This is a genomic window from Streptomyces xanthochromogenes (assembly GCF_014650455.1).
Classification (GTDB): Bacteria; Actinomycetota; Actinomycetes; order Streptomycetales; family Streptomycetaceae; genus Streptomyces; species Streptomyces xanthochromogenes.
The window spans coordinates 1-56,192 of the sequence record NZ_BMUZ01000003.1 but is presented as its reverse complement, the minus strand read 5'-3'; the positions used below and the strand labels follow the sequence as shown (position 1 = coordinate 56,192).

The 56,192-nt window shown below is 68.7% G+C and carries 51 protein-coding genes and 5 pseudogenes (1 of these 56 running past the window's edge); 25 read left to right on the top strand and 31 right to left on the bottom strand.

What is annotated here, in order from left to right; translation table 11 throughout:
- The 6 genes from IE267_RS07715 to IE267_RS07695 all read right to left on the bottom strand — a co-directional run.
- Positions 1–346 carry the 5' portion of a MarR family winged helix-turn-helix transcriptional regulator gene (locus IE267_RS07715; RefSeq protein ID WP_189762560.1) on the bottom strand. It extends 161 nt beyond the left edge of the window, so 346 of the gene's 507 nt are visible here — the first part of the coding sequence; its start codon is at positions 344–346; its stop codon lies off the left edge, out of view.
- Positions 347–397: 51 nt separating this feature from the next.
- Positions 398–829, bottom strand: a complete 432-nt coding sequence (locus tag IE267_RS07710; RefSeq protein ID WP_189762559.1) for an STAS domain-containing protein — start codon at positions 827–829, stop codon at positions 398–400.
- Positions 826–1,920 (bottom strand): cobalamin B12-binding domain-containing protein, encoded by a 1,095-nt coding sequence (locus IE267_RS07705; RefSeq protein ID WP_189762558.1) that lies wholly within the window; start codon positions 1,918–1,920, stop codon positions 826–828. The genes IE267_RS07710 and IE267_RS07705 overlap by 4 nt, the downstream gene beginning before the upstream one ends.
- On the bottom strand, positions 1,917–3,536 hold the full coding sequence (locus IE267_RS07700) for a PP2C family protein-serine/threonine phosphatase (RefSeq protein ID WP_373304522.1): 1,620 nt from the start codon (positions 3,534–3,536) through the stop codon (positions 1,917–1,919). The genes IE267_RS07705 and IE267_RS07700 overlap by 4 nt, the downstream gene beginning before the upstream one ends.
- A gap of 732 nt (positions 3,537–4,268) precedes the next feature.
- Positions 4,269–4,490 carry a type 2 periplasmic-binding domain-containing protein gene (locus IE267_RS39455; RefSeq protein ID WP_229860822.1) on the bottom strand — a complete coding sequence of 74 codons (222 nt, stop codon included), beginning with the start codon at positions 4,488–4,490 and terminating at the stop codon, positions 4,269–4,271.
- Complete coding sequence (locus tag IE267_RS07695) at positions 4,487–5,257, bottom strand: LysR family transcriptional regulator (protein ID WP_229860820.1); 771 nt, start codon at positions 5,255–5,257, stop codon at positions 4,487–4,489. Before IE267_RS07695 ends, IE267_RS39455 begins: the two co-directional genes overlap by 4 nt.
- 53 nt (positions 5,258–5,310) lie before the next feature.
- Here IE267_RS07695 and IE267_RS07690 point away from each other — a divergent pair, with 53 nt between their 5' ends.
- Together IE267_RS07690 and IE267_RS39450 are read left to right on the top strand one after the other, a co-directional pair.
- Positions 5,311–6,555 (top strand): serine hydrolase domain-containing protein, encoded by a 1,245-nt coding sequence (locus IE267_RS07690; RefSeq protein WP_189762556.1) that lies wholly within the window; start codon positions 5,311–5,313, stop codon positions 6,553–6,555.
- A gap of 672 nt (positions 6,556–7,227) precedes the next feature.
- On the top strand, positions 7,228–7,695 hold the full coding sequence (locus tag IE267_RS39450; RefSeq protein ID WP_229860818.1) for a hypothetical protein: 468 nt from the start codon (positions 7,228–7,230) through the stop codon (positions 7,693–7,695).
- A 1,256-nt stretch (positions 7,696–8,951) separates the two neighbouring features.
- Here IE267_RS39450 and IE267_RS07680 read toward each other — a convergent pair.
- The 3 genes from IE267_RS07680 to IE267_RS07670 form a co-directional block, all read right to left on the bottom strand.
- Positions 8,952–10,610 carry a serine/threonine-protein kinase gene (locus IE267_RS07680; protein WP_167161492.1) on the bottom strand — a complete coding sequence of 553 codons (1,659 nt, stop codon included), beginning with the start codon at positions 10,608–10,610 and terminating at the stop codon, positions 8,952–8,954.
- Positions 10,611–11,902: 1,292 nt separating this feature from the next.
- Positions 11,903–12,229, bottom strand: a complete 327-nt coding sequence (locus IE267_RS07675; protein ID WP_189762555.1) for a hypothetical protein — start codon at positions 12,227–12,229, stop codon at positions 11,903–11,905.
- Positions 12,226–12,570, bottom strand: coding sequence for a hypothetical protein (locus tag IE267_RS07670; protein WP_189762554.1), 345 nt, complete (start codon positions 12,568–12,570; stop codon positions 12,226–12,228). The genes IE267_RS07675 and IE267_RS07670 overlap by 4 nt, the downstream gene beginning before the upstream one ends.
- Positions 12,571–13,513: 943 nt before the next feature.
- On the opposite strand from IE267_RS07670, the gene IE267_RS07665 reads away from it, so the two are divergent.
- The 3 genes from IE267_RS07665 to IE267_RS07655 all read left to right on the top strand — a co-directional run bounded on the left by IE267_RS07665 (position 13,514) and on the right by IE267_RS07655 (position 17,256).
- Entirely contained in the window at positions 13,514–14,053 is a 540-nt protein-coding gene (locus tag IE267_RS07665) for a hypothetical protein (RefSeq protein ID WP_189762553.1), read from the top strand.
- A 760-nt stretch (positions 14,054–14,813) separates the two neighbouring features.
- Positions 14,814–16,058 (top strand): eCIS core domain-containing protein, encoded by a 1,245-nt coding sequence (locus IE267_RS39445; protein WP_229860816.1) that lies wholly within the window; start codon positions 14,814–14,816, stop codon positions 16,056–16,058.
- 628 nt (positions 16,059–16,686) lie between these two features.
- Entirely contained in the window at positions 16,687–17,256 is a 570-nt protein-coding gene (locus IE267_RS07655; protein WP_189762552.1) for a GNAT family N-acetyltransferase, read from the top strand.
- A 457-nt stretch (positions 17,257–17,713) separates the two neighbouring features.
- Here the strand turns inward: IE267_RS07655 and IE267_RS07650 are convergent, their stop codons facing one another.
- On the bottom strand, positions 17,714–17,986 hold the full coding sequence (locus IE267_RS07650) for a DUF2087 domain-containing protein (protein WP_189762551.1): 273 nt from the start codon (positions 17,984–17,986) through the stop codon (positions 17,714–17,716).
- Between the two features lie 318 nt (positions 17,987–18,304).
- On the opposite strand from IE267_RS07650, the pseudogene IE267_RS40380 reads away from it, so the two are divergent.
- The 5 genes and pseudogenes from IE267_RS40380 to IE267_RS07630 form a co-directional block, all read left to right on the top strand.
- Positions 18,305–18,463 (top strand): annotated as a pseudogene (locus IE267_RS40380) (IS5/IS1182 family transposase); the annotation flags it as partial.
- A gap of 397 nt (positions 18,464–18,860) precedes the next feature.
- Entirely contained in the window at positions 18,861–19,373 is a 513-nt protein-coding gene (locus IE267_RS07645; RefSeq protein WP_189762550.1) for a hypothetical protein, read from the top strand.
- Positions 19,374–19,516: 143 nt separating this feature from the next.
- Positions 19,517–19,854, top strand: a pseudogene (locus IE267_RS07640) (transposase family protein); the annotation flags it as partial.
- A 127-nt stretch (positions 19,855–19,981) separates the two neighbouring features.
- Positions 19,982–20,383 carry a hypothetical protein gene (locus IE267_RS07635; protein ID WP_189762549.1) on the top strand — a complete coding sequence of 134 codons (402 nt, stop codon included), beginning with the start codon at positions 19,982–19,984 and terminating at the stop codon, positions 20,381–20,383.
- 810 nt (positions 20,384–21,193) lie between these two features.
- Entirely contained in the window at positions 21,194–22,834 is a 1,641-nt protein-coding gene (locus IE267_RS07630; RefSeq protein ID WP_189762548.1) for a M4 family metallopeptidase, read from the top strand.
- A gap of 500 nt (positions 22,835–23,334) precedes the next feature.
- Here IE267_RS07630 and IE267_RS07625 read toward each other — a convergent pair whose 3' ends face one another.
- The 3 genes from IE267_RS07625 to IE267_RS07615 form a co-directional block, all read right to left on the bottom strand.
- Complete coding sequence (locus IE267_RS07625; RefSeq protein WP_189762547.1) at positions 23,335–23,970, bottom strand: DUF4232 domain-containing protein; 636 nt, start codon at positions 23,968–23,970, stop codon at positions 23,335–23,337.
- A gap of 189 nt (positions 23,971–24,159) precedes the next feature.
- Positions 24,160–24,543 (bottom strand): PRC-barrel domain-containing protein, encoded by a 384-nt coding sequence (locus tag IE267_RS07620; protein WP_189762546.1) that lies wholly within the window; start codon positions 24,541–24,543, stop codon positions 24,160–24,162.
- A gap of 742 nt (positions 24,544–25,285) precedes the next feature.
- On the bottom strand, positions 25,286–26,005 hold the full coding sequence (locus IE267_RS07615) for a DinB family protein (RefSeq protein WP_189762545.1): 720 nt from the start codon (positions 26,003–26,005) through the stop codon (positions 25,286–25,288).
- A gap of 960 nt (positions 26,006–26,965) precedes the next feature.
- On the opposite strand from IE267_RS07615, the gene IE267_RS07610 reads away from it, so the two are divergent.
- Positions 26,966–27,388: a hypothetical protein gene (locus IE267_RS07610; RefSeq protein ID WP_189762544.1), complete on the top strand. Its 423-nt coding sequence runs from the start codon at positions 26,966–26,968 to the stop codon at positions 27,386–27,388.
- 200 nt (positions 27,389–27,588) lie between these two features.
- Here the strand turns inward: IE267_RS07610 and IE267_RS07605 are convergent, their stop codons facing one another.
- The 4 genes from IE267_RS07605 to IE267_RS07590 all read right to left on the bottom strand — a co-directional run bounded on the left by IE267_RS07605 (position 27,589) and on the right by IE267_RS07590 (position 30,119).
- Positions 27,589–28,020, bottom strand: coding sequence for a cupin domain-containing protein (locus tag IE267_RS07605; protein WP_189762543.1), 432 nt, complete (start codon positions 28,018–28,020; stop codon positions 27,589–27,591).
- 227 nt (positions 28,021–28,247) lie between these two features.
- Positions 28,248–28,703, bottom strand: a complete 456-nt coding sequence (locus IE267_RS07600; RefSeq protein WP_189762542.1) for an NUDIX hydrolase — start codon at positions 28,701–28,703, stop codon at positions 28,248–28,250.
- Between the two features lie 190 nt (positions 28,704–28,893).
- Positions 28,894–29,439 (bottom strand): hypothetical protein, encoded by a 546-nt coding sequence (locus IE267_RS07595; RefSeq protein WP_189762541.1) that lies wholly within the window; start codon positions 29,437–29,439, stop codon positions 28,894–28,896.
- 488 nt (positions 29,440–29,927) lie between these two features.
- The gene (locus IE267_RS07590; protein WP_189762540.1) at positions 29,928–30,119 is read right to left on the bottom strand and encodes a hypothetical protein; all 192 of its coding nucleotides are present in this window, start codon (positions 30,117–30,119) and stop codon (positions 29,928–29,930) included.
- Between the two features lie 216 nt (positions 30,120–30,335).
- Here IE267_RS07590 and IE267_RS07585 point away from each other — a divergent pair, with 216 nt between their 5' ends.
- The gene (locus IE267_RS07585; RefSeq protein WP_189762539.1) at positions 30,336–32,051 is read left to right on the top strand and encodes a hypothetical protein; all 1,716 of its coding nucleotides are present in this window, start codon (positions 30,336–30,338) and stop codon (positions 32,049–32,051) included.
- A 55-nt stretch (positions 32,052–32,106) separates the two neighbouring features.
- Here IE267_RS07585 and IE267_RS07580 read toward each other — a convergent pair whose 3' ends face one another.
- The 6 genes from IE267_RS07580 to IE267_RS07550 all read right to left on the bottom strand — a co-directional run bounded on the left by IE267_RS07580 (position 32,107) and on the right by IE267_RS07550 (position 37,501).
- Positions 32,107–32,406 (bottom strand): FAD-dependent oxidoreductase, encoded by a 300-nt coding sequence (locus tag IE267_RS07580; RefSeq protein WP_189762984.1) that lies wholly within the window; start codon positions 32,404–32,406, stop codon positions 32,107–32,109.
- 99 nt (positions 32,407–32,505) lie between these two features.
- The gene (locus IE267_RS07575) at positions 32,506–32,688 is read right to left on the bottom strand and encodes a hypothetical protein (protein ID WP_189762538.1); all 183 of its coding nucleotides are present in this window, start codon (positions 32,686–32,688) and stop codon (positions 32,506–32,508) included.
- A gap of 1,214 nt (positions 32,689–33,902) precedes the next feature.
- Positions 33,903–34,496 carry a hypothetical protein gene (locus IE267_RS07565; RefSeq protein WP_189762536.1) on the bottom strand — a complete coding sequence of 198 codons (594 nt, stop codon included), beginning with the start codon at positions 34,494–34,496 and terminating at the stop codon, positions 33,903–33,905.
- A gap of 1,474 nt (positions 34,497–35,970) precedes the next feature.
- Entirely contained in the window at positions 35,971–36,300 is a 330-nt protein-coding gene (locus IE267_RS07560) for an Asp23/Gls24 family envelope stress response protein (protein WP_189762535.1), read from the bottom strand.
- The gene (locus tag IE267_RS07555) at positions 36,297–36,920 is read right to left on the bottom strand and encodes an Asp23/Gls24 family envelope stress response protein (RefSeq protein WP_189762534.1); all 624 of its coding nucleotides are present in this window, start codon (positions 36,918–36,920) and stop codon (positions 36,297–36,299) included. The genes IE267_RS07560 and IE267_RS07555 overlap by 4 nt, the downstream gene beginning before the upstream one ends.
- Positions 36,917–37,501, bottom strand: coding sequence for an RNA polymerase sigma factor (locus IE267_RS07550; RefSeq protein WP_167161541.1), 585 nt, complete (start codon positions 37,499–37,501; stop codon positions 36,917–36,919). The genes IE267_RS07555 and IE267_RS07550 overlap by 4 nt, the downstream gene beginning before the upstream one ends.
- A gap of 324 nt (positions 37,502–37,825) precedes the next feature.
- Here IE267_RS07550 and IE267_RS07545 point away from each other — a divergent pair, with 324 nt between their 5' ends.
- The 5 genes from IE267_RS07545 (at position 37,826) to IE267_RS07525 (ending at position 41,091) form a co-directional block, all read left to right on the top strand.
- Positions 37,826–38,332, top strand: coding sequence for an Asp23/Gls24 family envelope stress response protein (locus IE267_RS07545; protein WP_167161544.1), 507 nt, complete (start codon positions 37,826–37,828; stop codon positions 38,330–38,332).
- 72 nt (positions 38,333–38,404) lie between these two features.
- Complete coding sequence (locus IE267_RS07540; protein WP_167161546.1) at positions 38,405–38,590, top strand: hypothetical protein; 186 nt, start codon at positions 38,405–38,407, stop codon at positions 38,588–38,590.
- Positions 38,587–39,531, top strand: coding sequence for a DUF6286 domain-containing Asp23/Gls24 family envelope stress response protein (locus IE267_RS07535; RefSeq protein ID WP_189762533.1), 945 nt, complete (start codon positions 38,587–38,589; stop codon positions 39,529–39,531). The genes IE267_RS07540 and IE267_RS07535 overlap by 4 nt, the downstream gene beginning before the upstream one ends.
- Positions 39,528–40,109 (top strand): hypothetical protein, encoded by a 582-nt coding sequence (locus tag IE267_RS07530; protein WP_189762532.1) that lies wholly within the window; start codon positions 39,528–39,530, stop codon positions 40,107–40,109. Before IE267_RS07535 ends, IE267_RS07530 begins: the two co-directional genes overlap by 4 nt.
- Positions 40,099–41,091 (top strand): YihY/virulence factor BrkB family protein, encoded by a 993-nt coding sequence (locus IE267_RS07525; RefSeq protein ID WP_373304490.1) that lies wholly within the window; start codon positions 40,099–40,101, stop codon positions 41,089–41,091. Before IE267_RS07530 ends, IE267_RS07525 begins: the two co-directional genes overlap by 11 nt.
- 168 nt (positions 41,092–41,259) lie before the next feature.
- Here the strand turns inward: IE267_RS07525 and IE267_RS40375 are convergent.
- Positions 41,260–41,648, bottom strand: a pseudogene (locus IE267_RS40375) (TOBE domain-containing protein); the annotation flags it as partial.
- 339 nt (positions 41,649–41,987) lie between these two features.
- Here IE267_RS40375 and IE267_RS07520 point away from each other — a divergent pair.
- Positions 41,988–42,191, top strand: coding sequence for a hypothetical protein (locus tag IE267_RS07520; RefSeq protein WP_189762531.1), 204 nt, complete (start codon positions 41,988–41,990; stop codon positions 42,189–42,191).
- 72 nt (positions 42,192–42,263) lie between these two features.
- Here the strand turns inward: IE267_RS07520 and IE267_RS07515 are convergent, their stop codons facing one another.
- Positions 42,264–42,485, bottom strand: coding sequence for a hypothetical protein (locus IE267_RS07515; RefSeq protein WP_189762530.1), 222 nt, complete (start codon positions 42,483–42,485; stop codon positions 42,264–42,266).
- Positions 42,486–42,786: 301 nt separating this feature from the next.
- Entirely contained in the window at positions 42,787–43,665 is an 879-nt protein-coding gene (locus tag IE267_RS07510) for an alpha/beta fold hydrolase (protein ID WP_229860814.1), read from the bottom strand.
- A 972-nt stretch (positions 43,666–44,637) separates the two neighbouring features.
- Between IE267_RS07510 and IE267_RS07505 the strand changes: the two genes are divergently transcribed.
- Positions 44,638–45,312 carry a DNA glycosylase AlkZ-like family protein gene (locus tag IE267_RS07505; protein WP_189762982.1) on the top strand — a complete coding sequence of 225 codons (675 nt, stop codon included), beginning with the start codon at positions 44,638–44,640 and terminating at the stop codon, positions 45,310–45,312.
- A gap of 224 nt (positions 45,313–45,536) precedes the next feature.
- On the opposite strand, the gene IE267_RS07500 is transcribed toward IE267_RS07505, so the two are convergent.
- Positions 45,537–45,905, bottom strand: a complete 369-nt coding sequence (locus IE267_RS07500) for a VOC family protein (protein ID WP_189762528.1) — start codon at positions 45,903–45,905, stop codon at positions 45,537–45,539.
- Between the two features lie 63 nt (positions 45,906–45,968).
- Between IE267_RS07500 and IE267_RS07495 the strand changes: the two genes are divergently transcribed.
- Positions 45,969–46,427: a MarR family winged helix-turn-helix transcriptional regulator gene (locus IE267_RS07495; protein ID WP_189762527.1), complete on the top strand. Its 459-nt coding sequence runs from the start codon at positions 45,969–45,971 to the stop codon at positions 46,425–46,427.
- Between the two features lie 451 nt (positions 46,428–46,878).
- On the opposite strand, the gene IE267_RS07490 is transcribed toward IE267_RS07495, so the two are convergent.
- The gene (locus IE267_RS07490; protein WP_229860812.1) at positions 46,879–47,649 is read right to left on the bottom strand and encodes a DUF8817 family protein; all 771 of its coding nucleotides are present in this window, start codon (positions 47,647–47,649) and stop codon (positions 46,879–46,881) included.
- 246 nt (positions 47,650–47,895) lie between these two features.
- Positions 47,896–48,123, bottom strand: a pseudogene (locus tag IE267_RS07485) (transposase); the annotation flags it as partial.
- 510 nt (positions 48,124–48,633) lie between these two features.
- On the opposite strand from IE267_RS07485, the gene IE267_RS07480 reads away from it, so the two are divergent.
- Positions 48,634–49,794 (top strand): PP2C family protein-serine/threonine phosphatase, encoded by a 1,161-nt coding sequence (locus IE267_RS07480; protein ID WP_189762526.1) that lies wholly within the window; start codon positions 48,634–48,636, stop codon positions 49,792–49,794.
- 383 nt (positions 49,795–50,177) lie between these two features.
- Entirely contained in the window at positions 50,178–50,831 is a 654-nt protein-coding gene (locus IE267_RS07475) for a hypothetical protein (protein WP_189762525.1), read from the top strand.
- 365 nt (positions 50,832–51,196) lie between these two features.
- On the opposite strand, the gene IE267_RS07470 is transcribed toward IE267_RS07475, so the two are convergent.
- Positions 51,197–53,455 (bottom strand): ATP-binding protein, encoded by a 2,259-nt coding sequence (locus tag IE267_RS07470; protein ID WP_229860810.1) that lies wholly within the window; start codon positions 53,453–53,455, stop codon positions 51,197–51,199.
- Positions 53,456–53,472: 17 nt separating this feature from the next.
- Positions 53,473–53,583 (bottom strand): annotated as a pseudogene (locus IE267_RS40370) (helix-turn-helix transcriptional regulator); the annotation flags it as partial.
- 273 nt (positions 53,584–53,856) lie between these two features.
- Here IE267_RS40370 and IE267_RS07460 point away from each other — a divergent pair.
- The 3 genes from IE267_RS07460 (at position 53,857) to IE267_RS07450 (ending at position 55,955) form a co-directional block, all read left to right on the top strand.
- Complete coding sequence (locus IE267_RS07460; RefSeq protein ID WP_189762522.1) at positions 53,857–54,162, top strand: hypothetical protein; 306 nt, start codon at positions 53,857–53,859, stop codon at positions 54,160–54,162.
- 699 nt (positions 54,163–54,861) lie between these two features.
- Positions 54,862–55,266, top strand: a complete 405-nt coding sequence (locus IE267_RS07455; protein WP_189762521.1) for an aggregation-promoting factor C-terminal-like domain-containing protein — start codon at positions 54,862–54,864, stop codon at positions 55,264–55,266.
- A gap of 161 nt (positions 55,267–55,427) precedes the next feature.
- Positions 55,428–55,955, top strand: coding sequence for a GNAT family N-acetyltransferase (locus IE267_RS07450; RefSeq protein WP_189762520.1), 528 nt, complete (start codon positions 55,428–55,430; stop codon positions 55,953–55,955).
- The last annotated feature ends 237 nt before the right edge of the window (positions 55,956–56,192 follow it).

Genomic DNA, 56,192 nt, shown 5'->3' with positions numbered 1-56,192 from the left:
GGTGGAGGTGCTTTTTGCCGGCGGGGCTGAGGCGGAGGGTGATTTCGCGTCCGCTGTCCGGGCAGGGGAGACGTTCGAGGAAGCCGACGGCCTGGAGGCGGTCGCACATGCGGCTGATGTTCGGGGCTGAGGAGGCGAGCAGGCGGCAGACGGTCCGCATGCGTATGCCGTCCTGCCGGTCGATGGTGTACATCAGACGCAGTTGGGAGGCGGAGACGGGCGTGGTGTCCTGTGCGGTGGTGGCCTTGGCGCGTTCCCACAGGACGTCGAGAAGTTCGGTGATGGTGCTGGCGGCCTCGGTGGCGTGGGTACAGAGGCCGCTGGGCGCGGCATCCGGTGCGGTCATGACTTTCCCCGGTCGGTGCTTGCTCTGCCCGGTGGTTGGCCGGGCAGTGGCTCAGGTGGTGCTGTCCGGTCCGGTGGGGCGGGCCGCTTGCGCTGTCCCCGCGGTCGGCGGGGCTTGTTCGGTGTGCTGCTGTGAGGTCGCGGCGCCGGTGGGGGGCGCTGCCGTGAGGTATTCGAGCGTACCGGTGATGTCGAGCAGCCGGTTCAGGTTCGGTGGGCGGTCGTCCAGGTGCAGGCGCGTCCCGGCCGCGGCGGTGCGGCGGTGGATCATCAACAGGACGGACAGACCCATGGAGTCGATGATGCCGATCTCCGCGAAGTGCAGGTGCAGGTCCTTCAGGCCGGGCCGGGCGTCCAGTTGGGAGGTGACCTCGTCGAGGAGGAGGTCCACGGTCTGGTAGTCGAGATCTCCGGTGATCTCTATGCGGACCGTGTCCTGGGTGTCGATGGTGACCAGGTGGAGGCCGGGAGGCAGCGTCGTCATGCGGATGTTCCGTTGGCGGGGGAGTGGTCGGTGGTCAGGGCTTCGACGCCCCGCTGGAGCGTGCGAACTGCCCGGGGAAAGTCCCTGAGTTCACGGGCGAACAGGTTCAGGGCCGGCGGCAGGGAGCGTGCGGGCACCCCCCGGGCCTCCAGGATGTCGGCGGTCCAGGTGATGAACCACGTGAACAGACCCTCGTCGTCGAGGTAGAGGGACGTGGCGAGGAACTCTGCGATGTGCGCGAGGTCTTCCGCTGTGCGCTCGCGCTGCATGTCGTCGTAGGCGCGCATCGCGGGGAACGCGTCCTCCAGGGCGCCGAAAACCGCCCTCACCAAAGAGGCGCTGGTGCGGGCGACCATCGTGTATTCCTGATCGGCCAGGTGCGGGAGATCGTCGATCGGCTGGTGGTCCGTCTCAGGCCGTGGCAGCGGTCCTTCGGCGAGGCGGTCGGCAGCCTTCCGCGCATCGGGCGCCCACACCTGGGCGCCGAGCAGTTTCGCGTACTGGCCCTCGGGGCCGAAGGCGGCGCCGCCGACCAGGACGGGCACCCCGACTGCCTGGCACGCTGTGATCGCGGCGTGGGCGGTGGGGAGCCGGGTCGCGATCGAGCTGGACAGGGCGACCGCGTCGGCCTGCGTGGTGTGCAGGTGGGAGATGAGGTGCGGGGCGGGAACCTGTGCTCCGAGGTAGTCGACCTGCCAGCCGCGCAACTTGAGGACCTCGGCGACCAGCCGGGCGGGCAGGGCGTGCCATTCGCCGTCCACGCACGCCACCGTGATCCGCCCCCTGCTCGGGGTGGTGCGCGCCGCGGGGTGCAGGGCGAGGGCTGCGACGGCGCGTTCGTTGATGGAGGTCGCGGCGTGCTCCTGCGCGACGGTGATGCGGTTGGCCGCCCACTCCTCACCCACTCTGCCCTGGACCGCGCCGATCACGTCCAGGAGCACGGACTCCGGGGCGACGCCATCGTCCAGGGCGCCCAGCACGATGTCGGTGGCGGTGACCTCGTCGCCCTCTGCCACGGCGTTCCAGACCTGGCCGACCAGGTCGGCCAGGTGCCCGCTGCCGGTGTGGCGGGGCGGTGTGCTGGTGCTCATGCGGTGTACCTGCCCCGCGTGTGGCCGTCCACCGCACTCAGGTGGTGGGTGCGCGGTGCGGAGATCGCGACGACTGCCATGTCGTCGTGACGGCGGCCGCCGAGCCACTGCGAGGCCAGCATTTGGACGTGTTCCACGATGGCTTCGGCGGGCATTCCGGCGCATCCGGCCAAGGCGCGCTTGAGGCGTTCCTCACCGAACTGGCTGTCGCCCAGCGGGCCGCCCTTGGCCTCGGTGATTCCGTCGGTGAACAGGACGCACGACTCGCCGGGGGCGAGCGTGACGGTAGCGGTACGCGCGTGGACGTCCGGCAGGACCCCGACGAGGTTGCCGCGCGTATCGGCCACATCCACCGTGCCGTCCGCCCGGACGATCAGCGGCAGCGGATGACCGGCGCTGGTCAGCCGCACCTGCACCTCACTTCCCTGACGCACGGCGGACGCCAACACCAGCGTGGCGAACCGGGTGTGGTGCGAGGTGAGCAGCGCGGTGTTCAGCAGGCTCAGCATCCGCTGGTGGTCATCCGCCAGGGGCAGCAGCGCATGCAGAGTGTTACGGATCTTGCCCGTCAGGACAGCGGCCTCCAGGCCCTTCCCGCACACGTCGCCCAGTGTCACCAGCGAGGGCTCGCCCTCCACCGCGGCGGGATGCACGTCGTAGAAGTCCCCGCCGACCCGCTCGTGATCGGCCGAAGGGCGGTAGCTGCCGGCGAAGTCCACCCCGGAGATCTGATGCAGAGCCGGCGGCAGGAGCTCCCGCATCAGCACCTCGGTGATCTCCGTCTGCTCCGCATACAGGCGGGCAGCCGACATCGCCGCCCCCGACCGCGCGGCGAACAGCCGGGCGAAGACCTCTTCCTCCTCGGTGAACGCGGCACTTCCCTCCTTGCGGAGCAGCACCAGCGCACCCGCCGCGACACCGTGACCGGGCAGCGGAGTGATCACTATGGCCCCGACCGGACCGAACCCTTCCGGGATCATCCACGCCGGCGCCGAGGCCGGGTCGAGCCACCGCGACGGAACCGGCGGAAACCCGCGCAGAGCTTCACCGAGACCGGGCACGTCATCGGGGTCGACCGACTCCTGCGACGTGACGGGCGTACCGCCGCGCAGGCAGGTCACCACCGGCAGCCGCCGGCCCCGGGCCGGCGCGATGGCCAGGGCCGCATCGGCCAGGTTCTCGGCCGCCATCTGCGCGGTCACGTCCATGCAACGCCCCAGGTTGAGGGAGGACAGCAGGATGCTGGACGCCTTCGCGAGGAACGAGGTCCGCTCCCGCTCCATGCGCAGGGCTTCACGGACCAGCTGGTGGTCGGTGTCATCCACCAGCCACCATGCGACCGTGCCGTCATCGGCCACGCTGGGATGCGCCTCGTAACGACGCTCGGCGATCAGTCCGGCCAGCGGCACGTCCGACTCCCGCGTGGCCCGCGGGGCAGGCAACCGCATCGACCGGTGGGCCGTCGCCAGCCACGCCGGAACTACGTCGGCCAGACGCGCGCCGGGCCTGGCCGCGGGCAGAAGCGCCTGAGCGGCGTCGTTGCGCTGTACGACCAAGCCGCCCGCGTCAGCGACCAGGACCGGGTAGGGGGCGCGGCTCCACGGGAAGCCGGGCACCGTGTCTGCTGCGGTCTGCGCTTGGATGGAGACCAAATATCGAGGATTCGCTGGGCGAACCCCTCACCTCATCAACTCAAAGGGATCGTTTCCTCCGAGCAACAATCCCGCACCCGGCACCCTTCTGGCAACCCGCTCCTTGTCTCCGAGTTCGTCGACGCGGTTCGGCTTCTGCCTGCCGGTGAACGTCACTGTCGGCAGGTCTGGCCTTCCGTAGACGTACCCCGTCCGGGTGATGGACCACAGCCGAATCGGGGTGGATATGCCGTCACCAGCTGGGGAAAGCCTTGGGGCAGGGCCCAGGAGTCAACGTCTTTGTTTGCGCCGCCGGCCAGAACCTTGGTGGTGATGTTGATCAGGCGATTGCGGGACCAGAGGGTCGGTGAGTACTGGCTCTTGAAATCCGGGGCGCCGCCTTCGCAGTACAGGTCGAACGGAACAGCGAGCCAGTTCGTTGCTTGTTTCGCGTCGAAGGATCGCAGGCGGTCAGGCACCGTTCGGTGACGTCGAACTCGACCTGGCCCATGGCCCGAGCTGATGCGTTCTCAGCAGGGGATTCGCAGGGGGGCGTTGGCGTAGTGGGGCGTGACCGGTAGTGGTCGGTGCGGCGGCAATGTTGGTTCAGCCGGCTTGGCACGTCAGGCCGATGGCGAGGTTGCGCAGGGGGCCATGACGCGGGGTGCGTTGCCGGTGCGTTTTGCGCCGCGCCTGCCGCCTGGTGCCGGCGTTCGATCACCCGCCCGAAGGCGTCGTGGAGCTGGGAGGCGCGGTCTCCGTGGCTGCCTGGGTGAAGGCGCGGGTCAGGGGGTTGTTGTCCCCGGTGCGCCAGGCCAGGGCCCAGTCGACCCGGGGTGCGTCGCGGACGGGTATGAAGGCGAGGCCGGGCCAGGGGAAGGCCCTGGGGACGTCCGAGGTGACGCCTGCGCCGGACTGGCCGGAGGCGACGACGGTCATGACCTCCTGCATCGTGGTGACCTGCGGGCCGTCCGGTACGCGGCGTCCGGATGGGGTGCGGTAGGGGGCGATGGCTGCCGAGGTGTAGGCGGGGACGGTGGTGCCGCGTACCAGGGGACGTCCGCGAGGTCCTCCAGGCAGATCGACTCCCGCCGGGCGAAGGGGTGGGAGGTGGCCGTCATCAGCAGCAGGTCGGTGCGGTGCAGGACCGGTCCGAGGCTCAGGTCGGGTTCGTCGATGGGGAGCCAGAGCAGGGCCAGGTCCACGTCGCCGTCGCGCAGCGGGTCCAGTGCGGAGGCGGGTTGCACTTCGCGGAAGCCCAAGACGACCTCGGGGTGTCGGGCGCGGAACAGATCCAGCGCGGCTGCGAGCGTCTGCAGCATCGGCCCCACGATGCCCAGGGTCAGGGTGCCGGTGGAGCCGCATGCCATGTGCTGCGCGGTGCGGACGGCGTCCGCGATGTGGCGGTGCCCGACCGCCAGGTCCTGCCGGAACCGTTCACCGAGCCGGGTCAGCCGCACGGTGCGGGTGGTCCGGTCGAACAGCGGTGCGCCGATGAGGCGTTCGGTGCGCCGTATCGACTGGCTGACCCGGCCGGCGGTGACGTGCAGCCGCTCCGCGGTCCGCCCGAAGTGCAGTTCCTCGGCCAGCGCCAGGAAGATCTCGATGTCGCGCATCTCCACAGGACGGCCCCCGTCGCGGTCCTCGATTACCTGAGTTCCGCTCAACAATACGTCGCCGAAACGGTCGTTGATCGACCTGTCCACCGCAGCAGAGACTGACGGCACCGAGGATCGCCGATGGCTGGGGGCACACGACCATGACCACCGAACGCAACCACGATTTCACCAAGACCGGGCTGGTCCGGATACGCGACGTCCTGGCGAGACACGTCGACTCCGAGCGGATACCCGGCGTCGTCGCCCTGTTCAGCCGCGGCCCCCACACCCACACCGTGGAACTGGGGACGATGCGCCACGACGGCGGCGCCCCCATGGCCCGCGACACGGTCTTCCGCATGGCGTCCACCTCCAAGCCGGTCACCGTCGCCGCGGCGATGGTCCTGCTCGACGAGTGCCGGCTACGCCTGGACGACCCGGTGCAGGAGTGGCTGCCCGAACTCGCCGACCGGCAGGTCCTGCGCCGCCCCGACAGCCCGCTCGACGAGACCGTGCCGGCACGGCGTCCGATCACCGTGCGGGACGTGCTCGGCTCCACCTTCGGGCTCGGGATGGACATGACCTCCATCGGCACCCCAGTCATGAACGAGGTCTTCGCCAAGGGCCTGACCCCCAACCTGCCCACCCCCATGCCCGGCCCCGACGAGTGGCTGCGCCGCCTGGGCGAACTGCCTCTGATGCACCAGCCCGGCGAGCGCTGGCAGTACCAGATCGCCAGCGACCTCCTCGGCGTGCTCGTCGCCCGGGTCACCGGCCAGCCGTTCGACGCCTTCCTCAAGGAGCGCGTCTTCGACCCGCTGGGCATGACCGACACCGGCTTCCACGTCCCGCAGGACCAGCTCCACCGGCTGCCGCCGCTCTACGCGCCCGACCCGGTGACCGGGGAGTTCCAGGTGTGGGACGAGGCCGCGGGCGGACGCCACAGCACGCCGCCGGCCTTCCCCGGCGGTGGCGGCGGACTGAACTCGACCGCCGACGACTACCACGCCTACTTCCGCATGCTCCTGGCCGGCGGCCGCGCCGCAGGGCCGAACGGCGGCCATCGCGTCCTGTCCAAACCCGCCGTCGCGCTGATGACCACCAACCGCCTCACCCCGGAACAGCAGCACGCGCGGCAGCAGTTGGCCCTCGACAACGTGCACATCTCCTTCGGCCAAGGACAGCACGGCGGCTGGGGCTACGGCATGGCGGTACGCACCTACCGCGGCGACTACGCCCCCGTCGGCCAGTTCGGCTGGGACGGCGGTTCCGGCACCTCCACCTACGCGGACCCCGTCAACGACGTCGTCGGCATCCTGCTCACCCAGGTCGGAGCGTCCGTTCCGCACTCCATCCACCTCATGCACGACTTCTGGACCATGCTCTACCAGGCACTCGACGACTGACGCCGGCGCCGCCACTCCGATGGCCCGTGCTGCCTGGTCGGCCGAGGAAGGAGGGCGGCAGGACCGGCTGTTGATCCCCGTCGTCAGGCGTGCATCTCCTGGAAAGGCGGGTCTCCATGTCGTCCAAGGCAGTGGTAGTGGACGTGGGCGAGCAGCTTCCGATCTGCCGCACCTCGGGGTGCAGTACGGGGCACCGCGCCCGGACGGTCCGATCTGCCTGGACGAGCGGCACTACGTCGGCCGGTAGGGGCAGCGATGGACCTCGCTCGCCGAGCTGCGCGATGCCGGGCACCGCGGCCGGCTCGCCGGGGAGGGGCCCGGCATCACCGGGGTGGGCGCGGTGCCGTCGTTCGCGGTCGGCCAGCGGTGCCCTGCTGATCCGCTCGCCCGTCGGCAACGTGCTGTGGGACTGCGTGGGATACCTCGACGACGACCTGGCCACCCGGGTCCAGGAGCTAGGGGGATCAGCGCGATCGCGATCAGCCACCCGCACTTCTGCGGCGACATGACCGAAAGGGCACGGGCCTTCGACGCCCCGGTGTACATCCACGAGGCCGACCGCGAGTGGGTCGGCCGTACCGCCCCCTGATCGAGTACTGGACGGGCGACACCCGGCAGATCGCCCCGGGCATGACGCTGATCAACGCGGGCACGCACTTCGTCTGAGGCACCGTGCTGCACTGGGCCGACGACCCGGAAGGCCGCGGCGCTGCGTCCAGCGGCGGCATCTTCATGGTGGTCATGGACCGGCGCTGGGTCAGCTTCATGTACAGCATCCCCAACTTCATCCCGGAACGGCCCGGCACCATCCGCCGAGCCCTGACCCTGGGCGAACCCTTCGCCTTCGTACGCGTTCTGTGGACGCGTGGTCAGCACCGACGGAGCAGCAGCGGTCACGCCGCTCCGCCGAGCGCTGCCTCCGTTACGTGCAGGATTGCAGCCCCGACCCGCACCCCTGATCCGAAGGGCCGAATTGCCGACGAACTCGGCTGCGTTCCCGCTCTGCCTCCCCGACCGTTTCACGGCAAGGGAGAGCACCGCGCTGTGACGCGGGTCCGCCGGACCAACATCGCCGCCGCAACGGACCACTACTGGTCATGTACCTGTTACGCCAACGCGCCCCTGGATAGCATCTGCTGAGGATGCATCAGTTCTCGACCGGTGGTACTCAACTGCCCGGCGGCGCCGCTCGCCCGTGATGCGAGCCCCAGCGAACACCTGCGGTTACGAGGGCAACCTCTCGACCCACGCGAGGTTCTTCAGGCGTCGACGGCGACGACCTGCCGCTTGCGGATGACCTATGCGGCCGCTTTGCCAAGTCGGACCGCTGCCCGCCAGGTGCTCCTGCCCGGTGACGACTTGCGACAGTGAAGTCGGGCCGGTTCCCTTCGGAGGAGGGACGGCATCGGTCACTGGTATCGAGGCCAGTGTCTGTCCAGCGGCAGGGCACGGCGGCGGGGGGTCCGGTACGAATGGCGCACAACTGGTCTTTCTGTCAACGCTTTTGACGGGTCATGACCTGGACTGCGAGGGTGTCCGAATCTTTGCCCAGAGCACATCTCAGAGTGCTTGGACGGTGTCCATGGTCGGGAAACGGCCCTGGCCTCACGGAAACGGATTACTCCTGTGTCCCTTCTCAAGAAGACTCGCCGCGGTGCGGCGATCGTCGGCAGCGTGTTCGCGCTGGGCCTCGGTGGAGTGGCGTTCGCCGCTCCGGCATCGGCCTCCTCGGCCACATGCAGCGTGTGGAGCGACACTCAGACAGTCGGCTTCTCCTGTCGAGGGGAGGGCTCGTTCTACACGTGGGCTCGATGCCAGGACGGTGCGTGGCGTTATGGGCCCACCGTGGGCATGAACACCGGCGAGGTGTCCTACGCGTACTGTTCCGGAGACGGCGGGCTCGGGTCCTTTGGCTACCAGGTGGTGTCGGGGGGCTAGGAGCGGTTGCCGGACCGAAGAACACGAGTACTGCTCGAACTTCCCTGTGTATCGGGCTCGTTCGGGCGATCACTCTGGCGCCCGGCACATGAGAGAGGGGCCTCCTCACAGTTCGGTGATGCCGAGCCACCGAACTGTCAGGAGGCGCTGGCGTCGCGCTGTGGCGTGTCCACCTGGACCGACCCTTCACCCGCGCCACGCTGATCGCGGTAGCCAACAAGCACGTGCAGGGAGCGAACGTCCGCGCCCTGCACGTCCTGGCGCCCGCGCCCATGAAGGCCCGACCCCCGCACGGCGGCCACCGACCCGGCCCCGGGAGACGTACGCGGTGCAGGGCTCCGAGCTGGCAGAGATCGCCGTGCAGAGAGCCTCATGTCCCGGCACTGTGTCAGCGCGACGAAAAACGGCTCAACCATCCCGCGGAGGTGCGTTGCCGTCCTCCCTGGCGCGACGTCTCACTACTTACGGAACAAGCCCCGGCGTTTGGGAGCCTTGGCAGGGCTGCGCAGCGCCGCCACGTCCTTCTCGATCTCGCGCTGAGCGCGATCTGGGAGGTAGACGCTGCCCTGGGGATCGGACTGCGCGGTGTAGAGGACATCGGCGAGTTCTGCCAGTCCGTCCTCGACGCGGCCCTCCGCGCAGAGCAGGCGACCGAGTTCTGCCCGGAAGGGAAGGGCCTTGTACTGGCCGTGGTCGTCCTCCTCGATGTCGTCGACCACGCCCTCCAGCAGTGCCACGGCCTCGTCCGGCCGTCCTGAAGCCGCTAGCGCCTTGGCGAGCGACTGCCGGATGTATCCGCTCTCCGCATGGTAGGGACCGAGCTCTTCCATCACGCGGTCCATGCACGGGGTGATCATCCCCACCGCCTCCTCGGCCCGGTTCGCCAGACACAGGGTCAAGGCGGCAGCGGAGACGCGCCAGCGAACACCCTCAAGACCACGCTGACGCTCGTCCATCGCCAGCAGCTGGGGCATCAGGGTGAGGACCTCGGTGGCGGCCTCGGCGTGCCGGCCGGCGTCGCGCAGGCGCTCACCGTACAGCCAGCGAATGAGCAGGTACTCGTCGCTCTCCTCGCCCTCGACGACAGCGGCCTCCGGTAGGAGCGCGCGGTACATCTCGGCGGACTCGGCGGCATTGACGCACTCTCTGGCCCGTGTCACCCGGCGAGTCAACGCGTCCCGGCGCCACCGGGGCACCTGCGCTGGATCACTCGATGAGACGGAGGACGCTGTGGCCTGCTGGTCGAGCACGGTGTGGCCGGGACCGGGCGGGAGACCCGCTTGGCCGCCCGCCGCCTGCTGAGCGGCGCTGCCCGGTGGTGAGAACGGGTTGTTCAGCGCTGCCTTGAGCACCGCGCAGACCGCGCTTGCTGTGGGGGGCCTGCGCTCGGGGTCCTCGGCCAGCAGCGCGGCCGCCAGGTCGACCAGTGGCCGTGCAAGATTCGGGACGGCCTGCTCGACGCGCGCCGGCCCTCCTGAGAACGGCAGGTGCCCGGTGAGGAACTCGTGGAGCACGACGCCGAGGGCGTAGAGGTCGCTCGCGGTCGATGCCCCCCGCACGCCCAATTCGGGTGCCATGTACGCACGGGTGCCGGGCACAACGCCCGTGTCGGTCAGGCGGGACGGCTCTTCGGCCAGCGCGGCGATACCGAAGTCCAGGACCTTGACGTCGTTCGGCCGGTCCGCGCTCTCCACCAGCACGGCGTTGGCCGGTTTGATGTCCCGGTGCAAAATCCCCTCCGCGTGGGCTGCCTGCAGGGCGCGGGCGATGTGGAGCACCCATCGGAGGGCCGTTCGGACGTCGGGGGGCGTCTGAGCGGCCACCTGCTGCAGTGACCGGCCAGGTACCAGTTCCATGACGATGAAGACCGTCTCGATCTGCTCGACGCGGTGTCGCCCGAAGTCGTAGACGGCCACGACGTGCGGATGCCCGCTCAAGCGCCCAGCCGCACGGGCCTCACGCTCGAAGCGTGCCAACGCGTTCGACTGTTCCGGCGCGCGCATGGTCTTCACCGCAACGTCCCGGCCGAGTGCCAGGTCATGGGCGCGCTGTACCTGCCCCATGCCTCCGCTGCCGACAACATCGAGCAACCGATAACGCCCCAGCAGATCGACCATCTCGCCCCCCTCGGCAACACCGCGCCAGCCGTTCAACTCTAGAGCCGCATCCTGTCGAGGACCCTGGATTGCGCCTCGGGAAATGGCACACAAGCCCAAAACCCCAGTTGCCGCTGACACCAGGAGCGAGCGCGCAGGAGGCTCATGGGCACTGGTGTCAGGCGTTTGGCTGCGCTCAGTCGTGCCGAGTGTCGGCGCTGATGCTCAATTCGCCGACGGTAGTGCGATGTTGAGCCAGTATGCGCTGCTGAACATGATGGCTTGTGCGCGCTACGAACACGTGGAGATCTGCGAGTCCGTTTCGCACGCGGAGCTCACGATCTGGCGCTTGGCCCGCGAGGAACGGTTCACGTCCATGGTTGGCGACACCGAGTACGACGTGGAGCGGGCCGCGCGGATGCGCGAAGGCGTGGGAATTCCCGGACAGCCAGTGACGAGCGCCCGCTTCAGCTCGCCGCGCCGGCGGTTCCACCCGTGGGGCAGGCTTGCGCGTGAGGGCACGGCAGTCGGGGAAGTCTGGCCTACCGTCAACCTGGGCGGCATGGCGGGACCATTGGGGCCCTGTCTCGTCCCGGGGGCGACGCAGCGTCCACGAGCGGTTCAGCTGATGAAGCCCGCAATCCGGCCCGTTTGTCCCGTCCCAGATGATCTGGTCTGCGGGCACGACTGTGACATGCGGCGACCAGGTCAGCCGAGATGCAAGCAGCAGAGAGTGCCAGATGATCTGGTCCCGGTCGGTCGGATGCGGGTGTTGCCTCTGACGATCTGGTCCCGTGCCGTCGCTATGATCGAAGTTGCCGTGCCTGAGGGTCGAAGCAGTTGAGGCCCATCGACGAAGCAACCCCCGCCGCGTAGGCGGATGCCGTCACCGCCATGTTCCAGCGCATAGGGAAGTGGATCAGCGGGTCGCGGGCTTCCCTCATCAGCGGACCAGTCGAACAGGGCGAGATGTCGGCCTCGTCCTCGGTGAGATCCGGCCACCGTTTTAAGAGTGCGAAGGCGAAGGTCGCTATTCGCTCCAACGGGGGGACCGCAGGTCCCTCCGCAGATCTTGCAGGGACGAGGAGGCCGTCGACCTGCGGGGTGACAGGTCCAACCGCGCTAGCTGGAGGCAGCGACGAGGCGTTGCGAGGACGCATGGGCGCGTGGACGGTGCGGTTGGAGCGTCTCATGGATCATGGCGAGAGTGATGCTGCCTGCGTAGGGCCTTGTCAGGTCGACGAGACGTTTTACGGCCGGTTTTGCATTGAAGTTGGCAGCTTCCTGATCGGAAGCCGCGGTAATGGACGTGCTCAGGAAGGAGGGCGCCGCTGACGATCCTGAATCTCACCGCGGGCTGTCGACCAAACGATCTCGAACTCATCGGCCGACAACGACTGTGGGTCGTGCCCTTCCCACTCGGAGATGGGTGGCTCTGCGGTCAGACCGTAGACCCTCTCGTATTCAGCTGACCTGCCGTCTCTTTGGGCTTCTAGCCACTCGGCCAGCGAGGCAGCGGTCAGAGCCTTGTTTCCGGGCTCCTGCAACTCGACTTGCCGGATCACATAACCATCGCCGTCCAACTCGAAGTAGTACCAGACGTCTTCCTCATCCCAGAAGCAGCGAACCCAGGTCGTCACGGGTTCACCGCCTCGAAGGGCTCGTCGTGTCGGCGCCAGTGGGCGGTGCCGTCGTCGTGGGTTTGCGGCATGAACTCGGCGACCGGGCTGCCGTCGGGAAACATCAGGGTGAGCGCACTGCGGATCTGGGTGTAGCAGGCGTCGGCCCGCTCCCAGTCCTCCCCGTCGCCGGCCCGCTCTTGCTCGGCGAAGAGGGGACGGAACGCTTCAAAGCCAGGAAGCGTCTCTACTTCGGCGTGCGTCCAGGGCATATCGGCGCCGGTCACGGTCAGCCGGGCAATCTCCTGACCGCCTTGGTGGTGCCGCCAGATACTGCCGGTGGTCAGGTTCGTGTTGGTCATGTCCTCATGATGGCGATCGACACTGACAGGCGAGGAGTGAGATCAGCACCCCTCCCCAATCATGTCAGCGACCTTCTCATGCAGCGGAGGCTGATGGGGTGCGGTGTTGAGTCGGCGTGCTGCATCGGCCGACGGTTGGGGATGGTCTCGCCAGTAGTGCGAGCCCAACAGGCCGCTGAGAACGACGGGTTCGGGCTAGGCGGCCTGCTCGATCCGGGCGTCGGAGGAACGGTAGGGATCGCCAAACGGGTCCTTGCCCAGCGCCTGGAGGCAGCGGTTCCATCTCTGCCGAAGAGTTTCACCGCTGCTCTCGCTGGTGAACCACCTGGCAAAGCGATCGCGGGCTTCGATGTAGGCCAGTGCGGTGGAGGGATGTGCGCCTCTGCGGACCGAGGCCGAGTAGGCCAGGGCGAATGAAGACGCAGTGCTCGTTGCGCTCGACGTCGCCCCTGCGTCGATCTCCCTGGCGGCTGAGACCCCGGTAGGGACCGTCCTTGAGATTTATCCAGGCCCCAGGGCCATCCAACACTCCATCGCACGCAGTCGCGCCACCAGGTTCGCTGAGACAAAGGACGACGACTCAGTTCGGGGACAAAGCGACTCTATTGGCTGAGGCGAGAACACTCGCCAACTGACCTGCTCAGTCGAGCGGTTGTGTCCTCAGCCATGGAGCCTTGGCCGGGCCATATGTGAAACCCGGGTGGGCGCGGGCTCCAACGCCCTCGCCGTACGCCCCACCGCCCGCTGATCTGCTTGTGGTCGGGCTGTCTGCCGATGGCGACCTTGCAGGGCTTCGGGCGCGCTCGGCGATTCGGTGCAAGGGCCATGGGGTGCGCTACGGAGCTGGGGGGCGTCAGCCAGCGCAGGCCGACTCAACAAGGGGGCCGTACCGACGTAGCGGACACCTGTGCGAAGATCCTGCCACGAGTTCGGGGGAGGCTTCATGCGTGGGATCAAGGTGGCTATGGTGGCTGTCGCGATGGCGGCATTCGCGGCGGGAGTGAGTGGCGTCTTCGACCCACCCCGCAGTGCTCCGTCCACCGCCAACGACCTCAACCCGCGTGAGCGCGCGACGCGTTACAAAGAACAGCTGAAGATCAGCGCTGACATGAACTGGGAGGTAAAGCAGGAGTTCATGTCGGTGGGGCTGGACGTCACGGACGACATGTCCACCTACACGGCAGAGGCCACATGCACGCTCGGGCTGCGCATCATTTACGGCGAGGCGGAGAAGCCCCGGCTGGCCAAGGCGTACGCCGACCTGGAAGCAGACGGCTGGCGGCACAACACGGACGCGGCGGCGGGTGCGCTGCGCTACCACAAGGACAACTCGGCCGCAGCCAAGTCGAAGTACGCCAACGACACATGGCAGCTGGCCGTGGGTCGCGAGCACGATGTGAACGAACCCGGCAGCGACATCGAGCTTGACAGGCCGGGCAAGTACGTCGACATCACGGTCGACAACTGCACGTCGCCGACCTGAACCGCGGTCACCGGGCCTTCGGGGGCCCGGGCTGTGGAGCGTGCTCGAAGTCAAGCCGCACGACGGACGTCGCCGACCGCCCCGATCTCTGGACTGTCCGGGCCGCCACCTCCAACTCCCTAAGCATCAACCACATCGCACGCACCCTCAGCGGCCCCCACATCCCCGACTGGTACACCGCCAGCCGCCTCGTGTCCGCCCTGCACGGCAGACCCGCTGACTTCCGCGCCCTGTGGCACACAGCGGCACAGACACCGACCCCCGCCTGCGCTGCCCCCGAATTCACCCTCCCCGCCGGAGCCTTCGGACAGCCCCGCACAACCCCGCCCGCCGAACCGCAAGGAAGGAACCGTGCCCCGCACACTGTGGGCTTGCCGTCCGCCTTCGCTGTCTGCTTCTGCGGCAGGTCGTGCGCGACGGCATCCTGGCCGTCCTCGCTCCTGTCAGCACAGCCTCCCTGCGCCGCGACGAGACTGGCGTCGATGCCCTCCGGAGTGCGAAACCGGAACCTGAGGCCACCACTTGGAACCATGCTGTCCGGACGGCCCTGCGACAGTGCCCTCGTGTACCTGGCACCGGGGCGTCTCCCTCGCGTATGCAGGAGAGGAAGCATCCCAACGCAGGAAGAGGCTCCGTGCACAAGAATGACGATGCCAGAAGGGCCGACGTCGGGCGTGGCCCAGGCGGCAAGCCGGCAGCCAGGGGCCCGGAACCGCGGGGCCTGCGCGCACTGCAGCAGACCGCAGGGAACGCGGCCGTCGTGCAGTTCCTCCGGCAGGCCGGTCACGTGGGGGAGCAGGACAAGCACCAGCACGGCGCCGGCTGCGGCCACCCGACCGAGCAGCCCGCGGTGCAGCGTTCCGCCGTGCACGAGGTCCTGCGCGGCAGCGGGCGCCCCCTGGACGAGGCGACCCGCGGCGACATGGAGTCCCGACTCGGCGCGGACTTTTCCGACGTGCGCATTCACAACGACAGTGCCGCCAGGGCCTCCGCGGCGGAGGTCGGCGCCCGTGCCTACACCTCGGGCAGCCATGTCGTCATCGGGGAAGGCGGCGCCGACAAGCACACCCTCGCTCACGAACTCACCCACGTGATCCAGCAGCGCCAAGGCCCCGTGGCGGGTACGGACAACGGGTCCGGGCTCAAGGTCTCCGACCCTTCCGACCGCTTCGAGCGGGAGGCGGAGAGCAACGCGCGACGCGCCATGAGCGGGGCGGCGCCGAGGACCGAGCAGCACGCACCGGAGGCGGCCCGGTCCGGCCAGGGCACGGCCCAGGAGTCGGTCCAGCGCTGGGTGGCACAGGCCGACACGAACCAGCAGCACATGACGGTCTCGGCGAACGGATTCTTCGCTGTCCCGCGCAATGACGCCACGTCGATCTGGATCCGCGTCAGCGCGCCCGCGGGGTCCTACTCCCCGGCCCTGCGCCCGACCAGCACGGCGCAGCAGGCTCTCTTCGGCGGCACGGAGCTGTACCAGGAGCACGAGCTGGCGCGGAACATCCTGGACGACTGCCTCCACACGGCGGAGGAGATCATGCACAACGCCGTCGGAGAGCTGGCGGACGGCGCGAACAGCAATGTCCGTACGAGCGCCGGGCTCAAGGCCTTCGGTATGTCGGACGAGCAGAACCGGGAACGCGCGGGCGACTTCCAGGGGGCGACGGACCGCAACGCCAGCCCGGTGGTGGGACAGTCCTACCTCATGCTCGCCATGAACCCCGGGGAGCAGATCATGTCGCAGTACCACGCCGCAGCCGTGGTGGGCATGGACGGTCAGGACACGGTGACGATGGAGGCCTTCGCCGGAAGCGAACAGACGGCCGCCAACCCGATGACGTACACGATCGGCACGGTCGCCTCCTTCCACGACTACTGGACGGGCGCGTACTACACCCCCAACTATCCCGGGGTCACGATGAAGACAGTGGTCCTCATCAAGCGCGGCAAGGGCCGCCGGGTGGCGGCGGGCAAGGAACAGCCTGCCAACCCGAACGTCGCCTAGGCTCGGAGACCGTCCGACGACGACCCGCCCGCGAAGCCCGGGCAACCACGCCCGCCGAACTTCGGGCAACACGTCAGGCTGTGAAGGAAAACGCGCAGGTCGGGCCGGAAGAGGTGGGACGGACCGCCTGCCGACCGTCATGGCAGCGAGCAGTCGGGGAAGGGGGTGCCTCGGGTCATCCGGCCTTCGCCGGTTGCTCGGGCTCGGGTGCCGGCAGGATGCGCGGAGGATCGGTTCAGGGCAGGGGGCAGGTGAAGGGGAGGGCGCGTTCGGTGGGGCGTCCGGTCACACGCGTGCTGTCGACGGCGCTATCGGCGAGACCTGTCCTTCATGGTCAACTGGTCGATCAAGCAGGGCAGTTCACAGGCGGGGATCGCGGTGGGTGGGTCAATCACCTTCTGGTTGCGGGGTGTTGAGGTGTGTAGTTGCCCCTCTTCCGTGTTGGACGGGGTGGAGCTGCCGGTGGGGTTGGAGCCCCGGGCTTCGCGGGTGTACTCGGTCGACGAGGTGCGCAAGCAGTATCCGAGGGCTTATGAGCGCTGGACTGTTTCTCCAGCCTCCCACCCGGGGACAGAAGCGGCCCGAAAACGCCGTGGACCGTCCGACCCGTCTCGGCCATGATCGTCACGTGGCCACCTACCTTGAGTCCGAGCGCCTGACCCTGCGCCCCTTTGCCGCCAACGACGCGGACCTGCTGATCGAGCTGGACAGCGACCCGGCGGTGATGCGCTACCTGACCGGCGGCATTCCGACTCCGCCGGAGGAGGTCCGCGATCTCGTCATTCCCAGCATCCTCTCCGGCTACGACCGCTGGGATTACGAGCTGGGCCTGTTCGCGGCGTACGAGAAGCATGGCGGCGCGTTCGTCGGCTGGTTCTGCCTGCGTCCGCTACGCAAGGGACCGCGCGAGGAAGCCGAACTCGGCTACCGCTTGCGGCAGGCGGCCTGGGGCCGGGGCTACGCAACGGAGGCGTCGCAGGCGTTGCTGGCTAAAGGGTTCGCCGAGCTCGGCATCCGCATGGTCTGGGCCGACACGATGACCGTGAACCGCTCTTCGCGCAATGTCATGGAGAAGCTCGGGATGACAGTCGCGGAGAGCATCCCCACACCGGACGAAATGACGGCGGTCGAGGGTTCCGAGCACGGGGGCGTGCGGTACGTGATCACGAAGGAGCAGTGGAAGCGCCGAAAGGCGTAGGCCGCGCGAGGTACGGAGCTCGTGTGCGGCATTAGCCCGCGCGGCATCCGCTGCCGTTCCGAGGACGTCAGCCCAGGCGATGGAAACGCCGACACAACAACAGTCGCGCCACATTCCGCTGCCTCGTCGAGCAGGCCATAACGGTCCCGAAGACCTGGCGCCCCCTACGAAATCCTCGCTGCAGCACCAACCGCATCACCGCGATCGTCCCGGCCACACTCGTCCTCCATCACGCGTCAGCGTGAGTTTGGAAGTGCTCAATAGCCTAGTTCTGGTGATCATCGCCCTGCCGCACTTCAACCGACGCCCTGGCCGCACATCTGCCTGTGGCCGCACGGCAACCTCGTGGCCCACCCAGGGCAGGCCACGATCGACGTACTCCCCGCGTGACAACCGATCACCAGACTGCCGCGGCGGTCGTCGCCGCGGTGGCCGTGGCGCTCACTGCCTTCGTGGCCTACTGGGGGAGCCGGTAACAGGCCCCGTCTCGGGAGCGGGTGAGGTGTCCGCCGGTGACCATGAAGCGGCGCAGCGCCGGGAAGTCGTCGTACACGGTGCGCAGCGCGTCGTTAATATCGCGCTCGGTGTAGTCGTGGCCGGGCGTGAAGAGCGTCCCGGCGAGGTGGGCGAGCACATGCTCGCGGCGCGCGGTCTTGCGCGGGAGCGCCGTTAGCCGCCCGCGCGAGAAGAGGGCGGCGACTGCGGGGGAGCCTGCGGCGTTGTTCTCCATGCGGGCACCCTCGCGCAATCGAGCGACTTGAGGCAATGCAATATCGGCGGAGGCGTGGGGCGCGAGCGGCCGGGCGCGTCCTTCACGGCGTCCACAGCAGGTCACGGCACCGTGATCAGGGAGCGTCGAGCCGGTCCACGCGCACATGCCCAGCCCGCGAAAGATCACCTCCTGGAATATGCGGCTCCGCGCGGCTCTCACCGACGACCAAGACCAATGACTCTTCCAAGCACGTCTCGCCTGTCCCGACGTCACCCGGGCCTGTGACTGTGCCCGAACTGTCTCGGTCCGGTTGAGAGGGTGCGTCGCTCAAGTAGGCGCAAACGCCCACGTCGCGGGGCAACTGCGCGGCAAGGAGGGCGACAACGCCGCCTACTGCAAAGTCCGCGCCCGCGTAGAGCATGTGCTCGGCCGCATGGAGAGCTACGGATCCTGCCCGACTACCGGCAACACGGCGACGGCCTCCACCACGCCGTCGCATGCCCAACGTCGACCTCACATCACGGACAGAAGACTGCTTCCAGCAGTTTGACCTGCACAAACGCAGCCTTGTGCAACACACCTCAGGGCGAGGACCTGAGGAGTCCCGGATGGATCTTCACTGCGCGTAGCCGAGGGCGGCGCCCACGAATCCGGCGTGAACGTTTTCGGAAACAGAATGGCCTGAAACATCACGGCGCGGCATGGATGCCATCCCGCAGAATCTAGCTCGTGATCGGCCCGTGAAGATCGCGAACTTCTGTTCCTCGGGACGCTTGCCCTGCGGCTGGCGCTTTCAGTGGCACATGGTGCGCTCGGCCGTTCTGCGTCAATCCATGGCTGCGCCGCGGCGGTTGACCGCTGTGGTCAGTTTTCCTCTCCGGATCGAGGTTGCATGCGCACTAAGATATTGGGCTGCCTTTTCGGTGTGGCCTCGATGACCGGCTGCGCACTCATCGGCGCCCCCGGCGCTGAAGCGGCTCCGTCTGCCGCCTCCGGCTCCGCCCCTGCGGTTACCATCAGCGTGCCGGCCGGTAAGACCAGCGAGACCATGACGGTAGGCGGAAGCACCGTGACCGTCACCAGGTCTACGCCTTCCGTGGCCATACTCACCTGCACCGTCAGCCCCGGCAAGCCGTATCACGGCGCTGCCGGCGTGACATCCACCGTCTGGGCCTATTGCAACAGCAACGCGGCCACACTGTCGTTCGGAACGGCCCTGTACTTCTACGGATCCAGCGTCAGCCAGAACAATGCGACCAAACACAACTGCACATCCTGCTATGTGACCGTTGTGGCGCCCTATCAGGCGGGCCAGTGGAAATCGGGGGCGATTCTTGGCTACTTCGACAGCACTGGGAACGGTCAGTTCACCAGCGATGCTTACAGCGCAACGGCAAGTTTGTAAAAAGCCGTTTGCGCATCGATCATGGAGCTTGTCGATCGAACGTGAGTCGTCCTCGTGGTCGCGGTCGCGGCAGCGTTGAGGCCGGACCTCGTGCAAAGCACCGGGCCGGTCACGGCTCTGATCTTGCGAGGGGCCCGGATCGTCCGCGTCGGTTCGGCGCGCTCCTCACCGTATTGCGACGTGAGGACGCGGACCCGGTTCGCAAGGGCCGGCCCTGGATCCTGCCTCTGGAGGACCGGGTTCTGCTGGTCGCCGCGTACTGGTGAACCAACCTGACGCTGCGCCAGATCGCGCGGCTGTTCGGGGTGTAGAAGTCCGCGGCGGACCGCATCGTCAACAGACTGGGGGCGGCGCTGGCACTGCAGCAGCGCCGGCGGTTCCAGAAGGGCACGGTGCTGATCGTGGACGGCACCCTGGTGCCCACGCGGAGCACGCGGTGGCCGAGCAGTCGAACCGAAGACGAGCCGGCCCCGGCTTCCAGCGGACGTTGAGGCTCGGATCTGTGAGCTTTGCCAGCACCCCCGCGTTGGGGAGCCCGACGGGTCGTCTACGAGCTGGCACGCCGTAGCGTCCCCTGCTGCTTCACGTCCGACGTGCACAGCGTCCTGGTGGACCACCAGCAGCAGAAGCACACACGCAAGTACCGGCGGCGGCAACGCGCCGCCCCTGTGCCTCTGTGGCAGATGGACATCGTCTCGGGCGTCCCGCTGACCGACGGCCGTTTATGCAAGCTCGTCACCGGTCTCGACGACGAGTTCCGGGTCGTCATGGTCGTAGTCCGGCCGACCGATCGTGATCTGTGCTTGGCGTTCGTGGTGGCGATGCAGCGGTACGGCGTGCCGCCCGACATGCTGACCGGCAACGACAAGCAGTTCACGAGCGGCTCAACCAAGCCCCGGCCGCCGAGGTGTTGTTCCGGCACATCTGCCGACAGAACGGCATCGTGCGGCGATCAGCAAACACCGCAGCATCGCCCACGGCTACGTACGTCCTGCCACAGAACCGCCTGACGGGTCAACGCGAGGGCATCTGTTCGACCTCGCCGCAGGAGTGCCTACTTCAGGTGGAAGCGGGCCCCGCTGCCGTCTGGGTGCGGGGCAGCGGGGGCCAGGTCAGCTACGTCCGGGACTAGGACCTCCTGAGGATGGCGAATCCGATTCCGCCGTACTGGATGGGCTGGAACAGAGCCGCAGGTGAGGGACGGACCTGGCCGAGAATCGTTGAGAGCCTCTCGGAGAGCAGTCCGATGGACGTCATCGCGACCTCCCGGATCGTAGACCGGTTCGAGCGCGAACGCGCACCGGGCGGCGGTGGACGGCGCGGAGCCGGAATCCCGCGGGCCGGTCGCCATGCCCGCCGACCAGGGAATGGACCCCCGGGCCCTGAGCCGTCAGTTCGGAGCCGTCATGAAGCACAACGGCAGCCTGCCACAGGCAATGTGACTGAGCATCACTCCTGTGGGGCCGTCGACCGGAGCCGCAGTGAGCGGCCGTCGTGCGGCAGATGCTTCCACCTCGCTGTGATCAATCTCGTTTCAACCAGTTCGCACGGTGTCCACAACCGTAAAGGGCGGTGAGGCACGCATGGAGGCCACGTGGGGTTCTTGTCATTAGTTGCCCAGCTGTATAGCGCCATCGTGATCACCTGGGGTTGTCTCGAGGTAGTCCCACCAACTGGACGCCCCATCAGGAGAATTGATGAGCCGTGGACCCCCGATCGTGCATTGTCATGCCCCTGTCGTACAGGTGTGACCTCCACGTAGCTCGCACCGGACCGTCTCCGCACGGCCGGTCAAATCCCCCCACGGAAGCGGAGCTTGCATGACCTCCCGCAACACACGTCAGCACACCGTCCTCGCGGTGGCGATCGCCACCTCCACCGTGGCTGCCCTGGTGGGCACCGCGCTCACGGCCTCGGCCGCCCCCCGGCCCACCGCCGACTCCGCACGACCGGCCGGAGCGTCCGTCGCGCTGTCGGCCGCCGCTCGCACCGACCTCCTGCGGACCGCGCAGGCCGGACTCGCCCGAACCGCCGAGAACATAGGCCTCGGGGCGAAGGAGAAGCTGGTCGTCAAGGACGTCGTCAAGGACGCCGACGGCACCGTCCACACCCGTTACGAGCGCACCTATGAAGGCCTCCCGGTGCTCGGCGGCGACCTGATCGTGCACACCTCCAAGTCCGGCACGACCCAGGGCGTGATCAGAGCGTCGAAGGCGACGCTGAAGCTCGCGACCACCACACCGCGCATCACGGCGGCCACGGCGCAGAAGCAGGCGTTGGGCCTCGCGAAGGACAGGGGCTCGGCCAAGGCCACCAGCGACCGCGCTCCGCGCAAGGTCGTCTGGGCGGCGGCCGACAAGCCGGTCCTCGCCTACGAAACCGTGATCGGCGGATTCCAGGACGACGGCACCCCGAACCAGCTGCACGTTGTCACGGATGCGGCCACGGGAAAGACGCTCTTCCAGTACCAGGGCATCGAGACCGGTGTCGGGAACACCCAGTACAGCGGCAAGGTGGACCTGACCACCACGCAGTCGGGCTCGTCGTACACCCTCACCGACGCCTCCCGCGGCGGTCACAAGACGTACAACCTCGACCACCAGCAGGACGGCACCGGCACCCTGTTCTCCCAGGACAACGACACCTGGGGCGACGGGAAGACCACGAACGCCGCGACCGCCGGCGCGGACGCCGCCTACGGCGCGCAGGCGACGTGGGACTTCTACAAGAACACCTTCGGCCGCAGCGGCATCAAGAACGACGGCAAGGCCGCTTACTCGCGCGTGCACTACGGCAAGGCCTATGTGAACGCGTTCTGGGACGACTCCTGCTTCTGCATGACCTACGGTGACGGCACCAACGACAGCGACCCACTGACCTCGCTCGACGTCGCCGGCCACGAGATGAGCCACGGCGTCACCTCCAACACCGCCGGGTTGGAGTACTCCGGTGAGTCGGGCGGCCTCAACGAAGCCACCAGCGACATCATGGGCACCGGTGTCGAGTTCGCCGCGAACAGCAGCGCGGACCCCGGTGACTACCTCATCGGCGAGAAGATCAACATCAACGGCGACGGCAAGCCGCTTCGCTACATGGACAAGCCCAGCAAGGACGGCGGTTCCGCCGACTACTGGAGCTCGTCCGTCGGCGGCGAGGACGTCCACTACTCGTCCGGTGTCGCCAACCACTTCTTCTACCTCCTCTCGGAGGGCAGTGGCGCGAAGACCATCGGGGGCGTCGACTACGACTCGCCGACCAAGGACGGCTCCAAGGTGACCGGCATCGGCAGGGACAAGGCCCTCCAGATCTGGTACAAGGCGCTGACCAGCTACTTCACCTCCACCACCGACTACGCCGACGCCCGCAAGGGCACCCTGTCGGCTGCGACGGACCTCTACGGCGCCGACAGCGCCGAGTTCAAGGCGGTCGAGGCCGCCTGGACCGGGGTCGACGTGCACTGAGCCGACGCGCTCCCGCACCGGTAAGGGGTGGCACCACGACCAGGGTCGTGGTGCCACCCCTCCGACGCTGTCCCGCGCTCGGCAACCCGGGTACTCCCTTCGCCGACCGTGAAGCGAAGTCGGGCCGCTTGGCCTACTTCGCGGCCGCGCCGCCGTACTGGGACGCCGTGGGATCCGGATTCGCCGGGCAGGGACCGCCGACGGGCTGTGCGAGTCCGGCGGTGCCTCCGTCCTGTCCGGGGCAGCCCCGTAACAGTCGTCGCTCAAGACTGTTCGTGTGCGGAAGATGGGTAGGAGAGGCTCAGTCTGTTGCTGTGCGGCGCCCGCCGCGAACAGAGTGCACAAACAGCACTGAGCGGCGTGAGCTGTGGGGACGGCCGATCACTGTGGGAGTGTCATCGCCGCCCCGCAGCCATACGCTTTGCGTCGTTGGCAGGCAGTGGAGGCTCGTAGGCTCCTGTTTTGGCCGTTGCGGACGGAGCAGCGGCCCGGTCTGTGTTCTAGGAGACCGGCTTGAAGACTGGGGTGACCTCCAGGCGGCCCGTGTTCTTGTCGCTCACCGGCAGGCTGAAGTTGACCGGTGCCGTAATCGGGTGTGTCTCATTCGGAGGGGTGATGACGAGCGCGGTGACATGGACGCCGGAGCCGCCGGTGTCGTTCATCGGGTAGACGACGTCGGCCGTGGCGGTCTTGCCCGCCCGGAGTGTGAACGGGATTCCTACCTCTTGCTTGTTGCGGTCCACTGCCTGGTTGCCGTAGTTGGTCTTGAGGTCGACGCCCGGGAACCCGGCCATACGGCAGTCGCCGCCCTTGTTCGTGAACGTGATCAGGACCGAGCCCACTCCCTGGCGGGCCTCGCCCTGGTTCTTCGCAGCGATCCGCAGATTCGCGGTGTGGCAGGTCGACGATGCGGGGGAGGAGTTCGAGCCGCCCGTAGCGGTCCCGGACGGCGAACCACCCGAGGAGGCCGAAGCCGACCGGCTTGCGGCAGCGGTGGACGGCGCCACTGGAGATGATGGCGAGGAGGAACTACCGCTCACGTCCGAGGAGTTGTCCGTTCCGCACGCGGTGAGCGCGAGCACTGCCGCAAGTCCGACAGAGGCGGCGACGGCGTGGCGAACGGAGATGCGGTGCATACGATGAACTCCTCGACGAGGTGGGACGTGGAGTGCTGTCCGGTGTGGCAGATGGCGCGTACACCGGGAGAGACGGCCTGCATGGCAGATCCGGTTTGCATGCGACCGCGTAGTGCGAGACGAGCGAAGGCCGCGGCCCAGTGGCACGGGGCGAAGTCTGGGGACGGAAGTCCCGGGCTGGGTACGGTCTCAGCGGAGGCCGGGGGTACCCGGGGCGCCCGGAGTGCCGGGGTGGTCGGTGTAGTGGGTGCCGATCCGCTGGTGGTAGTCGGGGCTGCCCAGGTGCCTGTCCGTGTCGAACTCCGGCGCGTTCTTGATCTGTTCCTTGGTACGCCCGACGTGCACCGTCCGCGCGTCGGTGTCGACGGAAGTGATGGTGCCGGCAGGCAGCAGGACCTCCTTGCCGAAGATCCAGACGCCGGTTTCGACCACGATGTACTGCGAGCCGACCTCGCCCGAGTGCTTGTCGATCCTCCCGATGGAACCGTCCGTGGCCTCGACTTTCCAGCCGGTCAGGTCGGTGTCGGCGGAGAATTTCGCCGTGGGGGAGTAGCTCCACATGTTGTCACTCATGGTCAAGACCTCCGGCGGGACAGGAATGGGAGACAGCACAGCGCGAGGTGGATCTGACTGCCTTGCACGGTCGTGGTGTTGTGCGACTTGCCCACGTCCGCATGGGTAAACGCGTGTGCTGTGCCGCTGACCTGAATGCGTCACGACGACGACCAAGCGCAGCTGATTCTGTGTCAGGTGCTTGATCGAGAGCTCCGCGAAGTGTTCTCGTAGGGACAGCCATCAAGGCACCGCCCTGAGCCCCCTGCCAAGCTGCTCCAGGCCGCGGCCGTCACGATCAGCCGCCCCGCTGACGGCAGTCGGTCAACCGAGCTGGCGGTCACCGGAGAGCTCGACTGGACCGTCACCGGCCACCTCACCACCGCACTCCTCGACTGCGTGACCTCAAGCGCTGCATCGGGGAGTTGCTCCTCCTTCCCCTGGCGGCCCCGTCACTGATGCTCCGCTCCTTCACTCCTTTCGCCGGCTTCACGCACCGGTCGATCCGCGAGCCGGTGAACGTCTGTACCCACACCAACTCAGCCCGCAATAGCCCTCTCATACAGGGACGATGTCCGGAACTGAGCCTTCTGCAACGCCCTTCAGAGCCTGCGTCGGAAGTGACGTCGTCCGCCCGAAGGACGGGCCCAGAGCCCGCCGTGTGCTCGAGAGGAACCGCGCGCACCCCTGGACTCCGCAGCTCGGCACCGCGGAGACGGTCAGCGATGCCCGCATCCGCAAGACTCCGAGTCCGCAGATGGCCCTACTCCGCGTCCCGTGCCTCGATCAGGTCGAGGTCGCGGACGCAGAAGCCGTGGTGCTCGAAGGTCTCGTTGAGCACCGTACCGAGGCACTGCCGCACCGAGCGGCCCCGGGCGTACGGCGGCCAGACGTCATCGTCGGGCACCGGCGCTCGCGCTGCGAGCTGCACCGCGGTGACCTCGTCGAGCCAGGCCTCCAGTTCGGCGGTCTGTGCGTTACGTACGCTCACGATCTCATCGAGGGTTGGATCGAGCGAGAGGTCAAGTCCGTGCGCTTCACGATAGGGCTCGACGGTTGTCCCGATGCCCATCGGGGTGAACAGTTCCTTCGAGCCCAGGCAGCAGCGGCGGAACCACGAGTCATGGACGAAGACCAGGTGGCGCATCGTTTGCACCGCCGACCACTCGTCGTGCACGCTGCGGCGTTCGATGCCGGGCGTACGGCGGATTCGCTCGATGGTGACGGCCCAGGCGGAATGCAGCTGACGCGACGCCTCGCGAAGGTCGGCCAGGTCCTCGGAGCGGATCAGCACCCGCACCGGATGACGTCGGTCGAGCTCTGCCTCGACGTACTCCGTGACGTCGACACCGTTCACCACGAGGTTGGTGATGAGCCCGTCGATGACGGCATCCTGCATGACGACGCCGATCAGGCGTGCCCCGGTGAGGTCGCACTCGCGGAACTCCGCACCGTGCAGATCCTCGTCGACATACCGCGTCATGCTCCGCATACTACGGCGCGGAACGAACGGTCAGGTCCCAGCCACTCATTCAGGCTTCGGTCGTGGCGGTTACTGTTCGGGAGACCGTCCCGCACCGCTGTCCTGGCTCTCGAGCGGTGACGAACCCGGGGTGTTCAGGCCTTTCCGCGATGGCTCCGAGCAGGATGTCGACGAGGAGAGGCGTTCGATCTCGCGTGAATCCGCGGTCGAATTGGGGTGGGCGTCGTCTGCGGGCCACACGGCTGCCCTGTGCAGGAGTGCGGGCGATGTCGCGGTCGTGCGGATGCTCTGCCAGTCTGGGCATTCCTGGGCCAAAAAGCAGCACCAGCACTCCGCCGGATGCGTGCACCAGCACAACGAGCAGGCTGCCGTGGTACCGCGGTAGGCCGTCCGCGATGTCCTGCGCACGTCGGGGCGCCCCTTGGACGATGTCACCCGTACCGATATGGGGGCCGGCTCGGTGCGGACTTCTTCGATGCGCGCATCCACGACGACAGCGGACAGCGGACAGCGCGGCGAAGGCGTCGGGGGCCGAGACCGACTCCGGACGTTTGCCTAGGTCATTGGGTATTTGGGGCCGGGGATTCCGAAGGCGGGTCGCCGCGTTGCGGGACACGAAAGTGGTATTGGGGGAGGGGAGCACTCGGCTTCGGTTGAAGCTGCCTGAAGTTGTCTCCGTGACACGGGCGGGCGGGGGGTGCCCGGAGCGCGGCTCGTCGCACGGGTCTCACGACCCCTGCGCAGACCTGATTTTGGTACGCAGGGATGCGGGGAGCCTCCGGAGTCCGCCGCGCGATGACGGTACCCGGCCACGGCGGTATGTCGTGAATCCGTAACGGCGCCGTCCGCTCCGCAACGAGCCATGTGATCGGCCCATCTGACCGATCAGCACGGCGCGTTGGGCGCCGAGTGACGGTGCGGGTCTCACTGATCGGTGGGGGCCCGTGAAAGGGGAAGTCCATGACCAGGACGATGGCGACCGGGCTGACGGCACGAGTGGGCCGGGCGGCGGTGATCGGCGCGCTGGGTCTGGCCTCGGTGGCGCTGGCCACTGCGCCGGCGTTCGCGAAGGGCAGTGTGGAGATCACCGCGCCGAAGACAGCCCAGGTCGGCAGGACCATCACCGTCACGGCCCACGGCGACGACGACAACGCCGGGTTCCTGCACCAGCTCTGCGTGGAGGAGAACGGTTTCGGCGAGGGGTGGCACCAGGAGACGTGCAGTACTCCCACCGTGGGCGATGCGAAGGTCACCGCCGCGGGTGCGTCGGCGCGCCGGGGCGACCTGCGATTTCGTGCGGTCCTGTACGGCCTGACGAGCAAGCACGACCAGAAGCCGGTTCACCAGCACACGTCGGCCGTGGTGACGGTGCACGTGCGCTGACCGCCCGCCCGACCTGTCTTCTCACCGACCGACCGCCCGAGTCGCCTGCCGACTGACCCCCGGCCCGGCGCCGGGCGGGATCGAGCTACGGGGGTCGCCGCGGTGCGGTCACCCCCGTAGCTCTGCGACCGGGACCGGGCGAGCCCGAGTCGCCCGGAGCCCCGCCCACGCACCGCTCACGGTGCCCGCGCGTGCCGGCCTCACGGCATGTGGAAGTCCTCGACGTCGAAGCCGGGGGCCACGACGCACGACACGAGCACCGGCTCGTCGCCGGCCGGTTCCGCGGACTGCCAGGCGCCGCCCGGCACCAGGAGCTGAGGACGTGCTCCGGATGCGATGTCCGGCCCGAGCACCATGGCGGACTCTTCCGCGGCAGTGGCCGAGGTCCCGCCGAGGCGGAGCGTCAGCGGGCCGCCCCGGTGCCACAGCCACAGTTCGTCCGAACGCACCCGATGCCAGCGGGACATTTCGCCGGGATGCAGAAGGTAGTAGATGCCGGTCGCGAAGGAGCGCGGCCCGGGGTATCCCTCCGGAACAGCGCTGGGTCCGGTCCGCCACGTCTCACGGAACCACCCGCCTTCCGGGTGCGGTTCGAGTCGGAGGAGGGTGACCAGATCGGAGATCTCACTCATGGGCAGACATCCTGGCGCACGGCGTGCTCGCTCACAACGGCGCCGCTCTGGCTCCACGCGATTGCAGCGGATCGGGCCGATCGGGCCGATTGGGTCCGGGTGGTCCGGGTGCGGCCCACTGCTTCGCCACCGGCGAAGCGGCCAAGGGTGTGGGATCAGTTGGCTGCGCAGGCTGCCAGCAACACCCGCGCGGCCTCGATCCTGAGGTTGTTCCTCAAGGAACAACCTCAGGCGGTGTGTCCGTGGCAGGCGGCCAGTACGGTCTGCACGGCGCTGCTGGTCCTTCCCCTGCCGGCTTGGTCGGCCCATAGGTGCGCGTCGTGCTCGGTGAGCGTGACCCGGTCGTTCGTGGTGGTCGCGGTGAAGTTGAACTGGCGGGTCTTCTTGCCGCTCTTCGACAGGTAGTCGAAGTGACCGAGGTAGCCGCCGACGCTCGTGATCGTCAGCCCGGTTTCTTCCTTGACTTCGCGGTGCAGGGCATCGAGCAGGTTTTCGTCGGGCTCGACGCCGCCGGAGGGGAGCTCCCACAGGCCGCCGAGGTAGTCGTCGGCGGTCCGGTGCAACAGGAGGATCAGGCCGTCGTGGTCGGTGATGACGGCACCGACGACGTGTTTGGTGATGCCGTCGGTGGCGGCTTGGTGTGTCAGGGCGTCCAGCAAGGCGGTGTCCACGGGTGCGTTCACGCGATGAGGTCCTTGTAGTGGCGGGCGACCTCGGAGATCGTCGCGGTGTAGGTGCCGGCGAGGTGGAGGTCCGTCGGTTTTCACAGGGCCAACTAGTCAGTGGCCGTCAGGTCATTTCTGTGGTCACCGGATCAGGATTCCTCCACGACGGACGCGTTCGGGGCCTGGGATGCACGGAGGGTTGGCCTGGTCAGTTAACGTCCCGCAACAAGACCATGCGCATGGACTCGATCAGCGTCTTGCGCGTCTCGTTGAAGGCACGACGGGCTGCGTCGCACTCCGGGTGCTCGTGTGTTCTTCCGGCGATGACGATGTCGGCCCAGGCGATCAGCCGGAGGCTGGTTGCGTCAGCAAGGTCGACAACCGTTTGCGGCGCTGAGAGCGCCACTTGGAAGCGTTGCGGGAAGACATCGTGATCGCCAAGCGCGGCGTGGGCTGCCTTTCGTCGGGCTGCAGTCGTGTCCAGACCTGCTCGACTGGCCTGCCAGATCTGCTCGCCGGCCTGCGAGACCGCGCTCAGGTAGTTGGCGCAGATGATCCGCAGTGCCTCGTGTTCGCGGTCATGGAGATTACGGTGCCATCGAACCCGCTCTCCGACCACACCGGCGCCGACGGCTATCAGGGCCCCGAGTACCGTGGCAACCAATGGGACCAACGAAGTCCACGCCATAGGCGGAACAATACGAACTCGGCGGGCTGCGCCGCAGGAGATTGCCGCGGCCTTGTTGGTGACCATCAGACTGATTCGATCGGTCCGAATCGCTGGCTCATCCCTCTCCGCCGGTGACGACTACTGTGCTTTGGCTCAGTTGTGCACGTGTGCCCCGAGACGATCCGGGCTGGAGCGAAGGGCGCTCGGGTCTGTCGCCCCGTCCGGATCCCGCCCGGCGCTTTGGCGCCAGGCGGAAGTCCTACCGCTGCCATCACCGCGCGGCGAAGCTTGAGCCATCGCCACCGGGGGACACTCGCAGCGGCGAACGGACCGAGCGCCACCGCGGAGCGCCGAACCGGCCCATGTCCCCTTCCCTCGCCCCTTGAAGGACAACGACCATGGTCCGCCTGTCCCTTGCCGTCGTCACCGCGGTTGCCGCCCTCGCCGCCGCCTGCTGCCTTCGGCCGCCGCCTGCTGCCTTCGGCCTCCGCCGGCACCGTCGCTGCTGCTCCCGGACGCTTCGGTGGCCACGACGAGCGGCTGCTCGAGAGCCAAGGCCGCATCGGTGCCGTTCATCTCCAGGTCCGCAGAAGCTGAGGCTGCACCCTGCGCAGCTCCCTGTCGTGGATGCGCCGACGGCGGAGGATGGCCACATCCCAGCGCTCCAGCGGGTCGGCCTGCCCGGTGTCGCAGAGTCCGTCGTCGTGACAGATCCGCAGGTGCAGTTCGCTGGGGTCACCCGGGAGGCGGGCGGGCTCGATCACCGGCGAAGACTGTCCAGCACGTGCCACGGCCGGGAATCGCCCGAGGGCTTGTAGGCCGCTTCGCCCAGGTGCAGGAGATCGACTTCCGGTCGCGTCGGGGCAGGTTCCAGACGAATGATCAAGAGTGTGGGGAGCCGAGAGTCACCTCATGCGTACCGTGCGTCGTGTCCGGGCGGGCCTCCGCCCGTGCCGGGACCGACGTTGAGGAGACCGCACGTGACCGACACCGCGAAGCCGCAGGAAGACGACCAGAATCTCAGGCGGGCGCTGTACACGACGGCCGGCGGCTGGAGTCCGGCCGTGGCCTTCGCCGATCACCTCAGTTTCGCCGCCCCCGTCCTCGCCGAGGTTGACGGCACGATCTACTGCGTCCACCGCGGCGCCCGCGAGGAGGGTGACGGCGACAAGGTCCTGCCCGTGCGGTGGACCTCCTTCACTCCCGCGTCCGTACGACCGTACGAGACCGCGCTGGACGAGGCCACCGCCGAACCGCTGCCCAAGGACGCCACCGAGGAGCAGACCACCGCCTGGCAGGCGAAGGTCCAGGCCGCGGCCGACGCACTGGACCAGGCACGCAGGTGGACGCCCGACGCCTACATACCCGGCGTCGAGAGCGCCGAGACGCCCGCCCTCGTCAACGACAAGGGCACGTTGCGCATGGTCTTCACCGGCACCGGTGGGTACTACACCCACGGCACGCCCCAGCTGTTCGAGACCGAACTCAGCCTGGTGGACGGCAAGCCCCGGTGGAGCCGCCCCAAGCCGGTCACCAGGCAAAGGTCCGCCCTCGCTCCGGCCCTGGCCGTCCTCGACGGCACGGTGCACCTGCTGTACGTGGACCTGTATGCGGACCGGCTCGTCCACCTGGTCAGGAACACCGAAGGGCGGTGGACCCACGTCCTCGACGACGGAGGGGATCCAATGGATACCCCTTACGTCGACTCCGAACGGCTGCGCCAGGAGTGGCAGGAGTCCACGGAGGGCATGCGGGCCAACCTGTCGCTGGCCGCCCACGACGGCAAGCTGCACCTGGTCCGTAACAGCTTCGGAATACTCCTCCCCGCCGTGTTCGACGGCAGTACCTGGACGGACGGCGACCACCTGCCCGGCCCCGTCCCGGTCGAGGAGGGCAAGGGGATCGACGCCGCCTTCTCGCTCCGCACCGCCGCGCTGGCGTCGTACGACGGCAAGCTGCACGCCGTCTACCCGTCCGCGCGGACCGACGCCGGGGACGCCCTGCGCCACTGCACGTGGACCGAGGAAGACGGCTGGACCCGTCCGGTCGTGCTGGAGGGCCACGACTCCAACAACACCCCCGCCCTGCTGAGCTTCAAGGAAGGGCCGTCCGAAGGGGCGCGGGAAGTACTGCTCCTGGTGCACCGGGGCATCGACCGGTACGTGCCGCCCGTGCCGCCGGTCCCGCCGGCGCCGCCGAGCATCGCGGACGTGGTCAGCAGGGGCAAGACCGTCACCGGCAAGACGGTGTCCGACCACGGCAGGGGCGCCTGGAGCCGGCTCCGCCACGACATCGCGCTGACCCCGGCCACCCTCAAGGACGGCAAGAAGGCCGTCATCGCCACTTGGGACGCGGTGGCCGAGTACTACTGGGGCTGGTGGTGGTACCGCGACGGCGGCACCCGGTTCTCGACGGTCCGGGTCAACGGCGGCACTCTGTGGATCAAGAAGCCGTCGGACAAGCACTTCCTGAAGTACGCCGACTTCGACGGCGGGGCGTTCTCGAAGGGACACCTCCGGGTGGACGTGCTGATCACCGATCTGGAGCCGGGGACCTACGAGATCTCGCTCAGCAGCTCCAACAGCAAGAAGACGGGCGGGTACTGGTGGGACGAGCACCTTTTCAACGGGCGTACGGACCGTGAGTACTGGACCGAGTTCGACCTGAGCCGCTGCACAGCCACCGTCACGATCTGACGGTGACGCGCCGTCAGCCCTGAGCATCCGATGCGTTGGCCAAGTCGCCCGCCAGTCAAGGACTTTGACTGTCCACGAAGTCGGGTAGATCCGTGGAGACGAGTTCCTCGGCGCCGTGGTCGAGCGTCCACTGCCACGCGTTGGAGCGCGGCAGCGTCGTCCGCTCATAGACGCGGACGGCGTCCGCGACCGTGTCGTTGTGCGCAATGACGAGGGCGAGTTCGCAGGCGTCGAGCATGGCAAGGTCGACGCCGACGCCGAGCGGCGGCACGAGGTGGGCGGCGTCCCCGACCAGCGAGACGGGCTTGGACCAGGTGGCGCATGTCGACCGCTGGAGCTTCCAAGGATGGGCCAGGCACGCAAATGCCCCGGACTATCGGGCCTTCGGTGTTGGAGGCGAGGACGCAGAGCTTTCCACTGGGCCCCGGCCGATGCGGCTGGGGCCCGGTGGTGTTCAGCGCCGGGGGCGGCCGGCGAGCCACCATGCGAGCAGTCCGCCGGGTACGGCGATGGCGGCGAAGGTGAGCAGCGAGGTGGCCAGGGCACTGCTGTCGGAGCGGAGTTGGTCGTGGAGGAGCATGCCGAGGAAGAAGACGATGATGGCGGTCAGCATCCCGATGACCGCTGGGCGTTTCATGCCGTTCGCCCCGAGGGGCCTCCCGCCTGCGGCAATTGCGGGTCTTATTGGCATGCGCCTCCAGACAAGAGGCACGTGTAGTAGTTGTTGAAGATGTGGGCGGGTTGGAGGATTACGTCCAACTCAATGTTGTCGTATTTCGACGTGTACGACGACGGGGGGACGGGATCACTGACTGGATGTGCCGTGCTCGCCAACGCGGCTGGTCCGGACAGCAGGGTTGCTCCTAGGGTCGCGGCGACAATCATTGCGTTGCGCAGCTTCATGACTCTTCCCTTTCGGATGGATGTATTTCGTGGACTACCTCTATAGGACGTGTGAGGCCGCAGGCCCGCACCTCCCCTTGCTCCATCTCGCCCATTTTCTGGAGTTTCCGGAGGGTATTCGGTCAGCGGCGGCGCCATCGACGAAGCCAGCGGGATCTCGATCGGCAGCGCCCCGACCCCTGCGGGATATTGACTTCCGCGACCGGTAACGGTATTCGGTGCCCACGAGCCACTACGGGGCTGTTGAGGCGATTTGGGATTGACCGGGGTGATCGCGAGGTGTCTCCGGCGGGTCAGCCTCAGCCTCAGACGCCGGGGGAGTGGGGGGCCTCGTACTGCGCTGTACCAGCAAGAAGAATCCCACCGGGCAAGAAGAAGATCCTGCGCTCGGTTACGGCCACCGCCCCCCCGTCACCGCTACAGACGACACACATCCCCGTAACGGCCGACGACACCAGTCGACACCGCACTCAAAAAGCCGGCGTGGAGCGGTCGTTCATTGGGGCCGTCCGCGCTTCGCTTCACCGGGGCGAGGAGTTTCTGTCATCCGAGGGGCGCGGTGGACCGTGGCGTGGCATCTGCGCCACGAACTGTGCGGATTCTCCCGCCGGCGGCCCGTGTACCTGTCAGGGATTGAGTCCTTCCACTGAAGTCGTGATCAGCGGCCGTGTAGGGCGGTGCATTTCGTGACAGACGGCCGCGCACGTGAACGCCGCATCGGGCCGCCGCAGGCACGTGCCGGTCGGGAAGCCGATGTGGTCGCCGAGGGCATGGGTAAGGACATGGCGTCGCACGAGCCACCCCGGCGGATGTCGTTCCCGTCGGGCTTCGAGCCCCGCCCCGCGCCGACTCGGGGCCGGGCGGGGCGGGGCGTGAAGCTCTTGGCGAGCGCCGCGTCTGCGGCGCTCGCCACCGGCACCGGTCACTCCCCCCGGGGGCTGGTCCCTGTCAGAGGGAGGTGATCTCCAGGGTGACCACGGAGTAGATGCTGGCGACGGTTCCCAGTCCGGCAGTGCAGGTCAGGACGTTCGTAGCAGGGCCGGTCTGGTCCATGGCCACGGTGTCGCCCTGGAATCGGCCGGAGCTCACCGTGCCGGTGAGTACCGACTCCAGGACCGCGCCGACCACGCTGGTGCTCACGTTCAGGGCGAGGGTGCTTGTCTCTCCGGTGTTCCAGTTGATCACCAGTGTCCGGGAGGCGCTGCCGAGCAGATCCGCGCAGGACCGGCTGCGCGGGGCGCTGTTGAGCGTGGCGGTGCCTGAGGTCACCTGGGGCGCCTCGCGGGAGGTGCAGGGGCCCAGTTCGAAGGAGATGGTGGCGCCGACCATCTGCGGGGTGTTCGTCAGCGGTGGGGTGTAGGTGGAGACGCCGCTGCTGGGCGGGATGCAGGTGAGATCAAGAACGCCGGCGGACGCCGCGACCGCGGTCGGGGAACTTGCCAGCAGGCTGTCGGCCAGCAGCAGGGACGAGGCCAGGATCGCGGCCGGCCGACTCCAATGGAGGCGGGGACGGAGGGGACGGGCAGCTGTCGCTCGGAACATGGGTGTCCTCTCGAGGAATGAGAGCCGCTTGCGCGCACCGCGAGGAGCCACGCCAAGTCACCACTGCCAGCTTGAGGTGTCTCGGCCGCGGACAACGCGGATACAGCATCCGGGCAGCCGCATCGCTGTGCCAGGGCGCGCGGGGGGCGCAACCGTGCGGACAGGCAGGCTCGTCGTGACCGAGCACCTGCAGCGAGCGGCACCTGCGGCGAGCGCTCGGGTACAGGCGTCGTTTCGAGGAGTTGGGTCACCCTGCTGCGGCCTGCCGCGTGGCGCTTGCTCGCGCGGCGGCTGCAGAAGAATCGCCGAACGGTGAGACCAAGCTGCAACGTCGCCTGGGTCGGGCGACGTTCGGATGTGAACCGCGCTCGCGCGGGGAATGCGCGCGACCTGTTTCGGCCGGCACGCCGGGCACCGGGGCGTTCGGCCGCGCGCCTCGGCCGGCAGTCCGAGAGCCGCCGCGATGAGCGCGCCCCTTTCCCGCCGCGCACCGGCCGACCGGGGGAACAGTGCTTCCTCCAGCGGAAGGGTCTGCCCCCCCGACCATGCGCGCTCGTCGGGGGCGGTGGGTCACCGGGTCATCTTGTCGGCGGACAGGTGACGATGAGCCAGAGGACCAGCGACCACAGGCTCACCGCTGCACCTGCGAAGCGTCCCCACGACCGTCCTGGGGCAGGCGCGGCGGAGTGCCGCGGGGCCGTATCGGCATGTGCGACGGGGACGCTTGCCGCCCGTGTCACGGCAGGGCGGCTGGACGGCGCGGGCGGCGGCTGGTCCGGGACCGTGGAGGGTTCGTTGGCCGGTCCGGCGTCGGAGGGGCATGGGTCGGCTGCCGCGGCCCGTGCGGGATGCGACCTGGCGGTACCCGCGGCAGTACTTGCATCGGTACGTGCGGCAGGCGGCTCGTGCGGAGGCACATCGGTGTGCGCGGAGACCGGAAGGGCGTGTTGGGCGAGGCCGGCCAGGAATCGCCCGTAGGCGGCTCCGCGCGGCCCGCGCGGAGCGCTGCGTCCGGCCTCCCAGCTGCCCACCGTCCCCGGCGTCACCCGGAACGCGGCGGCGACCTGCCGTGTGGTCAGCCCCCACTGCTCGCGCAGCCGTCGGCGCTCGGCCGGTGCGGGAAGGCGGTCGGGCCTGACCGGGCGGGCGGCTCGGGCGGCGGGAACGGCAGGACGCGACATCATCTGATGGTCTGTCATGTACGTAGGACAAGCTGCGTTGACGGCTGTGTTGTCGGCGGGCCCGGATTCACCCGATCGGCGTGGGGCTCGGGTTGAGATCGAGTGAGTGCAGTGGTTGCTGGTGAGCCCGGAGCCGGAGCCGGAGCCGGAGCCGGGGCCCGGGCTCGGAGCGGGTGCCGGTGCCGGTGATCGTCAGGGCAGCGCCTGTGGGGAGACCGACGCCCCGGCACGGCGATGGGGGTACGCCGCACCAGGGGCGCCGTGGGCCGGATCGGCAGTCGTGGAGCCTGGCCTCAGACGATGCCGGTGATTGTCACCTTTACCGCGGCACCGTGGCCGGCGGTGGCGCCGTCCGCCTGGAGATGGGCCAGGATCGCGGAGCGCGTTGCGCGGGTGACGTCACAGGCCCGGTACCCCGCGAGCGTGACGATCCGTGCCTCGATCTCCCACGGGCCGGCCCCGTTGCGGCGTGAGACCCGTAGTGCGCCCCTGGGTGGGCCGCTCTGCCGAGGGTCTTGGAACGCCGAGCGCAGCCGGCCCGTGATGCCGGGAGCGAGGAAGGCGACGCCGGGGACGGCGCGCACGATGTGCGCGAGGGTGTCACCGAGGGCGGTCGGGGTCACGGTGCGATGCCTTTCTCGCTGTCGTCCGGTTCGTCGGCGAAGCCGACGACGTGGACGTCGATGCCGGTGATCTCCAGGCCGAGCCTGTGGTCGGCCCATGCTCCGACTTCCCGGCGGACCTCGTCGGCCAGCATCGGAAGACTGGGTGCGGTTGTGGGCGCCAGGATGTGGAGGCTGATGGCGACGCGGCCGGGCCGGTCGGGCTCCGGCGTGATCCGGCACGAGCCGGAGCGGACACCGGGTACCCGTTCGGCCGCGGTGCGCAGGACGCGGGCGGCGGCCGATTCCATGAGCCACATGTCTTCGTCCGGGGCTCCCAGGGGCAGCGGGTGGCCGGGGCGCAGTTCGAGGCGGACGACGTTCATCACGCGCTCGGTCAGCGGTGCGGGGTCGTAGCCGGAGGCGTTCTCGGTGTCGTCGCGCAACCGGCGCACAGCCGTCTCGAGCTGTTCCAGTTCGGCCACGGCACTGGTGCAGTCGGCGCAGTCCGCCCGATGAGGGTCGGCCGTGCCTTCTTCCCAGTCCGCCCAGACCTGGGACAGCAGACGCCCGCACGGCAGGCGTTCGTCGTCCGGGTCGTGCGGAGGGGGTGTGTCGGGCGGATGGATGCGTGTGGTCATCGCCAGGCCCCCAAGGCTTCGGTGAGGTGTCGTCGGGCACGGAAGACGCGGGCGCGGACGGCTTGTTCAGTGATGCCGACCGTGTCCGCGATGAATGCGTAGGGCTGTTCGTCCAATTCTCTCAGCACCCAGCAGGTGCGCTGCTCGGCCGAGAGGCCCGCGAGCGCGTCGTGGAGCTCCACGATCGCGGCTCGGCCTTCGGTGATCCGGTCGGGAGCCACGCTGTGTTCCGGAGCCGGGATCTGGGAGGCGGCTTCCAGCTGCGACTGGGGTTTGCGGGTGCGCAGAATGTTGAGGCACCGGTTGGTGACGATGCGGTAGAGCCAGGTGCCGAAGGAGGACTGGCCGCGGAATTCCGGGAGCTTGCGCCAGGCGCTGATAAAGGCGTCCTGAACCGCGTCCTCCGCCTCGGTCCGGTCCTGCACCAGCCGGGTCGCCAGGCGTACCAGTGCAGGCGCGTGACGCCGGACGAGCACGGCAAAGGCCTCTTCGTCGCCCTCGCCCGCGCGCACCGTCAGCAGGGCGTCGTCCGGCCCGGCATCCTCCTCCGGTGCCCAGGTCGGTGTGCGGTTCCCCGGCACGGGCAACTCCCCTCTTGACGATCGCTCTGTCGGTTGGACACTTCGACTGGTCCCTCTGTTACGCACAGGTCCGGAACCGCGTGCCACACGTGCCGCCCGGGGCGGTCACCCCCGAGGCGGTCACCCCCTGGGTGACAGCACGTTCCCTCACGTGCCCGCAGATGCCCCGCCGACGCACCGACGAGCCGGGCACGGGGAGCACGGCTTTGCCGAACGGGCCGAGATTTCTCGAAATGGTCCGTCACAGAAGGCGTTCAGCGGTGTCCGAACCAGTGAAAGCATCTCGGCGCTGCCCTCGCGGCGCCCAAGGAAGGGACGAACGCCATGACCACCCAGCAGCTGATCCCCTCGTCGAAGAGCTCCTCCTCCCCGAAGCCGGGCGCGACGGGCGCCGGCACGACCGATGTCTCTCTGGGCAAGTCCGGTGTGGACGAGCCGGCCGCCTCGCGGGGCAGGACGTCCATCGCCGATGTCGTGGTCGTGAAGGTGGCGGGCATCGCGGCGCGGGAGATCCCCGGTGTCCACGACATGGGCGGCGGCCTGTCCCGCACGCTCGGTGCAGTCCGCGACCGGGTCCCCGGTGGCCGCCCGAACGTCGGCCGGGGCGTGAAGGTGGAAGTCGGTGAGCGGCAGACCGCCATCGATCTCGACCTCGTGGTCGAGTACGGGGTCTCGATCACGGACGTCGCGGCCGACGTGCGCGAGAACGTCGTCGCGGCCGTCGAGCGGATCACGGGCCTGGAGGTGGTGGAGGTCAACATCGCCATCAACGACGTGCACCTGCCCGAGGACGACAACCACGACGTATCCGGCGAATCCCGGGTCGAGTAACCCGTTTCTGTCGCTGGATTTCAGGGACAACGGCCGGGCCCGGTGCGGGCCTTGGGCAAGAGGTGGGGAGAGATGAGCAGATCCTTCATCGGAATGGTGGCGGGGATCGCCCTGGCGTTCGCCGCGTACTTCGGCGGCTTCGTCGCCTTCGTACTGGTCGCCGTCCTGGGCGCGGCCGGATACGCGGTCGGAGCCTGGCTCGACGGCGGTGGCCGTGCGATAGAGCTGCGGGAGATGTTCGAACGGAACCGTCGATGACGGCGGCCGCCGCACGTGGGTCGACCACCATCGCGGACAAAGCCGTACGGAAGATCGCCGAACGGGCGGCTCAGGAGGCGCTCGCCGCTCCGACGGCCGACAGGCCGAGGGGCTCCGCCGCGGTCGACGGGCGCCGGGCGACCGTGGCGCTCCGGGTCGCGCTGCCCTATCCCGCCGCACTGTCGGACACGGCACGGCGCATGCAGGAGCACGTGGCTGCCCGCACCCGCCACCTGACGGGACTTGACGTGGCGCCGCCCCGGCTGACCGTCACCCGGCTCGAAGCCCGGAACGCGGCCCCGGAACCAGCGGCCCAAGAGGCCTCGAAGACGGGATCTTCACGGCGGCGCTGGTGGTCGGCACGCCGGGTCCCGGCGGCCGGCCTGATCCTGCTGGCCGGGGCGGCCTGCGCGGCCGTGACCATCGACGTCATCCGGGTCCACACCACCGGCCAAGGTGCCGGTGCCTGGCGCGCGAGCGCGGTGGACCGGCTGGCCGGGCTCCGCGTGGACAACGTGGGCGTGACCGTCGCCGCGCTGGCCGCGGCGGCCCTCGGGGTGGTGTCGCTGGTACTGGCGTTCACCCCCGGGCGCCGCCGGCTGCTGGCCCTCGCCACCGACAGCGCATGTCAGAGCGTCGTCATCGACCGGTTCACCGTCGCCACGCTCGTCCGGGATGCCGTGGGCTGCGTGGACGGAGTCGAAGAGGTGCGTGTCCGCGTACGGCGACGGCGCATCACGGTGAAAGCTCGCCTGGCCTTCGGCGACCAGGAGAGCGCCCAGCGCCGGTCGGTGTCCGCCGCCGAGCGGGCCCTCGACCGCTGCCGCCTTCGCCGTAGCCTCCGCTGCTCAGTGACCGTCCGGCCCACACCGGCCTGGCAGGCACCCCACCCCGACAGCAGCGACCCAGTCGCGGTCGACGAGAAAGGACGTACGGCATGACCTCGGCCCGTGCAGCCGCCAACCGGAGCGTCCTGGCCGCGGCCGGACTCGCCCTGCTGGGCGGCGGGATCTGGCTGGCCACCGCCCGAGCCTCGATCGCCGACAGGCTCCCCGGCGGCTGGCCGGCCCCCGCCCCCGACGCCGTACTGCTCGACCGGGGGACCCTGGCGGATCTTCGCGCCCGGGACTGGTGGACACCTGCCGTCATCACCGCCGGAGTGCTCGCCACCGTACTGCTGGCCTGGTGGCTCTTCGGGCAGATCCACCCGCGTCACCGCGCCCGCCTGCAACTCGCCTCACCCCACGGCACGTTGCGCACCCGCGCCTTCCAGGAGGCACTGGCCGAGCGCGCCGTGACCATCGACGGCATCAGTCGATGCCGTGCCCGCCTGTACGTCCGCCGCCGGCGTCTCCAACTGCACCTTCGGGTATGGCTGGACGCCGGCACCGCACCCGGCACCGTCATCGAGCAGCTCGCAGCCGTGTCCCGCGAAGCCGGGCCCGCAGCCGCCCCCTACGAGATCGACACCTTCCTGCGCATGAACCACGTCACCCACCGGGTCCCGCATGTCCGATGAGCCCCGCCCCCCGTCCGGTCAGGACGCATGCCCCAACACCGCCTCCCCGTACGCCAGTTGGTGGCCTGCCCTGCGGCGCACCCCGGTGACCATGTGGAACGACGACGTCACCGACTACGCGGCAGCCCTGACCTACTACGCCATCCTGGCCGTCCTGCCGGCCCTGCTCGTGACGGCCCTGGCGTTCGGGCTCATCAGCCCACCGGCCGCCGAGCAGTTCATCGCCGGGATCACCCACTACGCTCCGGGCCAGTCCGGCCCCGAACTCCACGGCCTGCTGGCCCACACGGCGCAAGAACAGTCCGCCGCCTGGACACTGGTCGCCGCAGGCCTCACCAGCGCGGTCTGGTCCTCCTGCAGCTACCTCGCGGTCTTCCGCCGCGCCCTGCACGCCATGCACCGCATCCCCGACAGGCGCTCGCCCTGGCGAAAGGCCCACCGCATCGTCGCCACCGCGCTGATCCTGCTCGCCCTCCTCGGGATCTGCGCACTCGTCCTCATCCTCAGCGGACCCGTCGCCCAGGACGTCGGCCACCTGCTGCACGTCGACAGCGAAGTGCCGCTCGTATGGAGCCTGGTCCGCTGGCCACTCCTGCTGACCCTGGTCGCCCTGCTCGTGGTCGTGGTCTTCCACACCGGGCCGCCGTCCGCCCACCGACGCCGCAACAGCCTGCCCGGCGGAATGCTGGCGGCAGCCCTGTGGCTGACCGTCTCCGCCGGATTCGCCCTGTACACGTCCGTCCTGGGCACCTACAGCCGCCTCTACGGCTCCCTCGCCGGGATCGTCGTCTTCCTGATCTGGCTCTGGCTGTCCAACCTCGCGCTGCTCACCGGCGCACAGTTCGCCGCCGAACTCCACAAGGCGACCGCGAACGGCCAGTCCACCGCGGCCCGCCCGCCCCGACCGACGAGCACGCAACCCCGCGCAGCGCGCACAGTTCCGGACGAGGGCCCGCAGCACCCCACGACCACCCGGACATAAGGGACCAGGTGGGAGCGGCGGGTGTGATGCGAGACGCATCCAGGAAATTCTGTGCGATGCGGCGCCGACGCTGCCACATGCCTTGTACGCAACAGGCACGGCACCACAACTCGTCCAGGCGGGGGACTGCTCTGCACGCGCGGGCGTACACGCATGCCAGTCGACGCCGATGTGGACACTGGTGAAATCGACCCGGGCGGCGGCCCGGACACCGACTTCGAGTCCGAGCTCTTGTCCGGCCTCACGGATCAGGAGGGAAACAATCCGGTGGGAGACCGACCTGGAGGTCCACCTGTGCGGCGACACCATCGATGGCGACCGCGGTGACGATTCCGGCCATCGCGTTAGGGACGGAGGTGGTAGCCCCTCAGCCCCCTCGGCATTCTTCTGCGCGTATTGGGCGCAGAACGCTGCGAGGTCTGCGCCGGTGACCTTGCATCTGCCGTCCTCGCGAACGGTGGGCAAACGAGCCGCGTCCGCCCAGCGGCATGCCGTATCAGGGCTGACGCGGAGAATCGGGCCGCCTCGCCGATTTGCGTACTACTGCACCCGGCCAGCCTACGGAGGCCCGTTGCACTGGCGGGCCAGCCGTTCACCGAGAGGGTTGCGCGGCACGCCTGGTGGAGCGGACTCACCCAGGACTTCACCGGTCGGGCTGGGCGCCTCGGCCTCCCACCGCCCGCCTCAGGCCGGCTCTCCCCGGCGCTGATCGCCTACGCCGACCGCAGCTACACCCGCTTCCCCGCCGCCCCAGCTACGGCCCCCGATCACCCCCGCACAGGTCGACCTCTACGCGGTCGGCGTGCACTGGGCACATCGGTGACGCCGGGGCCGGCCTGGGGGCCGGGCGCGCCTCCACGAGCGGCAGTTCCACACGCCCGGGACGCAAGGCCCGCATGCACACCGACCTCACTCCTGGCTTCCTCATGCGCAATTGGCCTGAACAGACCGCGGCCGAACTGCTTGCCGCTTTGCGCGTGTCGACCGTGGCGATCCGTGAACGCCCCGCGATCCGGCAGGTCGACACTGAGCTCGGGCAGCGCCATAGGCGCACGATCGGCGTCCGTGAACTCCTCACGGTGGCAGGCGCCCCCGCCTAACCTCTCCCGCTTTGCTGCAGACCCGGGTCACCTTGATTGACCCGCTTCTTTCCGTAGCCCATGCTCCTCGCTTCAGCTTGTCGTTTGGCCAATGGTGTTCGCCGGGGACGTGGCCATGGTGATCTGGGCGGTCCAAGACCCGGGGTCCTGGGGCGGATCCCAGATCACGTCGACGCGCGCCTTGTGGAAGTCGTGCGCGAGTCCCACCACCATGGCCGCTGCGGCGGCCTGTGCCTCGGCTGGGTCGGCGGTGACCGGAACGTCGGTGAGGCTCCCGCAATGAGCTTCAGCCAACTTGAAGCCGCTGGTCAAAGGGTTGGCGTGACAGCCTTCCGGGGCACTCGTGCTGATCTTGAGCGGCTGTCTATCGTGTAGATCATCTGCCAGCGATTCAGTTCAGGTCCATCAGGACTGGCGAGAGGTGGCCGCCGCTCGCCGATCGACGGGCTTGACCGGAGCTATGCGGGTGCGACCACAGTTTGCGCATCTTGAATCCCCGCAGCACCAAACTATGACCAGCAGCTTGATGAGGCGCTTTGCCCCCTGTTCGCAGAGGAAACCACTGCGGACCGGTGGGGACATCGCGTCCCAGAGATCAGTGCTGAGCGGCGAACATCGCTTCGATCTCCTTGAGTACGAGGTCGGGACGGTCCGTCGGTAGCTCATGGGAAGTGCCCTTGGCAGTGACGAGCGTCCGGTTCGGCGCCTGCCGGGCGAACGAGGCGGCTGCATCGCGCCAGCGCTGGGCGTCTTCAGGAGACCCGGCGAACGGAGTCTTCTCCGAAACCATGACCGTTGCCGGCACCGAAGTCGGCCACGTCACCTTGTGGAATGCCTTATGTGCTGGGGCGAAGCCCTCTGCTGTGGAGATCAGCTGGCGGTTCTCCGGCTTCTCGGGGTCCTTCTTCGCCGCATCGACGTCCGGCTGAGTCCCGGCCACGAGACGGGGAATCTCCTCGTCCGTGAAGAACTGCGGGAGATTGGCGTCGACCAGGACTGCGCCGGAGAGCATCTCCGGGTTGTCCTGGGCGAGGTAGTTCGCGATCTCCCCGGCCTGGGAGTGAGCTACCAAGGTCACGTCCTTGGCGATGCCCAGTTGCTTGAGTCCCGCCTTGAGGTCGCTGACGGCGCTCTGAACCTTCCACGCGCCGGGCACCACGTCGCTCTTGCCGAGACCGGCGCGGTCATACGTGATGACGGTGGCACCGGTGGCCGCGTGAAGCTTGGGGACGATCTCCTTCCACTGCGTGGAGTACTCTCCGCCGCCCGAGTCCATGACGATGGTGGAGCCGTTGCCCTTCGTGACGTAGAAGGCCACACGGTGACCCCCGTTGTCGACCATGTGCAGCTTCGTTTCGGCCGCCTTGGCGGATCCCGGGGCGGCGGCCGAGGTGGCGGACGACGAGGCCGTGGGGCTGGAGGCGGAATCGTTGTCGCTGCAGGCAGTGATGCCACCGGCCCCCAGAGCCAGCAAGGCGAGGGAGGACAGAACACGGGACGTGGAACGGCTCATACGGGGGGTGCGGGACACGAGTGATCCTTCGACGGCTTGAGGCGCTGTGGTAGCTGTCCGATCATTCGGGAACCTGGCTGCCCACAGAATCCGGCTGGCACGTCTGTTGACGGTGCTGTTGATACCACCGACCGTGGTGGGGTTACCCCCTGGTCCTTCGCCGACCCGTGTCCGCTCACCGATGAAGCCTGCCAGGTGTCCGCTTGGCTGCGCGCGGCCGTACACCGATTCCTACTTGCTGGGGCCGGATGGCCCTCTACGATCCGGTGCATGTTGGATCCCGAGGGATGAGCCGGCACCGCGCCCGGCCCGCCCGGTCCGACGTGGGGGAGGGGCAGCCGGCACCGGCCGCAACAGCCCAGCCCACTGTGCCCGTTGACGCCCGGCCGGCCCAGGCCACGGCAGTGTCGGGTGCGACGGACCACCACCCGTGACAGGAACAGCAGGCGTGAGCGCTTCACCACGTCCCGAGGCCGAACTCTCCCTGGCACAGGCCCGGAGCATCGCGGGTTGCCGCGGCCTTCCCGCCCGGCGACCGTGCCGACGTCCCGTCGGTACTGGGGCATCTGCATGCGGTGCAGCTCGACAGCATCAGCGTCCTGGCCCGCGCCCACCAGCTCACCCTCGCCACCCGCATCCCCCACGCCACCACGCGCGCCGTTGACGCCGCCCTCAACTCGATCAGCCCGCCCGCGGCGTTCGTGTATCCCGCCCACGCCCTCAGCCTGGTGCCCCTTGACGACTGGCCGCTGTGGGCGTTCAGACGCAGCCACACCCGCACCCGTCCCCAATACCCCGACCCCGACCCCGGGCAGCGCTCATCGCCCGCGTCCGCGCCGACGGACCCCTGCCGCTGCGCAGCCTGTGCACCGAACAGCTCACGACCACCGGCCGGGGCTGGGGGCCTACGAAGACCGCACTTGAGTTCATGGTCTGGGCCGGCGACTCGCCTGCACCCGCTACACCTCAAGCCAACGACTCTTCGACCTCCCCGAACGCTGCATCCCCCACCCGCTCCTCGGCGACGGCCTGGACGACGACACCTGCCAGATCCGGCTCCTCGAACACGCCGCAACCACCCTTGGACTCGGCACCGTCGACGACTATGCCGACTACCTCCGCATCCGCCCCACGACCGCCGAACGCCTCCTGCCGCGCACTGCGCTCGCTCCGGTTGCCGTCGAGGGATGGGGGAGCGCCTGGGCCGACGTGTCCACGCTCGCCGGACCCGTAGCCGCTCCCCGGGAGCCGGTCTTCCTCGGTCCGTTCGACAACCTCATCTGGCACCGCTTCCGCGTCCAGCGGCTCTTCGGCTTCACTCAGGTCTTGCAGGCGTACAAACCTACGGCCCGCCGCGAACACGGCTACTACGTCTGCCCCCTGCCGGCCGACGGCCGGCTCATCGCCCGCGCCGACCTCGCCTTCACCCCTGCCGGACTCACCGTCCACCAAGCCTCGTTCGAACCGCACGCAGGACCCGAGACTGCCGTCCACTTCGCCGGCGCCTGCCGCAACCTGGCCACCGCCACCGGCACGAACCGCATCAGCATCGAGGCCGACGCCGCCGACCCTCCCACAACAGCCGCATTGCGCAAGGCGCTGCGGTAGACAGGGCCGACCAGGCCACCGGAAGCCGACGCGAGACCGAGAAGCACCTCACGGCCGCGGGAACCGTTCGACCTGCATCGCATGAGCGAGCAAAGCTGAGGAATCTGATGGAGCGACTCGTCGGCCTCGGCTGCGGGGTGCCCGCGCGGGGAGCTGATGTATGTCCCGCCCCCACGGAGGCCCGGCGCCAGCGCCGGCCGGTGCTATGGGCGGCGTCCGGTGTGTCAGACGCGGTCGTGGAGCGTGATGTGGTAACCGTCGGGGTCGGCGAAGGTGAAGGTCCGGCCGAAGGGGCCGTCGACGGGTGCGGAGACGATGGTGTGGCCGTCGCTGGCGAGAGCGTCGTGGATGGCCTGGACATCGGTGGCGTGCAGCCAGATCGCGGCTCCAATGCCGGGCTGCGGAACGGACCCGAGATCGGTGCCGGGCACGATGTCGCGGAGTGCGAACGCGATGGGCTTCGTCTCGAAGACGACGGCGTGCGGGGGCCCGGCCTGTGAACGGACGAGGCCGAGGTACTGCTCGTAGAACACACGCGACGCGTCGAGGTCGCGCGCCTGGAGCGAGATGAAGTCGGGGCCTGTGACGGGCATGGTGACGCTCCTAATCTTCGTGTCAGATTCCTGACACGACCCACGGTATGTCAGAATGCTGACATGAGTCAAAAGGGTGCCGGCGTCGACCTGGACAAATCACTGGGATACCTGCTGAAAGAGGCTTCGAGCGCCCTGCGCGTGGCCATGGAGGAGGTGCTGCGGCCGCTCGGCATGAGCGTGACGCACTACTCCTGCCTGGAACTGCTGGCGCAACGGCCGGGTCTGTCGAACTCGGAGCTTGCGCGTGGCGCCTTCGTGACCCGCCAGTCGATGAACGTACTGCTCCAGACCCTGGAACGCGACGGCTACGTGACCAGGCCCGCTGCGGCGCCCGTCGGAAAGGCGCTTCCTACGCGGCTCACGCCTCGCGGCCGACGGAGCCTGGAGAAGGCGACGGTCGCGGTCCGCTCGGTCGAGGTCAGAATGCTGTCGGGCATGACCGGAGCCGAGCAGTCGAGGGCGTTCGGAATCCTCCAGGGCATGATCGATTCCCTGCGCGCCGACGAAGGTGGCGCATAGGCGCCTTGTCGGCGCGGACCGCGCAGCGCGCTGGCGGCCTCGTGCCGGTGGACTGTACAAGTCCCCTGCGCAGCAAGGGCATTCACCTCGGGCGCGCCCCGTGTGGTCCGGTGTTCCGCCCGGCTCGCCTACGTCACGGGCCTAACGCGGGAGGGATCGCCGAACTCCCCGCACAGGCCGCCGCGTCTGTCTTCTCGACCGCTCATTGAGTTCGACCGGGGCGCCAGGCGCTGCCCGCGCGCATGAGGACCGTTCTCGGAGAGGCATGCGCGAGGGGATCGAGACGTCCTCACGAAGGCCCCTTCGCCGCCCCGCATGGGCAATCCGGGCTGGCGCCACCGGCGCGTAGGCAGAGTTCCTCTCTCCGCGTCACCAGAGGGAAGAGGCTCATCGAGGCCGAACGTCGACCATCGGGCCGTTCGTGACAGCGAAGTCCGGCCCGATGAATGGGTCAGAGTGCGCCCGCTGCCTCTGCTTCCGGACTCGCCTCGGTGCGCCACAGGTGGAGCGCGTCGGCGTCGCGGAGTCCTTCGGCGACTTGGTGGCGTTCGGTGTCGGTGATGTCGAGGGCGTTGAGCCGTCGGCGCCATTCGTCGACGCCATCGGTCTCCTCCAGGGCGGCGGCGAGCTCGATGAGGTGAGCGAGGGCGTGGGCCACCTCCAAGGGCGGGGCGGTATCTCCGTGCCTGCGCAGGGCCGTGGTGATTACGCGCAGGGCCGTGCGGTCGTCGGTCTTGAACTCGGCGAAGATGCGGGCGTGGTCGAGCGCCTTGGCCAGGCCCGTGAGGTGCTTGGAGCCGCCGTATTCCAGCTCGGCGGGCTCGTCCCGCTGGATGAAGATGATCGAGTTCCCGGACGGGTCGATGACGGTGAACCGGCTCGCCCCGGGCTTGTACCGGGTGATGCGCGGCCTGCCCTTAGCCAGGACCCTGCCGTAGGTGGCGCGCATGGCCCGGGTGAACTCCGCGTGGTACGGCGCGACCGCGTCGACTATGACCAGGCAGGCGCCGGCGTCCTCCTGGTTCGGGTCGATGTTCTTCGGCGGCGTCCCGAAGTGCAGCGCGAAGCCGCTCCATTCCAGCACCAGATAGATATAGGGCCGGGCCTGCTGGTAGGTGACCTCGAATCCGAGCGCCTGGTAGAACTCCAACGTCTCCTCAATTGACACGCACGGCATCACCGGCACTGTCGTCTCGTTCGCCCGCACCATCGGTTCTGTCACGCTAGATGCCCCTTCGGTTCCAGTCCCGCCTCCGACCTCCGATCCTGCCGCAGAGCCGATCCCGCCGCCTATGGAGCTTTACGAGTGGGTGCGTGATGGTGGATCAGGCGTGTTTCTCCTCTTCGCGGCTGATCCTCAGGCCCGCATAGTGGGGTCGAACACGAGGCTGGCGGTGGCCTGGCGGGCGGTCGCTTCGGTAGGTCCAGAGGGTCGGTTGCTTCAAGCCGTCCGGCCTTACTGATGGTTTCAAAATGAGGTTCGCAGGCGTCTCAGGCAGATGATGCTGCGGGCGAGTTGGAGCAGTGCGAGGTGGAGGTCGGCGCGTGTTTCGTAGCGGATCCGGAGGCGTTTGAACGGGTGGAGCCAGGCGAAGGTCCGCTCGACGACCCACCGGGTCCTGCCGAGTCCAGAACCGTGGGTGGTGCCTCTGCGGGCAATCCTTGGTGTAATGCCGCGCGCTCGAAGGAGACGGCGGTTGGGACAGGGAAGCGGCCGGTCGGTTCACGACCCCGGCACACCCTGATCCCCGAGCTCCCGGAGGGCGGCGAGCACGACTTCGCCGGTGTTCGGCCCGGTTCTGGCCGCGGCCAGAACCGCTACTACTGCGCGCGCGGGCGGGGCTGGCCGCGGGCCAATACCGGCAAGTGCGGTTGCCGAGACCTGTGGCCTGCCTGAGAGGCTGAGGACAAGCTGGGAGGGATGCCGCTGCGCGCCGGGGTGCAGAGGCGCGGCTGCTTTCGGCGAGGGCGACCGCACGGGTGGAGCTGCCGATGGCGATGATCAGGGAGCTGTCACGGCCAACGCCCCGCGAGGTCAGCTCGTCGGTATCCGCCAAGGGCCCCCTGTCTCCGACGTTCCCGCGCTGTCGAACACATGCTCCAACGGTGTTCGTGGGGACCGACCGGCGTACCCTTGGGATCGTGGGAAGCGCACCGCACCGAGTGGTGGTGATCCGGTACGCGAGCGCCGAGTTCCGGAGTCCCCATGACACCCCAAATCCGCGGCGGTACCAGCGAGCGGCCGAGCTGGGATGAGTGGCTGTCCAACCGCAGGCGGCAGCCGACCACGGCCATTCTGTGCGCACTGGTCGTCGTGACGGCCATCGTCGACCTCGCGACCGGCAACGGAACCCAGATCATCCATCTATGCGGCTTGGCGGCGCTCATAGCAGCGATGCTCTGTACCACCCGGCAGGTCGTTCTGGTGGGGGCGTTCTACACCGCCGCGGTGGCTGTGGTTTATACCAGTGAGCTGGCCAACTCGGGAGCCCCCACCGTGATCGCCTCCGTCACGGGCTCCGCCGTGGCCGGCATCGCCTGCGTCCTGCTGTGCAAGTCCCGGTGGGAACGTGAGCAATTGTTGGCACGGGTCCGGTCCGCGGCCGAGGCCGCCCAGCGGACCTTGCTGCGCGAACTGCCGCTGCGCACCGACGACGCGGTGGTGGATGGACTGTACGTGTCCTCCGCCCAGGACGCCCTGATCGGCGGTGACATCTACGAGGTCCTGCCCACGCCGTACGGCACCCGGGTGCTCATCGGGGACGTACGAGGCAAAGGTCTCCCGGCGATCCACGCCGGGGCCGCCGTTCTCACCTCCTTCCGGGAAGGTGCGTACCACCAACCCTCGCTGCTCGGCGTGTGCATCCGGATGGAAGAGGCGCTTTTGCGCCACAACCATTACGCGCGGGACACCGGGGACGGCGAGCGGTTCGTCACCGCGTTGGTACTGCAACTGGAGCCGGCCGGGCGGGCTGAAATCGTCGGGTGCGGACACACCACACCGTTCCGGCTCGGTGGTGGCAAGGCCGAAGAGATATGGCTCGACGACCCCGGACTCCCGCTCGGGCTCGGCAACTTGGCGCCGCAGGCGCGCACGGCTCAGAAGTGCAGCTTCCCCGCGGGGGAACGCATGGTGCTGTGTACAGACGGGGTGACCGAGGCGCGCGACGGCAAGGGAGTCTTCTATCCCCTGGTCGACCGCCTGAGCACATGGGCCGATCTGCCCTCGCCCGAACTGGTGGAACGGTTGCGGCTTGATCTGCTGAGGCACACGGGGGATCAGCAGAGTGACGACGCCGCCATCCTCGTCGTGCGCCGCAACGGCTGCGTCGCTGCCGACGAGGCAGCAAGTGCGGACGGCCCGTGACAGCACATCGGCTGTGCCGAGCGGGGATCGTGTGTGTAACCAGTTTCGGCCGACCTTGGCGTTGGCCGGTTCCGGAGACGGGGCGATGGGGCCGCATTCCCCACGCTCCGCACCGCATAGGCGGGCACGCTCCACAAGGACGGCATCTCCAGCTACCGGGGCCATCCGCCTTGCCCGCGCCGCTGCGGAGGAGTGTTTCCGCATCCAAACCCTCGGCGTCATTCACTGCGAGGACTCTGGCTCAACGGCCTGAGCGTCGCCTCCGAGGACAGCCGCACCGACAGCATGGGCCGACCGGAACCTACCGGAGATGAGTGTCTCCGCGCGGTCCGATGAGTACGTGTACTCAGGGCCGCTGATCCCGGGCGGACGACGATTCTCCTATGACACAGCAACCGCGCCCCGGCCGCCGCAAGACCACCACGTACGTCGCCATGGGGCTGGTCGCGGCCGGTGCGTTGACGGCCACTGCGTATGCCGCCCAGTGGTTCGAGGGCGTGTGGAACGGCCGGCCCTACCCGGTCGCGGCCCCCGCCTCCACCGCACAGCGGCTGGACGCCCGCACGCAGGCCGTCTACGACGCGCTCGCCCTGCCACACGGGGCGCTGGACGAGAACTGGGCGGGCGGCGGCATGGACGCCACGGGCTACAGCTGCCACCCGGTGGGGCTGCGCCACTTCTTCGACAACCTCAGCGACACGCCTCCGAGCGAGCCGCACGTGGTCGACGTCCACGACAACTGGGCGGTGAAGGGAGTGGCGTTGGCGGAGGCGGTGACCGCCGTGGAGCGGGCCCGAGTCGCCCTCACCCACCAGGGGTGGAAGGTCACCGAATACGAGCACACCTCCTCGAGGCTGGTCCTGCGGCTGACCGCGCCGGACAGTTCCGACGCGGTCGGCATCGAGGCCTACCCGGAAGACCGCCTCCAGGTGTTCACCACGGCCGAGTGCGCCCGCTACCCGGAGGGCACTCCGCTCGACAGCGCGGGCGACCCCCAACTCGCCGCCCCGCAGGCCCCGTCCACGCTGCGCCACTGACCCGCCGCGGCCCGCCGCGTACTGCGTCGCCCTGATTGACCTCGCAGCCCACCAACTGGCCCCCGCCGCCCTCGCAGCCGAACAGCCCGCCCCGGCGTCACGGTACTGCGCTCCTTCATCGGGCGCGCTGGGCCGGCCCGACATGCAGTGCCCGGCCCGGCGGACGACCCCGACTGCATAGAGCGCCGCCAGCCGCGTCATGGTGCTGGGCGAGTCGAACTACGGCCGTCACGCACGGACAGCGGCGGAGACCCTCCTGGAAATCGCGCTGCCGACCACGATCTGACAGGCCCCACCGAGTTGCTCGATACGCCCAGCGCCTGATGCGGGCATCCCGCTGCTCGACCGAGAGGAAAGCGGGACTTTCACAACAGGCCCTGGCGGCGGTCGCGATCCTGGTCGAAGGTGGCGAGCCGTGAGATGAGCTCGGAGGTCTCGGGGGCGGTGAGCTCGCCCTCAATCGCGAGTGCCCGCCGGCCGTGGTCGTGGGCGGCACCGGGGTCGTCCTCGGCGAGGGAATGGGCGAGGCCCTGATGGGCGCGGGCGATCTGCGGACTGTTGTCGATGGCGGAGGCGACGTTCAGCGCCCGCCGGTGGCGACGGCGGGAGGCTTCGTGGCAGCCGGCCGCGTGGTACGTGACACCGAGATCGTTGAGGAACTCGCTCTCGGCGCGTCGGTCGCCGGTCCGGCGGGCGAGCCAAAGCGCTCGGGCGTGGTGGCGCACGGCGTCACCGAACTGTCCCAGCTGCCGGTGACCGGTGCCGATGTTCGTGAGGGTCAGGGCTTCGCCCCAGGGATCGCCGATGCCGCGGTACCGATCGAGGGCCCGACGGTGGTGGTCGAGTGCCTCGGCGGTCCGCCCGAGGCGGGCGTAGACGGAGCCCAGGCTCGTCAGGCTCAGGGCCTCGCCCCAGGGGGCGTCCAGGTCGGCGTAGAGGGCCAAGGCCTGTCGGTGGAGGTCGATGGCCTCCTCAGTGCCTCCCAACGCACTGTGTGCGACACCGAAGTTGGTGAGGATGACGGCCTCGCCCCACGCATCACCGATCTTGCGGCACAGAGCCAGAGCCTCCAGGCCCTGGCTGAAGGCGTCCTCGTGACGTCCGGCGTGCCAGCAGGCGATGGCGAGGCTGGTGAGGATCTCGGCATGGGCCAGGCGGTCGTCGAGATGCTCGACGGCGGCCAGGGCGAGTTCATGGGTACCGACCCAGTCCAAGGTGCGTCCACGGATGTCGAAGAGGTGCTGGAGCACGTGGGCGTACCGCCAGACGTGCTCGACGCGGCTCCGCGCGGCGGCGCAGGTGATCAGCGCGACAAGGTTCGCGTGCTCGGCCTCGTACCAGGCCAGGGCCGGCGCCCGGGCGCTCACGTCCGGGGCGTCCACGGGCGGCCGGTCGATCTCGAACGCGAGCAGCCGCTGTCCCGGGGCCACCACTTGGCGGGCGTTGAGCGCGGTGAACAGGTAGTGGTCGAGGAGCCGGAGCTCCGCCTCGTCCTGCCGGGCGGGCGGCTCGGACTCGCGCAGGACCTCCTGCGTGTGCCGGCGCAGGAGGTCGTGCAGTTGATAGCGGTGGGGTTCGTACTCTTCCAGCAGGTGCACATCGACGAGTTCCTGCAGCCCCTGGCGTGCCGTCGCCTCGTCCGTGCCTGCCAGCGCCGCGGCCGCGTAGGCGTCGAGATCGGTACCGGGATGCAGCCCGAGGAGCCGGAACAGGCGCTGGAGGTCGGGGCTCAGACGGGCGTAGGAGAGGGCGAAAGCCGTACTGACCGCATGCTGGTTGCCGCTTTCCCCGGACCGGAGCGAGCCCGCGCGCAGCTCGGCGACGAGGTCTTCCGGCGTCCACGCGGGCCGGTGGGCGAGCCGAGCCGCGGTCATCCGGATGCCCAACGGCAGGTAGCCGCACAACCCGGCGATCTCGGCGACCGCCTCGGGCGCGTCGACGACCCTGCCGCGCCCCGCGATCCGGGCCACCAGTGCACACGCATCGGCCTCCGGCAGCACGTCGAGCGACAGCGGAACGGCACCTTCCAGGGACAGGAGCCGACGCCGCGAGGTCACGATGACCGCACACGAGGCGGAACCCGGCATCAGCGGTCGTACCTGCTCGGCATCGGCGGCATTGTCCAGCACCACCAGTGCCCGCCGTCCCGACAACGTGGTACGCCACAGCGCCGATCGCTCCTGAAGGGAGTGCGGGATGCGCGCGCCGTCGACGCCGGCCATGCGCAGCAGTGCCTCCAGTGCCGATGCCGGTCCCGTCGGCGCGTGCCCGGGCGTGAAGCCGTGCAGGTTGCAGCAGAAGTGGCCGTCCTGGAACCGCTCGGCCATGAGATGGGCGGCGTGCACCGCCAGTGTGGTCTTGCCGACGCCGGCCATGCCGTCGATCGCCGTCACCACCACCGCGCTCGTGCCGCCGCCGAGGAGATCCGCGAGACGGGTCTCCTCTGCGGTGCGTCCGGTGAAGTCCGGTATGTCGTACGGCAGATAGTGCTGACGCTCCGTGGGGCCCGGGCCTGCTGCGCCCTTCCACTCGTCGGCCGAGGCCGTGGCGAGGAGGCGCCGCTGTTCGTCCGTTCCCAGCCCGAGCGCCTTCGCGACCTCCCGCACCGAGGCGACGCGCGGCACCCGGCCCGGCCGCGTTCCAGCGCGCGGATGGTCCGGGCCGACAGTCCGGCCCTGTCCGCCAACTCCTCCTGCGTCAGGCCGGCCCGCCGCCTGTAATCACGCAGCACCGTGTCGAACCGCTCCGGCATCTCCTCCTCCTCTCCCCGAAGGCCCGCACCGCGCGGCATCGCGCCCCACGGCTTCCCTTCCCCGCGGGACTGTGGCCCACCCGGCACAACGTCCGCTGAACGTCCGCTGGACGTCCTGTCGGTGGCAGGGGTCCGGCGGCAGCATCGTATGCGTCCCGCCGGACAGAGCGAGAAGGATCAACCACCGCTACCGCACAGGCAGTTGCGTGCAGGGGTGTTCGTCGCGCGGCGGGGACGACCATCGCACATCTCATCGCCAACTGGGAGACCGGCATGATCAAAGGCCGTATCGCAAGGACTGCAGCCGCAACAGCGCTCGTTCTGGGAGGGGCGCTGTCCGTCGCGCCGAGCGCACTGGCCGACAGCGGCTCGGCGACCACCACCGTTCCTCTGGCCGGCGACTCCGCGCAGGTGTCGTGTTGGGGCCAGCGAGTGTTCGGCAGTGCGGGCCACCACGGGAACAAGACCTGGTGCAACTCGGGCCGATACCGCGAAGTGATCACGTGCGAGACCCTCGGGGGCTACCAGTACGTCCACTACGCCCCCTGGGTGTGGGCCAGCGCGGAGAGCACCGCTTGATGCAACCTCGGCGACGAAATCATCGGGGACCGGACGCAGGTGGGTTGAGCGACAGGCTCCCGCCATCGTGAGCACCGGCCTCAGCGACCTGCTGCTGGGGCCGGTCGACTTCGTGAACGGTGGCGGAGCCCGGCGACCGGCCGCCGGATGCTGGGACGTCCGGTCGGCATCGTTACGGCTGCAGAGCACGTCCTTCCCCTGCTCCGGTTCCGGCGAGGGCGGGTCTTGTCGTCAGACCGACCGGGGGAGCGGCGACGGCCTTCGGATACGTGGCCCGGCCGATCCCGATCCTTTGATCGGAAAGCATCTCGGGCTCAGCATTCCGGCCATCAAAGGTAATAAATAGTTGCAATGCGTAATATTTTTAGACATCTCGGGTGAGGCGGCCCACAGGACCTTGGTCACATACGAGCGGGCCTAGTGGTCGTCGGCGTGGTCTGGCCGTGCCCTTGCCCGCCCGCGGAGTGTGCGGAGGCTGCCGTGCCCCGGCCGGTGGTGGGGAGGCCGTATGGGCTGGCTGCGAAGCCCGTTAGTAGGAGGGGGGCATTGCCAGGCCATCGGGGCGTCGGTAGAACTGGATGAGTCGCCGAGCGGCACGGGTACTTCATCCGCCGCAGACGAGCCCCCTCGATCGTGTGAGTGGCTCACGTATGCCCCGGTATCCCGCGACCGTCCTTGTTCCCTTCGGAAGGCCTCTTCGTGTCCAACGCAGTCATCCGCCGCATCGCCGCCTCCAAGAAGACCCTCGCGGGCGCCGTCGTCGCCGTCGGTGCCGCGGGTTCCCTGTTCGCCACGGTTCCCGCCCACGCGGCCCCGGCGAACGCCAAGGCGATCGCTCAGCAGATGATCAAGGACCCGGCGCAGTTCGAGGCCTTCAGCAAGATCGTCTCTCAGGAGAGTGGCTGGAACCACACCGCCACGAACTCCTCCTCCGGTGCCTACGGCCTGGTCCAGGCCCTGCCGGCGTCGAAGATGGCGTCCGCCGGATCGGACTGGAAGACCAACCCGGCCACCCAGATCAAGTGGGGTCTGGACTACATGAACTCCCGCTACGGCAGCCCGGTCGGCGCCTGGAACTTCTGGCAGGCCCACCACTGGTACTGAGCCGCCACTGGTACTGAGTCAGGACCGGTACTGAGCTGTCAGCCGGCTCGAGACAGCCGCATACGACATGCCCCGCCGCCACGGTGACGGGGCATGTCGGCGTTTGCGCCGCCCCCCGCGGTGACGGAGCCGTTCGTCCAGGGATCTTGGACAATGCATCCATGCGTATACGAGCCGTGCACCCTGATGAGTTGTCCGCCCTTCAGGAGATCGAGCGAGCCGCGGGTCAGCGCTTCCATGATGTCGGGATGCCGGAGATCGCCGACGACGAGCCGCTCTCGGAGCGGGAACTCGCCTGCCATCAGCAGATGGGCTTGGCGTGGGTCGCGGTCGACGCTGCGGACGTCCCGGTCGCTTATTTGATCGCCGATCGTGTCGACGGCAACCTCCACGTCGAACAGATCTCGGTGCATCCCGACCATGCGCGGCGTGGCATCGGACGTCTCCTGCTCGACCGTCTGGCCGACCATGCCCTCGAGGAGAGCGCACCCGCTCTCACTCTCACGACGTTCACCGACGTGCCCTGGAACGCCGCCTACTACACGCGCTGTGGATTCCAGGTCATGAGCGAGGGAGACATCACTCGCGAACTGCGCCGGATCAGGGAAGTTGAGGCGGCACACGGCTTGGACCGCTGGCCGCGTGTGTGCTTGCGCAGGGCGCTGCGTTCGACGCCGGCGGCCGGATGATCCGCAGCGGGGGCGGCAGTTCCACTGCCCGCAAGGCCGAAGCCTATGCAGAGAACAGCAACTGCCCTTCTCCCTGACCTAGTTGCCGATGAACCGGCTCGCCGGGCGCGCCACCGATCCGGTTGACTGTCCGCAGGAGTACGTACCGGCGTATGACCGGCTTAGGCACTGTTTCTCGGATCATGTGCGGAGCCAGATGATGAGGGCTGCGAGGGTGACGGTGCCGAGGTAGATGTG

Excerpts from the sequence above, each read along its gene's own strand:
- IE267_RS07710 (WP_189762559.1), bottom strand. The coding sequence starts at position 829 with ATGACGACGCTGCCTCCCGGCCTCCACCTGGTCACCATCGACACCCAG.
- IE267_RS07705 (WP_189762558.1), bottom strand. The coding sequence starts at position 1,920 with ATGAGCACCAGCACACCGCCCCGCCACACCGGCAGCGGGCACCTGGCC.
- IE267_RS39455 (WP_229860822.1), bottom strand. The coding sequence starts at position 4,490 with ATGACCGTCGTCGCCTCCGGCCAGTCCGGCGCAGGCGTCACCTCGGAC.
- IE267_RS07690 (WP_189762556.1), top strand. The coding sequence starts at position 5,311 with ATGACCACCGAACGCAACCACGATTTCACCAAGACCGGGCTGGTCCGG.
- IE267_RS07680 (WP_167161492.1), bottom strand. The coding sequence starts at position 10,610 with ATGGTCGATCTGCTGGGGCGTTATCGGTTGCTCGATGTTGTCGGCAGC.
- IE267_RS07670 (WP_189762554.1), bottom strand. The coding sequence starts at position 12,570 with ATGACCAACACGAACCTGACCACCGGCAGTATCTGGCGGCACCACCAA.
- IE267_RS07665 (WP_189762553.1), top strand. The coding sequence starts at position 13,514 with ATGCGTGGGATCAAGGTGGCTATGGTGGCTGTCGCGATGGCGGCATTC.
- IE267_RS07650 (WP_189762551.1), bottom strand. The coding sequence starts at position 17,986 with ATGGAGAACAACGCCGCAGGCTCCCCCGCAGTCGCCGCCCTCTTCTCG.
- IE267_RS07645 (WP_189762550.1), top strand. The coding sequence starts at position 18,861 with ATGCGCACTAAGATATTGGGCTGCCTTTTCGGTGTGGCCTCGATGACC.
- IE267_RS07630 (WP_189762548.1), top strand. The coding sequence starts at position 21,194 with ATGACCTCCCGCAACACACGTCAGCACACCGTCCTCGCGGTGGCGATC.
- IE267_RS07625 (WP_189762547.1), bottom strand. The coding sequence starts at position 23,970 with ATGCACCGCATCTCCGTTCGCCACGCCGTCGCCGCCTCTGTCGGACTT.
- IE267_RS07620 (WP_189762546.1), bottom strand. The coding sequence starts at position 24,543 with ATGAGTGACAACATGTGGAGCTACTCCCCCACGGCGAAATTCTCCGCC.
- IE267_RS07615 (WP_189762545.1), bottom strand. The coding sequence starts at position 26,005 with ATGACGCGGTATGTCGACGAGGATCTGCACGGTGCGGAGTTCCGCGAG.
- IE267_RS07610 (WP_189762544.1), top strand. The coding sequence starts at position 26,966 with ATGACCAGGACGATGGCGACCGGGCTGACGGCACGAGTGGGCCGGGCG.
- IE267_RS07605 (WP_189762543.1), bottom strand. The coding sequence starts at position 28,020 with ATGAGTGAGATCTCCGATCTGGTCACCCTCCTCCGACTCGAACCGCAC.
- IE267_RS07595 (WP_189762541.1), bottom strand. The coding sequence starts at position 29,439 with ATGGTCACCAACAAGGCCGCGGCAATCTCCTGCGGCGCAGCCCGCCGA.
- IE267_RS07575 (WP_189762538.1), bottom strand. The coding sequence starts at position 32,688 with ATGAAACGCCCAGCGGTCATCGGGATGCTGACCGCCATCATCGTCTTC.
- IE267_RS07565 (WP_189762536.1), bottom strand. The coding sequence starts at position 34,496 with ATGTTCCGAGCGACAGCTGCCCGTCCCCTCCGTCCCCGCCTCCATTGG.
- IE267_RS07555 (WP_189762534.1), bottom strand. The coding sequence starts at position 36,920 with ATGACCACACGCATCCATCCGCCCGACACACCCCCTCCGCACGACCCG.
- IE267_RS07545 (WP_167161544.1), top strand. The coding sequence starts at position 37,826 with ATGACCACCCAGCAGCTGATCCCCTCGTCGAAGAGCTCCTCCTCCCCG.
- IE267_RS07540 (WP_167161546.1), top strand. The coding sequence starts at position 38,405 with ATGAGCAGATCCTTCATCGGAATGGTGGCGGGGATCGCCCTGGCGTTC.
- IE267_RS07535 (WP_189762533.1), top strand. The coding sequence starts at position 38,587 with ATGACGGCGGCCGCCGCACGTGGGTCGACCACCATCGCGGACAAAGCC.
- IE267_RS07530 (WP_189762532.1), top strand. The coding sequence starts at position 39,528 with ATGACCTCGGCCCGTGCAGCCGCCAACCGGAGCGTCCTGGCCGCGGCC.
- IE267_RS07525 (WP_373304490.1), top strand. The coding sequence starts at position 40,099 with ATGTCCGATGAGCCCCGCCCCCCGTCCGGTCAGGACGCATGCCCCAAC.
- IE267_RS07520 (WP_189762531.1), top strand. The coding sequence starts at position 41,988 with ATGCACACCGACCTCACTCCTGGCTTCCTCATGCGCAATTGGCCTGAA.
- IE267_RS07500 (WP_189762528.1), bottom strand. The coding sequence starts at position 45,905 with ATGCCCGTCACAGGCCCCGACTTCATCTCGCTCCAGGCGCGCGACCTC.
- IE267_RS07495 (WP_189762527.1), top strand. The coding sequence starts at position 45,969 with ATGAGTCAAAAGGGTGCCGGCGTCGACCTGGACAAATCACTGGGATAC.
- IE267_RS07480 (WP_189762526.1), top strand. The coding sequence starts at position 48,634 with ATGACACCCCAAATCCGCGGCGGTACCAGCGAGCGGCCGAGCTGGGAT.
- IE267_RS07475 (WP_189762525.1), top strand. The coding sequence starts at position 50,178 with ATGACACAGCAACCGCGCCCCGGCCGCCGCAAGACCACCACGTACGTC.
- IE267_RS07460 (WP_189762522.1), top strand. The coding sequence starts at position 53,857 with ATGATCAAAGGCCGTATCGCAAGGACTGCAGCCGCAACAGCGCTCGTT.
- IE267_RS07450 (WP_189762520.1), top strand. The coding sequence starts at position 55,428 with ATGCGTATACGAGCCGTGCACCCTGATGAGTTGTCCGCCCTTCAGGAG.